Source organism: Bacillus salipaludis, from assembly GCF_004358205.1.
Map to the genome: position 1 here is coordinate 460,553 of NZ_SMYO01000004.1, position 57,671 is coordinate 518,223.

46 protein-coding genes, 1 pseudogene and 1 other annotated feature (2 of these 48 running past the window's edge) are annotated in these 57,671 nt (G+C 38.6%); of the genes and pseudogenes, 33 read left to right on the forward strand and 14 right to left on the reverse strand.

All coding sequences use genetic code 11. The features are described from left to right. Together E2K98_RS10365 and E2K98_RS10370 are read left to right on the forward strand one after the other, a co-directional pair. Nucleotides 1–1,119, forward strand: the 3' portion of a protein-coding gene (locus tag E2K98_RS10365) for an amidohydrolase (protein ID WP_133334156.1). 105 nt of this gene lie to the left of the window's left edge; the window shows 1,119 of its 1,224 coding nt (coding positions 106–1,224); its start codon lies beyond the left edge, outside the window; its stop codon occupies nt 1,117–1,119. A 97-nt stretch (nt 1,120–1,216) separates the two neighbouring features. Further along, the gene (locus E2K98_RS10370; protein WP_235824776.1) at nt 1,217–2,164 is read left to right on the forward strand and encodes a DMT family transporter; all 948 of its coding nucleotides are present in this window, start codon (nt 1,217–1,219) and stop codon (nt 2,162–2,164) included. A gap of 24 nt (nt 2,165–2,188) precedes the next feature. Here the strand turns inward: E2K98_RS10370 and E2K98_RS10375 are convergent, their stop codons facing one another. The 7 genes from E2K98_RS10375 to E2K98_RS10405 all read right to left on the reverse strand — a co-directional run bounded on the left by E2K98_RS10375 (nt 2,189) and on the right by E2K98_RS10405 (nt 8,956). Continuing rightward, nucleotides 2,189–3,502: an SLC5/6 family protein gene (locus E2K98_RS10375; RefSeq protein WP_133334157.1), complete on the reverse strand. Its 1,314-nt coding sequence runs from the start codon at nt 3,500–3,502 to the stop codon at nt 2,189–2,191. A gap of 3 nt (nt 3,503–3,505) precedes the next feature. Continuing rightward, nucleotides 3,506–4,192, reverse strand: a complete 687-nt coding sequence (locus E2K98_RS10380; RefSeq protein ID WP_133334158.1) for a response regulator transcription factor — start codon at nt 4,190–4,192, stop codon at nt 3,506–3,508. Nucleotides 4,193–4,210: 18 nt separating this feature from the next. After that, nucleotides 4,211–4,963, reverse strand: a complete 753-nt coding sequence (locus E2K98_RS10385; protein ID WP_133334159.1) for a sensor histidine kinase — start codon at nt 4,961–4,963, stop codon at nt 4,211–4,213. Nucleotides 4,964–5,071: 108 nt separating this feature from the next. Then, complete coding sequence (locus E2K98_RS10390; RefSeq protein ID WP_133334160.1) at nt 5,072–6,067, reverse strand: ABC transporter ATP-binding protein; 996 nt, start codon at nt 6,065–6,067, stop codon at nt 5,072–5,074. A gap of 2 nt (nt 6,068–6,069) precedes the next feature. Then, the gene (locus E2K98_RS10395; protein WP_235824777.1) at nt 6,070–7,086 is read right to left on the reverse strand and encodes an ABC transporter ATP-binding protein; all 1,017 of its coding nucleotides are present in this window, start codon (nt 7,084–7,086) and stop codon (nt 6,070–6,072) included. A 16-nt stretch (nt 7,087–7,102) separates the two neighbouring features. After that, nucleotides 7,103–8,023 carry an ABC transporter permease gene (locus tag E2K98_RS10400; RefSeq protein ID WP_133334162.1) on the reverse strand — a complete coding sequence of 307 codons (921 nt, stop codon included), beginning with the start codon at nt 8,021–8,023 and terminating at the stop codon, nt 7,103–7,105. A gap of 30 nt (nt 8,024–8,053) precedes the next feature. Continuing rightward, nucleotides 8,054–8,956, reverse strand: coding sequence for an ABC transporter permease (locus tag E2K98_RS10405; protein ID WP_133334163.1), 903 nt, complete (start codon nt 8,954–8,956; stop codon nt 8,054–8,056). Nucleotides 8,957–9,328: 372 nt separating this feature from the next. Between E2K98_RS10405 and E2K98_RS10410 the strand changes: the two genes are divergently transcribed. From E2K98_RS10410 to E2K98_RS10420, 3 genes are all read left to right on the forward strand, one after another. Further along, complete coding sequence (locus E2K98_RS10410; RefSeq protein ID WP_133334164.1) at nt 9,329–10,906, forward strand: glutathione ABC transporter substrate-binding protein; 1,578 nt, start codon at nt 9,329–9,331, stop codon at nt 10,904–10,906. An 82-nt stretch (nt 10,907–10,988) separates the two neighbouring features. Further along, on the forward strand, nt 10,989–12,227 hold the full coding sequence (locus E2K98_RS10415; protein ID WP_133334165.1) for an amidohydrolase family protein: 1,239 nt from the start codon (nt 10,989–10,991) through the stop codon (nt 12,225–12,227). A gap of 22 nt (nt 12,228–12,249) precedes the next feature. Then, nucleotides 12,250–13,470 carry an amidohydrolase gene (locus E2K98_RS10420; RefSeq protein WP_133334166.1) on the forward strand — a complete coding sequence of 407 codons (1,221 nt, stop codon included), beginning with the start codon at nt 12,250–12,252 and terminating at the stop codon, nt 13,468–13,470. Nucleotides 13,471–13,523: 53 nt separating this feature from the next. Here E2K98_RS10420 and E2K98_RS10425 read toward each other — a convergent pair. Further along, nucleotides 13,524–14,372 (reverse strand): annotated as a pseudogene (locus E2K98_RS10425) (DUF2935 domain-containing protein). Nucleotides 14,373–14,533: 161 nt separating this feature from the next. Here E2K98_RS10425 and E2K98_RS10430 point away from each other — a divergent pair. Further along, the gene (locus E2K98_RS10430; RefSeq protein ID WP_133334167.1) at nt 14,534–16,129 is read left to right on the forward strand and encodes an acetolactate synthase large subunit; all 1,596 of its coding nucleotides are present in this window, start codon (nt 14,534–14,536) and stop codon (nt 16,127–16,129) included. Between the two features lie 83 nt (nt 16,130–16,212). Here the strand turns inward: E2K98_RS10430 and E2K98_RS10435 are convergent, their stop codons facing one another. The 3 genes from E2K98_RS10435 to E2K98_RS10445 all read right to left on the reverse strand — a co-directional run bounded on the left by E2K98_RS10435 (nt 16,213) and on the right by E2K98_RS10445 (nt 18,354). After that, the gene (locus tag E2K98_RS10435) at nt 16,213–16,302 is read right to left on the reverse strand and encodes a YjcZ family sporulation protein (protein WP_133334168.1); all 90 of its coding nucleotides are present in this window, start codon (nt 16,300–16,302) and stop codon (nt 16,213–16,215) included. 181 nt (nt 16,303–16,483) lie between these two features. After that, nucleotides 16,484–17,761 (reverse strand): FAD-dependent oxidoreductase, encoded by a 1,278-nt coding sequence (locus E2K98_RS10440; protein WP_133334169.1) that lies wholly within the window; start codon nt 17,759–17,761, stop codon nt 16,484–16,486. A 146-nt stretch (nt 17,762–17,907) separates the two neighbouring features. Next, entirely contained in the window at nt 17,908–18,354 is a 447-nt protein-coding gene (locus E2K98_RS10445) for a Dps family protein (RefSeq protein WP_133334170.1), read from the reverse strand. Nucleotides 18,355–18,698: 344 nt separating this feature from the next. On the opposite strand from E2K98_RS10445, the gene E2K98_RS10450 reads away from it, so the two are divergent. The 12 genes from E2K98_RS10450 to E2K98_RS10505 all read left to right on the forward strand — a co-directional run bounded on the left by E2K98_RS10450 (nt 18,699) and on the right by E2K98_RS10505 (nt 33,766). Next, entirely contained in the window at nt 18,699–19,304 is a 606-nt protein-coding gene (locus E2K98_RS10450) for a cell wall hydrolase (RefSeq protein ID WP_208025348.1), read from the forward strand. A gap of 404 nt (nt 19,305–19,708) precedes the next feature. Then, complete coding sequence (locus tag E2K98_RS10455) at nt 19,709–21,049, forward strand: APC family permease (RefSeq protein ID WP_208025349.1); 1,341 nt, start codon at nt 19,709–19,711, stop codon at nt 21,047–21,049. Between the two features lie 216 nt (nt 21,050–21,265). Next, on the forward strand, nt 21,266–22,549 hold the full coding sequence (locus E2K98_RS10460) for a Glu/Leu/Phe/Val family dehydrogenase (protein ID WP_133334171.1): 1,284 nt from the start codon (nt 21,266–21,268) through the stop codon (nt 22,547–22,549). A gap of 268 nt (nt 22,550–22,817) precedes the next feature. Then, nucleotides 22,818–23,114, forward strand: a complete 297-nt coding sequence (locus E2K98_RS10465) for an SAV0927 family protein (protein WP_026576834.1) — start codon at nt 22,818–22,820, stop codon at nt 23,112–23,114. A gap of 13 nt (nt 23,115–23,127) precedes the next feature. Then, complete coding sequence (locus tag E2K98_RS10470; RefSeq protein WP_133334172.1) at nt 23,128–23,376, forward strand: biotin/lipoyl-binding protein; 249 nt, start codon at nt 23,128–23,130, stop codon at nt 23,374–23,376. Between the two features lie 117 nt (nt 23,377–23,493). Continuing rightward, nucleotides 23,494–25,629 (forward strand): sigma 54-interacting transcriptional regulator, encoded by a 2,136-nt coding sequence (locus E2K98_RS10475; RefSeq protein WP_133334173.1) that lies wholly within the window; start codon nt 23,494–23,496, stop codon nt 25,627–25,629. 276 nt (nt 25,630–25,905) lie between these two features. Beyond that, a complete protein-coding gene (locus E2K98_RS10480) occupies nt 25,906–27,399 on the forward strand; it encodes an aldehyde dehydrogenase family protein (protein ID WP_133334174.1) in 1,494 nt (497 codons plus the stop codon). Between the two features lie 94 nt (nt 27,400–27,493). Beyond that, a complete protein-coding gene (locus tag E2K98_RS10485) occupies nt 27,494–28,864 on the forward strand; it encodes a putrescine aminotransferase (RefSeq protein ID WP_133334175.1) in 1,371 nt (456 codons plus the stop codon). Between the two features lie 48 nt (nt 28,865–28,912). Further along, a complete protein-coding gene (gene gabT, locus E2K98_RS10490) occupies nt 28,913–30,268 on the forward strand; it encodes a 4-aminobutyrate--2-oxoglutarate transaminase (protein ID WP_133334176.1) in 1,356 nt (451 codons plus the stop codon). A 52-nt stretch (nt 30,269–30,320) separates the two neighbouring features. Next, nucleotides 30,321–31,739 carry an NAD-dependent succinate-semialdehyde dehydrogenase gene (locus E2K98_RS10495; protein ID WP_133334227.1) on the forward strand — a complete coding sequence of 473 codons (1,419 nt, stop codon included), beginning with the start codon at nt 30,321–30,323 and terminating at the stop codon, nt 31,737–31,739. A 202-nt stretch (nt 31,740–31,941) separates the two neighbouring features. Continuing rightward, nucleotides 31,942–32,271 (forward strand): DUF3870 domain-containing protein, encoded by a 330-nt coding sequence (locus tag E2K98_RS10500; protein WP_133334177.1) that lies wholly within the window; start codon nt 31,942–31,944, stop codon nt 32,269–32,271. A 367-nt stretch (nt 32,272–32,638) separates the two neighbouring features. Continuing rightward, a complete protein-coding gene (locus E2K98_RS10505; RefSeq protein WP_133334178.1) occupies nt 32,639–33,766 on the forward strand; it encodes an HAD family hydrolase in 1,128 nt (375 codons plus the stop codon). Nucleotides 33,767–33,803: 37 nt separating this feature from the next. On the opposite strand, the gene serA is transcribed toward E2K98_RS10505, so the two are convergent. Then, on the reverse strand, nt 33,804–35,447 hold the full coding sequence (serA, locus tag E2K98_RS10510; RefSeq protein WP_133334228.1) for a phosphoglycerate dehydrogenase: 1,644 nt from the start codon (nt 35,445–35,447) through the stop codon (nt 33,804–33,806). Between the two features lie 62 nt (nt 35,448–35,509). After that, nucleotides 35,510–35,721 (reverse strand) — a binding site (T-box leader). A 266-nt stretch (nt 35,722–35,987) separates the two neighbouring features. Between serA and E2K98_RS10515 the strand changes: the two genes are divergently transcribed. Beyond that, nucleotides 35,988–37,277: a homoserine dehydrogenase gene (locus E2K98_RS10515; protein WP_133334179.1), complete on the forward strand. Its 1,290-nt coding sequence runs from the start codon at nt 35,988–35,990 to the stop codon at nt 37,275–37,277. A 22-nt stretch (nt 37,278–37,299) separates the two neighbouring features. After that, nucleotides 37,300–38,214, forward strand: coding sequence for a homoserine kinase (gene thrB / locus E2K98_RS10520; protein WP_133334180.1), 915 nt, complete (start codon nt 37,300–37,302; stop codon nt 38,212–38,214). A 24-nt stretch (nt 38,215–38,238) separates the two neighbouring features. Here thrB and E2K98_RS10525 read toward each other — a convergent pair whose 3' ends face one another. Further along, nucleotides 38,239–40,764 carry a bifunctional diguanylate cyclase/phosphodiesterase gene (locus tag E2K98_RS10525; RefSeq protein ID WP_133334181.1) on the reverse strand — a complete coding sequence of 842 codons (2,526 nt, stop codon included), beginning with the start codon at nt 40,762–40,764 and terminating at the stop codon, nt 38,239–38,241. 202 nt (nt 40,765–40,966) lie between these two features. Beyond that, entirely contained in the window at nt 40,967–41,110 is a 144-nt protein-coding gene (locus E2K98_RS30905) for a hypothetical protein (RefSeq protein WP_165976240.1), read from the reverse strand. Nucleotides 41,111–41,282: 172 nt separating this feature from the next. Between E2K98_RS30905 and E2K98_RS10530 the strand changes: the two genes are divergently transcribed. The 13 genes from E2K98_RS10530 to ebgA all read left to right on the forward strand — a co-directional run. Then, the gene (locus E2K98_RS10530) at nt 41,283–42,998 is read left to right on the forward strand and encodes a sensor histidine kinase (RefSeq protein ID WP_235824778.1); all 1,716 of its coding nucleotides are present in this window, start codon (nt 41,283–41,285) and stop codon (nt 42,996–42,998) included. Beyond that, a complete protein-coding gene (locus tag E2K98_RS10535; protein WP_165976241.1) occupies nt 42,995–44,140 on the forward strand; it encodes a response regulator in 1,146 nt (381 codons plus the stop codon). Before E2K98_RS10530 ends, E2K98_RS10535 begins: the two co-directional genes overlap by 4 nt. A gap of 146 nt (nt 44,141–44,286) precedes the next feature. Further along, nucleotides 44,287–45,552, forward strand: coding sequence for a sugar ABC transporter substrate-binding protein (locus E2K98_RS10540; RefSeq protein ID WP_133334183.1), 1,266 nt, complete (start codon nt 44,287–44,289; stop codon nt 45,550–45,552). A 54-nt stretch (nt 45,553–45,606) separates the two neighbouring features. Then, nucleotides 45,607–46,515 carry a carbohydrate ABC transporter permease gene (locus E2K98_RS10545; protein WP_208025354.1) on the forward strand — a complete coding sequence of 303 codons (909 nt, stop codon included), beginning with the start codon at nt 45,607–45,609 and terminating at the stop codon, nt 46,513–46,515. Nucleotides 46,516–46,544: 29 nt separating this feature from the next. Then, nucleotides 46,545–47,375, forward strand: coding sequence for a carbohydrate ABC transporter permease (locus tag E2K98_RS10550; protein ID WP_133334185.1), 831 nt, complete (start codon nt 46,545–46,547; stop codon nt 47,373–47,375). 36 nt (nt 47,376–47,411) lie between these two features. Further along, nucleotides 47,412–49,097: an amylo-alpha-1,6-glucosidase gene (locus E2K98_RS10555; RefSeq protein ID WP_133334186.1), complete on the forward strand. Its 1,686-nt coding sequence runs from the start codon at nt 47,412–47,414 to the stop codon at nt 49,095–49,097. 26 nt (nt 49,098–49,123) lie between these two features. Beyond that, entirely contained in the window at nt 49,124–49,903 is a 780-nt protein-coding gene (locus tag E2K98_RS10560) for an SDR family NAD(P)-dependent oxidoreductase (RefSeq protein ID WP_133334187.1), read from the forward strand. A 53-nt stretch (nt 49,904–49,956) separates the two neighbouring features. Continuing rightward, the gene (gene gcvPA / locus E2K98_RS10565; RefSeq protein WP_133334188.1) at nt 49,957–51,345 is read left to right on the forward strand and encodes an aminomethyl-transferring glycine dehydrogenase subunit GcvPA; all 1,389 of its coding nucleotides are present in this window, start codon (nt 49,957–49,959) and stop codon (nt 51,343–51,345) included. 19 nt (nt 51,346–51,364) lie between these two features. Then, on the forward strand, nt 51,365–52,939 hold the full coding sequence (gcvPB, locus tag E2K98_RS10570) for an aminomethyl-transferring glycine dehydrogenase subunit GcvPB (RefSeq protein ID WP_133334189.1): 1,575 nt from the start codon (nt 51,365–51,367) through the stop codon (nt 52,937–52,939). 46 nt (nt 52,940–52,985) lie between these two features. Further along, nucleotides 52,986–54,275, forward strand: coding sequence for an ABC transporter substrate-binding protein (locus E2K98_RS10575; protein ID WP_235824779.1), 1,290 nt, complete (start codon nt 52,986–52,988; stop codon nt 54,273–54,275). 73 nt (nt 54,276–54,348) lie between these two features. Beyond that, entirely contained in the window at nt 54,349–55,263 is a 915-nt protein-coding gene (locus tag E2K98_RS10580; protein ID WP_208025350.1) for a carbohydrate ABC transporter permease, read from the forward strand. 5 nt (nt 55,264–55,268) lie between these two features. Then, nucleotides 55,269–56,099: a carbohydrate ABC transporter permease gene (locus E2K98_RS10585; RefSeq protein ID WP_208025351.1), complete on the forward strand. Its 831-nt coding sequence runs from the start codon at nt 55,269–55,271 to the stop codon at nt 56,097–56,099. A gap of 23 nt (nt 56,100–56,122) precedes the next feature. Next, on the forward strand, nt 56,123–57,671 hold the 5' portion of the coding sequence (gene ebgA / locus E2K98_RS10590; RefSeq protein ID WP_133334191.1) for a beta-galactosidase subunit alpha. Its footprint extends 1,508 nt past the window's final position; 1,549 of the gene's 3,057 nt are visible here — the first part of the coding sequence; the start codon lies at nt 56,123–56,125; the stop codon falls past the right edge of the window.

Consider the following 57,671-nt stretch of genomic DNA (forward strand, 5'->3'; position numbering starts at 1 on the left):
ACGGATGGAAAAATCTCTGAAATTGTTAAGGCCGGGGAACCAATTTCAAATCATTTACCAACGAAGGATGCAAAGGGATTGTTGTTGCTCCCATCGTTTATTGAAAAGCATGTTCATTTAGATAAAACCTATATGGGTGAAAACTGGAGAGCATGCATTCCGGCAAAAGGTGTGATTGAACGCTGCGAAATCGAAAAAGAGATTCTTGCAACTATACCATCCAGTACAAGTGAACGCGCAGAAGCCTTACTAGAGATATTGCTCGCTTCAGGTTCTACACACGTAAGAACTCATGTAGATATTTATCCTGAAGTGGGGATACAAAACTTAGAAGGAGTTCAATTAGCATTAGAATCGTATTCTAATAAACTAAGTTCCGAAATTGTTGCCTTTGCTCAACATGGCTTGCTCCGTCCCGGTACAATTCAGCTTATTAGAGATGCAGTACGCAATGGAGCAGGGATTGTTGGTTCGGTAGATCCAGCGACAGTGGATAACAATATTGAAGAATCATTAGTTCAGTTAATGGACATCGCAGTGGAGGGAAATGCAGATATCGATCTTCACCTACATGATCCCGGTCACTTAGGAACTTTTACGATGAAACGGCTTGCCTATTTAACAAAGGAAGCTGGCTGGGAAGGTAGAGTAGCAATCAGTCATGCTTTTGGACTTGGGGATGTATCGACAGGAGAAGCGTTTGAAGTTGCGCAAATTTTGAAAGATGCCGGTATTTCGATTGTAACAAGTGTTCCAATCGGCAGGGCGATTCCTCCAGTTAAATCCCTGACAGAGTGGGGAGTGGAAGTAGCAGTAGGAAATGACAATATTTATGATTCATGGTGGCCAACAGGAAATGGGGATGTTCTTGAAAGAGCTGGACGCCTATTAGAGTATTTCAGATGGACAGATGAGGTATCACTCTCTCAGGCGTTGAAATATATAACCGGCGGTATAACCCCACTAAACAAAGAAGGTAACCAAGTTTGGCCAAAGGCAGGAGATTCGGCCAATATGGTTCTAATCGATGCCAGCTGTTCGGCCGAAGCAATAGCAAGACGATCAAAAAGATCCGCAGTATTTTTTAATGGAAATCTTGTCTCCGGTTCATTAAAGTAACAAACTCACTCGCATTCAATTATAATTTAGTTTATGAAAAAGGATCTCTGGGAGCCCCAGATTTCCTTTTTCATTTATTAAAATTAAGGACTGGTAAATGATGATCCGAAATTATCTTCTTTTGTTATTCTGTGTTACTTGCTGGGGCAGTAATTTTATATTCGGAGCGATATTGGTAAAAGAATTCTCTCCCATGCTTCTTTCCGCTTTAAGGTTATTTTTTATTGCGATTTTTATCGTGATATACGCACTTAAATGTAAAAAATGGAAAAGGATTGATCGAAAAGACTGGTTGTTTTTTATTTTATTGGGGTTGGTCGGTGTATTTATAAACCATTGGACCTTTTATGCTGCGCTTGAAACAGCCGATCCGACAACATCCGCTATAATATTAGCCTTAGCCCCTATTACAACGGCTTTATTAGCTTCCGTTTTTCTTGGGGAAAAACTTACATTAAATTTATCAATCGGGATGATTATGGCTTTTATGGGAGTTTTCTTTGTGATTACAAATGGGGATCATCTTCATTTTTCAATTGGCATTGTATGGATTTTTATTACGATGCTCTCTTTTTCCATTTCAATGATTATGGTAAAAAAGCTAACGGAACGCTATCATTCTATTACCATCACTGTATATTCTACAATAATCGGTTTTAGCAGTTTAGCTCCAGTTGCCCTCACAACGGAATCTCCCCTTAAGATGAGCAGAGATTATGGTCCTTGGATTTTATTAATTATTACTGCCATCATCATGCATGGAGTTTGTACGTTAATTTGGAACAGCCAAATTGAAAAGGTAGGGGCTTCAAAGGCTTCATTGTTTATGAATTTGGAACCTTTTATTGCAATGATTGTCGGCCTGATTGTTTTAAAAATTAACATTACACGCTCGCAAATTTTAGGTTCTATCTTAATCATTATCGGGGTAATAATCGCAACACAGTTAAAGGATAAACTGGTTAACAAAGAAAACAGCTTGGTAAATTACCAAGAATACGTAGATGCTATTAAGAATCTGAAAAGACATAAAAGAGAGTACTGAAAATATCAGTACTCTCTTTTATGACTACGAAGACGGTTTCTTTTTATGGAAAAGTAATGTAGAGATAAAATGGATTAAACAAATACACAATGGGACAAAAAAACTAATCCATATCGTTTGAAAACTACCTGCAGAGGGCATGAATAGAAGGCCTGCAATGGTCCCAACCAATGCTGCGAAAGGAATGATGGCAGGAAGTATTTTTTTACTTAGAATAATATAAAGCATGGGTATGATGACGGATGCATAAATATTACCAAAGAAAAATAACAATTCAATTGGTTTTGGCGGCAAGATGCTTACGACTATTAACAAAATAAGACAAATTGAACCGGAAAAAACATAGGTCCATTTCCATTTTTCATTTTCGGTTTGCTCATGGAAATACCCAATCATGTTTCGAACCATCAATACTGTAACTGAGTGTAATCCTGAACTTAAGGCGGACAAAATGACACAAAAACAAAATAATATAAACAAAACAATTAATAGGTTTGATTGAATTTTATTAACTAACTCCAACAGGATTGTATAAATATTTTTGAAACCTCTTCCGAAAATGGCAATAAAAATTAGAGTGGATATTGAAAGAGGAATCGTTGCCCATAAAAATCCTGTAAGAGTGAAGGTTATTCGAATTTTTTCTTTTTGAATGATAAATAATCTCTGCCACGTAGCACAATCGAATAGAGCTTGACCGATCCCAATAATGATTGCTGCAAGAAAAAACCAAATGGCATCATAATTTTTAAAATATAACAAATAGGGATGATACAGCTTAACCCCATCGTAGACAGGGTAGACACCTTCTTGAATGAAAAAATAGACGGGAATAACAATGACAGCTCCGAAAACAAGGGTAATCGTCACACCGGAAAGCCGATGGAGCCATTGCATTCCGCCTACACCGCTAAATAAAAAACAAATGAATAAAAAGATAAGCAGTCCGATGGAAATAGGAAAGGGAAAGAGAAGATGCAAGAGGATCCCTGCCCCCAGTGCCTGGATAAAAATTGAATAGAGGCTTGTTATAAATAATAAGGCCATCATGATCCAAAAGCCGGTTGGAGAAAGTTTCGATTGTAATACATCGCCAATCGTTTGATGGTCTCTGTACTTGGCACAAATTTTTTGAGCAAGAAAACCGAAAAAAATAAGTGCAAAAGCACCCATTAACGAATAAACGATTACTCCGGAAAGCCCGTATTTCATTAATGATTCTGGTGAAGATAAAATCGTATTCCCTGTTACCCAACGAGCGAGCAGACTTACAATTCCATAGCCAACACCAAGTTTGACTGTACCTGCAATATATATATGATATTTTTCTTTATTCAATCCTTAAATCTCCTTTAAACGATAATCACGTGGTGATTTCCCCGTCATTTTACGAAACATTTGGCTAAAATAATGCTGACTATTAAATCCACATTTCTCTGATATTCCATTAATACTCATATCAGGACATTCAATTAACATTTTTTGTGCTGCTTTTAAACGAACTTCATTCAAATATTCTGAAAATCCCATTCCAACCTCTTCTTGAAACTTGCGGCTTAAATAGGCAGGATTTATATGGATTTTTGAAGCTAAATAATTTAAAGTTAGTTTCTCATTAAATTCGCTTTGAATAATTTGAACAGCTTGATAAATAAGGTCGGAATAGCTGCCAATTCGCTCGTATTTTATAAGGACTTTATAAAGATCATCTTCAATTACAGGTTTTGTAATATAATCAACGACACCAAGTCTAATCGATGTCCGGGCATATTCGAAATCTTGGAAAGCCGTTACGATTATGATATCGAGCGTATAAGTTTTGGATAATTCTTCTGCTAACTCCAACCCATTTTTCCCTGGCAGGTGAATATCCAGAAATGCAAGGGTTATATTATTGGAATGCATAATTTGGATGGCTTGAGATGCATCCTGTGCTTTGAATAGATTCCATGAGGGAAACCTATTACTAATTAAATAGTCTAATTGCTCTAATTCCAATGGTTCATCGTCTACAAGTAAAACATTCATGGGGTTTCCTCCGTTTTCTTACGTTTCCTCCAGCGTCTTAAATGGGAATATGGCAGTAACGGTTGTACCGTCACCAGTATTTGATAACTGAATTGCAGTATGTTCGTTAGGAAATAACAATTTTAACCTTTTTTCAATATTCCCTAATCCCAATCCACCTTCATTACTCTGAAATTGTTGAGCAAGGTTAGTGGAATTGTTCCATACTGATACTAGAACATTCTGATTCTTTTGAACAATATCGATTTTTAAAATAGCTTCTCCAGGAATTTTTTCGAAGGAGTGTTTAAATGCATTTTCCACAAAGGTCTGAATCATAAAAGGAATCATTACTGCATGTTTTACATTAGGTTCAATGGAAATATGAAATTTTAGTCTGTCTCTGAAACGAACTTTTTGAATTTCTAAATAATAACCTGAATAAATTAATTCTTCTTCAATGGTGATAATGGATTCGTTTTTTTGGTATTTGTATTTTAGCAATTTCGAAAGGGTTTCAATCGAGTTGATTAATTCAGTTTTTCGATCAAGCCTGGCTAAACTTAAAATAGAATTCAATGTATTAAAAAAGAAATGCGGCTGTATTTCTTGATTTAATTGATTATAGAGCGCAGTTTGCAGCTCTCGTTCAAGAGCAATTTCTCTTGTTTGTTTTTCTAGAAGATCAATTCGTTTTTCAAAAATAATTAAAAAGAGTAAGGTGAAGGCACCTAATAATGGTGCTAATATACACAACATAATATAGATGGAGAAAGCATCTAAGGTTAGCATTTACAACATTCTCCTTTAGAGAATACAAAAAGAGAGCGGGAACTCTCTTTTTTAATTTTACTATTATTTTATAAAATAAAAACCTTCTTGCAAATAAGATGAGTCTGATTAATGTTGGAATTCCTCCGCGAAATGACAGCTGACGTAATGGTTTCTTTTCATTTCCCTAAGGGCTGGTTCCTCTGTTTTACATTTACTTGTAGCAAACGGGCAGCGTGTATGAAAACGGCACCCTGTTGGAGGATTAATAGGTGACGGAACATCTCCCTTTAGTAAAATCCTTTCCTTTTTGATCTCGGGATTTGGGACAGGAATAGCTGATAATAATGCATTTGTGTAGGGGTGCAGCGGTGAATCGAATAAGTCTTTTTTCTCCGCAATTTCTACGACTTTTCCTAAATACATAACCATTACCCGGTCCGAAATATGTCTTACCACACTTAAATCGTGTGAAATAAACAAAAAGGTAAGATGGAATTCCTTTTGCAATTTTTTTAACAAATTTAGAATTTGCGCTTGGATGGAAACGTCAAGTGCTGAAACCGCTTCATCACATATGATTAATTTAGGGTTTACCGCAAGGGCCCTTGCTATGCCAATCCGCTGGCGCTGTCCGCCACTGAATTCATGTGGATAACGATCAAGTGCTTCAGGCGGCAGTCCGACATAATTAAGCAATTCAAGCATCCGTTCCATTCTTTTTTCTTTAGATACTACTTGTTGAATCGCCATTGCTTCATTCAGTATTTGCTTGATGGTTTGGCGAGGGTTAAGCGATGCGAACGGATCTTGGAAAATAACCTGCAGATCGCCACGTAATTTTCGCATTTGGCTTTTATTTAACTCAAGGACATTATGGTCTTCAAAGTAAACTTTTCCACCCGTTGGTTCATCCAACCGAAGGATCGCCCTGCCTGTAGTGGATTTGCCGCATCCAGACTCACCGACAATACTTAAAGTTTCCCCTTCATATATATGAAAGGAGACATCATCAACGGCCTTTACATAGGATTTTGGTTTAAACATGGAGTCTGTTTTAACCGGAAAATATTGCTTTAGATGCTCCACTTGTAAAAGAAGTTTTTTGTCTGCAGTTGCCGCCATTATTACACAACCTCCTCTTCTTGGGGATGTGCTGTCCATTGATCTGTAAATTTCCAGCAACGAACCTTCACATTGTCTTCGAGTTCAATCAAATCGGGAAGTTTTGTTTCACAAAGAGGCTGCCTGAATGGGCAACGTGATGCAAAACGGCAGCCTTCCGGCATATTGTATGGACTTGGTACCGTACCCTCAATGGTCTGTAATTCATCCCTGTCTTCATGAATCTTTGGCAAGGATTCCAATAATCCCTGTGTATATGGGTGTTGTGGATTGGAAAAAATCTTTTCCGTTGGCGCATGTTCGACAATATTCCCTGCATACATGACGGCAACTGTATCACATGTTTCCGCGACAACACCCAAATCGTGTGTAATCATTATAACGCCCATACCGAGTTTTGTTTGAAGATCCTTAATTAGTTCTAAAATTTGCGCCTGAATGGTTACATCCAATGCTGTTGTCGGCTCGTCGGCAATTAAAACTTCAGGTGTACAGGCAAGCGCCATCGCGATCATTACCCGCTGACGCATTCCTCCGCTTAGTTGAAACGGCTCTTGTTTAGCACGTTTTTCGGGAGATGGAATTCCAACCAATTTAAGCATCTCAACTGCCTTATTCCAGGCATCCTTTTTCCCCATTTTTTGATGTAGCCTAACTGCTTCAGCTATTTGTTCCCCAACACTAATAACCGGATTAAGGGATGTCATTGGTTCCTGGAAAATCATCGAAATTTCGTTGCCGCGAATCTTAAGCATTTCTGATTCTGAAATGCTTACTAAATCCTTACCTTTAAAAAGGATAGAGCCGTCGGCGATTTTTCCTGGAGGAGAGGGAATAAGCCTTAATAGTGAAAGGGAAGTCATACTTTTTCCACATCCAGATTCACCGACTATTCCCAATGTCTCTCCTTTATGGAGGGTAAAATCAATTCCATTCACAGCTTTACTTATTCCTCGTTTTGTATGGAAATGAGTTTTGAGTCCTTTAACTTCTAAAATAACTTCCTTTTTTCCTTTCAAGTCCATTCACCACCTATTAATTTAGTTCAATCCGTTTATTAAAAAAGCGATAGAAAATATCGACGAATAAATTGACAATCACAAAGATAAGAGAGGCAACAAGGACTCCGCCCTGAACCATTGGTAAATCTCTCATTCTGATCGCATCAACGATCATTCTTCCCAGCCCGTTTATCGCAAAAATAGATTCTGTCAGGACTGTCCCTCCTAATAATGAACCAAATTCCAGACCTACAACGGTGATGACAGGAATGAGTGCATTTCTTAAGGCATGTTTATAAATAATGACTTGTTCCCGTAATCCTTTGGCGCGAGCAGTTCTGACATAATCTTGGCGAACGACTTCAAGCATACTGGATCTTGTCATCCTTGCTACAATCGCGGCACCGCCTGCTCCTAGAGTAATAGCTGGAAGGATAATATTTTGCCAGCTGTCCCACCCGGCAACAGGTAAGATTTGCAGTTTAACAGAAAAGAAATACATCATCATCAATGCTAACCAGAAGCTGGGAAGGGAGATGCCTAGTAACGCGACAATCATGACACTGATATCCGTCAGTGTATATTGTTTGATAGCAGAAATGATTCCGGCAATCATTCCTAAAATAATGGTAATGACGATACTGTAAAATGCGAGCTCCATTGTAATGGGCAGCCTAACCATAATTTCATCCAGCACAGGCCGGCTGTTTTTTAATGAAACACCAAAGTCTCCATGGAAAATATTAATCAAGTAATCAAAATATTGAATATATAAAGGCCTATTTAATCCTAGTGATTCACGAATCCCCGCAATGGTTGCTTTGGAGGCACCCTCTCCTGCGAGTAATACGGCAGGATCTCCTGGGACCATTTGCATGATTAAAAAGACAACTAGGGTTACTCCGATCATCACAGGTATGGTTTGAAATAATCGGCGGATTATAAACATTAGCATGGATTTTTCAGTCCCCTCTTAAAGGATTTTTTATTTTTTCATCCGTGGATCAAACGCGTCTCGTAATCCATCTCCAAAAATATTAAAGCCCATTACTAGAATTGAAATAGCGAGGCCCGGGAAAAGAGCCATAAATGGAGCTGAAAAAATGAAATCTCGACCATTACTAAGCATGGTTCCCCATTCAGGCGAAGGCGGCTGAGCGCCAAGTCCTAAGAAAGATAGACCTGCAGCTGAAAGAATAGCTGTTGCAAGCCTTAAAGTTCCTTGAACAATAATTGGCGACAAAATATTCGGGAAAATGTGTTTGGTGATAATGGTAAAATCATTTGCTCCTAAGGAACGAATCGCATCAATATACTCTAAGCGTTTGACTTCAAGTGTCGAACCACGAACAATTCTTGCAAAAAGGGGTACAGAGAAAACACCAACCGCGATTGTCACGTTGATTAAACTAGGTCCGAGGGCACTAATAATTGCAAGAGCGAGTAAGATACCAGGGAATGCAAGCATAACATCCATGATTCGCATGATGATGGTATCCGCCCACTTGCCAAAGTAGCCGGCAATAAGTCCAAAAATAATTCCAAAAAATGCACCGAAAAGAACAGCTGCAAAACCCACTCCCATCGATAAACGCGAGCCATAAATAATCCTGCTTAAAATATCTCTTCCTTTATCATCCGTTCCCATCCAGTGATGGATGGAAGGAGATTGAAGCTTATGTGTTAAATCAACATTGTATGGATCAAATGGTGCAAGTAATGGAGCAAATAATGCAACCAAAATATAAAAGAGAATAATAAATGCTCCGACCATAGCTGCTTTATTATCCATTAATATGGAAAGGGACTCCTTCCATTTGGATGATTTCTGATAGGCAACGGTTTGTTTCAAGTTAACGGTTTGTCCGGTTTTAACTTCAACTGACATAAAATTCCCCCCTGAAATTCATTGTTATATTCATAATGTGTTTACCACTGATTGCCTCCTCTCTTTACCTCCTTCTTTTTTGTAAGGCTGTGTTTAACTTGGTTGTTGATTTCCGCTCCAATCAACTTTGTTTAAAAATCAACATTAGTTCTTTAACAAAGCCTTTTGTAAAAGAATTATTATCAAATTATCAAAATTTCAACCAATGTAAAATATTTTTTAAAACAGTTGTCAAAATATTTTAAAAACATGTAAAAATTCTGTAAATATTCAATTTATTATTCTTCTATAATTCAATTAAGCGCAAGAAGGATTGGTAGAAAAGGTAAATTGCATGTAACATTCAAATTCTTACAAAAAGGGGAGAAGAAAATGAAGAAGAAAAAATCAATCTTTAAAAACGGTATGCTAGTCGTTTTAATAGGATTAGTTCTATTGTTTACACAGGCATGTTCAACAAAATCAAACACAGAAAATAAGACCGATAATAAGTCCGAAGCAGCAAAAGAAGGAGGGACGTTAACCATTGTTCGTCTTTCAGATGCGACAAAGCTGGATCCGCAGTTTATTACCGATATCCCATCAAATAATGTTATCTATCAAAAGGTTTATGAAACATTGGTTGTACCCGATAAGGACATGCACATTCAGCCATTACTAGCTGAATCTTGGAAAGTGATAAATGATAAGACTTGGGAGTTCAAACTGAGAAAAGGGATAAGTTTCCATGATGGTGCACCGTTTAATGCAGAAGCAGTAAAAGCAACTTTAGATCGATTGCTGGATCCAAAGGTTGGATCACCTTCTCGTGCAAAATTTGAAATGATTAAAGAAGTAAAGATTGTCGATGATTATACCGTGCAGTTATTGCTTAAGTATCCATATGCACCATTATTGTCCATTCTTGCAAGTAGTGAAGGAAGTATTATCAGTCCGAAAGCGATAAAAGAAAATTCGGAAAAGTTGTCTGAACACCCAGTAGGTACAGGTCCATTTGTTTTTGAAGATTGGAAATCCGGTCAGGAAATATCTCTAAAGAAAAATGATAAATACTGGGGTACAAAACCAAAGATTGATCGTGTAGTCTTTAAGGTTGTTCCTGAAGATTCAACACGTTTAGCGATGATTGAGACAGGTGAGGCACAAATTAATGACCAGGTTCCTGTTACGGAGATCGAACGAATCGAAGCGTCTAATACAATGGGCTTGTATCGTACAGATGGACTTGCAGTTGAATATCTTGGGTTTAATGTAAAGAAAAAACCGCTTGACAATGTCAAGGTTCGTAAGGCAATTAGTCATGCGATTGAGAGGGAAGCGATCATTAAAGGTGTTTACAACAATGTAGGGACGCTTGCCAATTCGGCAATGAGTCCAAAGGTATTCGGATATAGTGAGAATGTACAGCCATATGATTATGACATTAACGAAGCAAAGAAATTATTGAAGGAAGCTGGATATCAAAAAGGTTTGAAATTAACCTTGCTAACCAGTGATCGAAAAGAGCGTATTAATATGGCTGAGGTTATTCAATCCCAGTTAAAAGGAATTGGGGTTGATGTGGAAATTCAGGTTATGGAATATGGTGCTTATATTGACGTAATAGAAAAAGGTACATTTGATATGGCAATCGGCGGCTGGGGAAATGCCACTGGAGATGGAGACTATAACCAATACAACTTATTCCATTCCTCATCACAAGGTCCTGCCGGAAATACTTTTTATTATAGTAATCCGGAAGCAGACAAACTTATCGTAGCAGCGCGCCAAGAAATGGATGAAACAAAACGAAAGGCTCTTTACGAGAAAGTTATGAAAATAGAATTAGCTGACGCAGTCTATGTACCAATCCGAAACTATGAGCACATTGCAGCTTATAGCAAAAATATTAATGGTTTCTGGATGAATCCTGCAAGCTATTTAATGATTAATGATGTGACTGTGAAGTAATCATCATCTGAGGCACTTACCTTATTGATAAGTGCCTCTATTAGTATTTTAAGAGAAAGATATAAAAATAGGAGGAATGGAAATGAAATCTTATTGGTTAAAGAATGTTCGTCTCGAAAAAGGATTTATTTTTGAAGAAGGACGAATTGCTGGGACAGAAACGGAAATTTGTCATTTGAAAATAGAAGACGGAAAAATAGCTGAAATCAGCTATACAGCGCCTCTCCCTGAGGAAAATCAGGTTGATGCTAAAGAAAACCTTCTATTACCCTCATTAAGGGATATGCATATTCACATCGATAAAACTTATTATGGCGGCCCTTGGAAGGCTTGTACCCCGTTAACCAAAGGAATTTTTACGAGATTAGAAGAAGAGAAGGAACTGCTGCCGAAATTATTGCCAACTGCCGGGGAGCGGGCGGAAAAAATGATAGAGCTGCTCCTCCAAAACGGTCATACACATATCCGAACACACTGTAATGTAGACCCAGTCATTGGGTTGAAAAACTTAGAGGCAACTGTCAATGCCCTTGAAAAATATAAAGATGTTTTAACCTATGAAATTGTTGCCTTTCCACAGCATGGATTGTTAAAGAGTAATTCTGTTCAATTAATTCGTGATGCTATGCGAAATGGTGCTACCCTAGTTGGCGGAGTTGATCCTGCAACAGTAGACAGAAATATTGAAAAATCACTTGAAACAATTTTTGATATTGCTGTAGAAGCAGATGCAGGGGTGGATATTCATTTACATGATCCTAATAGTTTAGGTGCGTTTACCTTTGAAAGAATGGCTCATTATACGAAGGAAGCAGGAATGAAAGGAAAAGCGACCATCAGCCACGGTATCGCCTTAGGTGATTTACAGGGAAATGCACTTGAAGAAATGTCTGCAATGTTGAACGAGCAGAATATTGATGTAACGACAACAGTTCCTGTGAATCGCCCGACGATTCCGATTCCAACTCTGGATAAATTAGGTATAAAGGTTTCTGTTGGACATGACAGCATCACAGATCACTGGTCGCCATTTGGAACAGGGAATACCATTCAAAAAATTAGTATCCTCGCAGAGAGATTCCGAATGATTGAAGAGTATTCATTATCAGCTTCTTTGAAATATGCAACTGGAGGAGTTACTCCATTAAACGAAAAAGGCGAACGGGTTTGGCCAAATGTTGGGGATGATGCAACGATGATGTTGGTAAAGGCCTCATGTTCAGCTGAGGCCGTTGCACGAAGGTCAGAAGTTGAATCTTTATTTTTTAAAGGGAAAAAGGTGGAAAGTAAACTAGAAAAACCAAGATCTGTATTAGCTTAATAGACTGGAGGAGGAATGAAAAATGGCATTACCATATTGGTTAACCAATGTTAGGCTCGAAACCGGCTTTGTTAAAGATGAAAAGGGAGCTGACGAAACAAAGACAGAGCTTTTTCATTTAAAAATAGAGAATGGAAAGATCGTAGAAAAGCAGAAGCATAGCTTTGAAATACCTGCCGAAGAAAAAGTAGTGGATGGAAAAGAGCTTCTAGCGATTCCAACATTTAAAGAAATGCATAACCATTTAGATAAAACCTATCTTTCTCTTGATTGGAAGGCATGTAAACCGTCAAAAAATTTAGCAGACCGCTTGCGTTTGGAAGCATTGGAGCTTGAAAAATTAGCACCAACAACAAAACAACGTGCAAGCAATATGATTGAATTACTTTTATCAAATGGGGCAACACATATCCGTACGCATGTGAATATTGATCCGTATATCGGTTTGAAAAACTTGGAGGGGGTCAAAGCCGCACTTGAGGAGTACTCGGATAAATTGACCTACGAAATTGTTGCTTTTCCACAGCACGGCTTGTTACGAGAAAATGTCATTCCGCTTATGAAAGAAGCTATGAGATCTGGGGCTCAGCTTGTCGGTGGACTTGACCCGGCTGGTATTGACCATAATATCGAAAAATCTCTATTTGAGGTAATGAATTTAGCGACCGAATTCGATGCCGATGTAGATATTCATTTACATGATGGGGGACATGTTGGATATTATACTGTTGACAAATTAACTGAGTTGGTATCGGAAGCAAATTGGCATAATCGTGTGGCAGTTAGCCATGCATTTAGCTTAGGGGATGTACCAATCCCTCAACAAGAGGAGATTGCTGATAAATTAAGTGCATTAGGAATGTCCATTATGTCAACCATCCCAATTACCAGAACATTGCCTCCAATTGATATTCTGGATCAAAAAGGAGTAAATGTGTTTTTAGGGTGTGATGGATTTTATGACTCTTGGGGGCCATTTGGAACAGGGGATGTATTAGAAAAGGTTACAAACTTCTGTGAACTTTATAGAAAAAGCGATGAAAAATCACTTTCTTCATCTTTAAAATGGGCCACAGGTGGAATGACATCACTATCAAAAGATGGTAAGGTTACTTGGCCGCTGGAAGGCGATGAGGCAAATCTCATTTTAGTAAATGCCTCTTGTTCAGCAGAAACAGTTGCCAGGAGACCAAAGCGTGAGGCTGTTATTTTTAAGGGAAAAGTAGTATACGGAGAAATTTAATCTTCCAAGAATCAAAAGAAGAGACAGCCCTTTCTTGTCTCTTCTTTGTTTTATTATTGTTGAAGTTCCTGTTGCTTCACCTTTAACCTTTCCTCTAATACACGTACCATATGAAGGAAATGGTCCGCCTCTCTCACGACATGGTCGGCCAATAACGGATCAATTACATTTCTGATTTGACAATTTTTAATAAAATCTAATCCTGCCTGCTTAAAATTGCGAATTTCTTGTGCAGCGTTTTCACTGTCTTTATTCAACTTTCCGATAATCGGGTAGGTTGGTTGTTTCTAATAGAGCATTGATTCAACATCTCTTGCCTGATTGAGAAGAACTTCAAAATCATCCCCAAATTTCAATGCCGCTCTTACTAAATTTCGTTCCGATTGATCTAATAGTGAAGCAATAAATCGGGAATGCTCCATCATAATCCGTAACCAAAACACATTTTCTTTAATAATCGCATCTTGAATGGGATCTAAAATTCCTTCATTGAATTTTTTTAACGTCCGCATAAAATATTCAGCTTCCCTGGCAATATGGTCGACCAGAGGCGGAAAGTTAAATCCCATTACCTTACAATTGATGATTAAGATTAGAAGATTTCTTTTGAAATTCCGTAAACCTAAAACTAGGTTAATCGAGTCTTCGTTTAATTTACGGACAGCGGTAACGTTATTGGGAGTATTGTAGGCTCTTTTTTCCTGTTCCTGAAAATAATGATAAAAGCGGTCTGTCTGTTGAATCAGATGTTTGTCATGGCGGCCAAAACCTTCGCCCAAAAAATAAGAATGCTCTTTCATAATACGCAGCCAAAATTTATTTTCTTCTAAGGAGCGTTCGATAAATAGTTGTTCCGTTAATGATTCTGGCTGTGCGGCAAATGTTTCCGGGGCAATTAACATTTGATTGTTAGAATCTATAAATCCTGATTTACCATCATTAGTCCCCCCTTCTAAAAACACGCATACATTCTATATGTATTAGCGTCCAATTCTAGTTATGTTTTATGGAAAAATAAATTTGGGTAAAGAATAGATGTAAGAAAGATAACTGGAGGAAAAAAATGAAAGCTTCGGATTTATTGGTATATTGCTTAGAAAACGAAGGTGTTGAATTTATTTTTGGAATTATTGGTAGCGAAGTCATTGATTTGGCCGATTCTTTATCAAAATCAGAAAAAATAAAATACATAACAGTCCGGCATGAGCAAGGAGCTGCCTTTATGGCTGATGTATACGGCCGTCTTAGTGGAAAGCCTGGTGTATGTCTGGCAACACTCGGACCAGGAGCGACAAATCTATTAACCGGTATTGCAAGTGCCAACCTAGATCACTCTCCTGTTGTAGCAATAACCGGTCAAAAAGGCCTTAATGTACAGCATAAAAATGCGCATCAGTACGTTGAAATAGTTAAGGTTTTTGAACCGGCAGCAAAGTGGTCGGTGCAATTAAAGGATGCCAATACAATCCCGGAAATCATCAGAAAATCTTTTCGGGTTGCTACTAGCGAAAAACCGGGGGCAGTCGCAATTGAGTTACCGGAGAATATCGCAAAAGCCAATACTACAACCAAACCTTTAACCCCTACACCATTGCCAATGAGTGTGCCTTCAGGAGAAGCTTTAAGGGAAGCCGCTCGATTGCTAAATCAATGTAAAAAGCCATTTATTATTTTGGGAAACGGGGTCATTAGGCAAAATGCTGTAAAGGAAGTGCAAACTTTTATTGAGCGGTTAGGCTGCCCGACTGCCAATAGTTTTATGGCAAAAGGGATTTTATCAAAAGAGCACCCACAAAATTATTATTCATTTGGTTTCAATGAAAAGGATTATGCCATCCGGGGGATGGAGGAGTCCGATTTACTTGTGGTAATTGGTTTTGACATTAATGAAAAACTACCGTCGGAATGGAATAAGAAAAAAGTATCGGTTCTCCATATCGACCCTTTACCTGCCGAGGTGGAGGTGGGCTATCCGGTTGTGGGAGAATTAGTAGGCAATTTAAAGGAAACGCTTCGTTTGATCTTTGAGCAGGAGATTCTGTCTAAACCTTGGCAGCCAGCTGGAGATCTAAAGAAGCGAATAGAAGACGCCTACTCTATTAGTGAAAATGTGCCTAACCCTGCAAATTTAACACTTGAAAACATTCTACATGTAATCGAAAAATTATCTTCTGAACAAACAGTAGTTATTTCGGATGTAGGAGCTCATAAAGTCGCAGTAGCGAGAACCTTTCAACCGAAACATGCAAACCAACTCGTGATTTCCAACGGATTAGCTTCAATGGGAATATCGATACCAGGTGCGATTGGGGCGAAATTGGCGGCACCGGAAAAAACGGTGATTGTGTTAACAGGGGATGGGGGAGCATTAATGAATTTCGCCGAGCTTGAAACGGCCAAACGTTTAGGGCTGACTTTTATCATTATTTTATTAAATGATTCCATGTTAAAGCTTGAAGTAGAGGCCATGAATAAAGCGTTTGGTGAAAATTATGGGGTAACCTTCTCAAACCCTGATTTCGTACAATTGGTAGAAAGTTTCGGGGCAAAAGGCATGAGAGCAACTCAAATTACCGAGTTTGAAGAAATACTGGCAGCGGCAATGGGTAAATCGCAAGAGATTTGTTTAATAGATGCGATTTTGCAGGAAAAGGTTTAAGCGATAGACGACAAACTCCAAAAAAGAGGTGGCGGTGAACAAACGTTCACCGCCGCTTCTTTAACCCTATAATCCAATCATCATCAGTACATCATAAAGGATGCACCAACAATGATTAAGAGGATGAATAGAACAACAATTAGCGCAAAGTTGTTTCCGTGTCCATCAGACATTGTAGAATCACCTCCTACTTCTATTCATAATAATTTATGCTTGTTTTTTTCACGCGTAATGGACAAAGGTTGATTTTTTGAAAAATGTTGAAAAATATCTAACTATGAGGAAAAGGGACTGAAATGAGGAAAAATAAAAAAACGGACTCAGAACATCTGAATCCGTTAGTTTTATAAAAAATCAACTATATTGCGGACGTAGTTTAGTCCGTTTATTAACGTGCTGCTCTGCCCCTATTGCAGCAATCGCGCCATCCGCTGCAGAAATGACCGCTTGTTTGATTGGAGTTCTTCTCGCATCCCCGCCGGCAAAAACACCTTCGGCACTAGTCTGAAGAAGTTCATCAACACTCACATAGCCTTCCTCATCTCGCATTACTGCGCCTTTTAAGAAATCGGTTCCCGGTTTCATCCCGCCAAGATATAAGAAGACACCATCTGCATCCCATACTTGTTCTTCTTTTTTATCATTTAAAATCACAATTTTCTCAACGCTATCCGTTCCAATAATTTCTCTTAAACGATGACGGCGATAGATTTCAACCTTTGGATTGTTTTCAAGCCCGGATAGGTCTGCATCCCCTTTTAAATTCTCAATTGGAATTAATAATTTGACCCTTTTACAATATTTTGAAAGTGTTTCAGCCTCATGAATGGCTTCTTCGTTATCTCCAACAACTGCGACAACCTGGTCCTGATAGAAAGCGGCATCGCAAGTTGAACAGTAGCTGACACCTCGTCCGGTAAATTCCTCTTCTCCCTTTATTTTATTTGATGGAGCCTTTGCACCAACCGCAATAAAGACACTTTTCGCTTGAACCGTTCCCTTTGCCAATTCAATCTTCTTAATTTCATTCGTGAAATCCACAGATAATACAGTAGAACGAACAAATTCCGCCCCAAAATCCTTTGCTTGAGCCTGCATTCTAGTTAAAAGCTCGAGACCAGTCAGTTCTTCACGTACTCCTGGATAGTTCGCGATTTTATGGGTAATAGCTAAGGTTCCCGCCTTAGGCGCCTTATCAATGACAAGAGTCTTTAATTTTCCGCGTGCTGCATAAACAGCTGCAGATGCTCCGGCAGGTCCTCCTCCGATTGTAACAAAATCATAAACTTCTTCGAGAACTTGAGGGGTTACAGGTTGAAAAATAGATGTTTCCTCAACCTTCACTTGTTCCATAGTTGGTTTTTCCTTGTTGGACGAACTATCAGCATCTTCAGGAATATCAAGAAGCTTCCTAAACTTTTTCTCTTGAAAACCTAATACAAGCTTGCCATTAATAAAGGTTGCAGGTGTACCAAAAATTTTCCGTTCCTTTAGCTGATCGAAATACTCTTTATGTATGGAAGCATTCCGTTCTTCGTATTCAATTCCCCAATCCTTTAAAGCAGATTTTACTTTTTCGCAATAAGGGCAGCCAGTACTGCTGTAAACAATTACTTCTAATTTTTCTGTCATAATTGCAGCCTCCTAAATAAATCCTTTTCTGTTACTATTATAATAATATTAATATTAGTTAAAAGTCAATCCTTTTTAATAATTATTATAATTTAAATGAATGCAAAAAACAGAGTCCAATCATCATGCTGGACTCTATAACAGGTTTAAATTGTTTTACCAAGGAAGGCTTGGAGCATCCAAATATGTTTTTCTAAGCCAGAGTGGATGGCTAGAAGCATATCGCCGGTCGTTTCATCATTCAATTCCCCGGCTAAGTTCATTCCCTCTTTTAATTCCCCGGTGATAATTGAGAAATCGTTAATAATGGATTGAACCATGGCCTCAGCGGCTTCGTTGCCGTTTGCTTCTTGGATGGATGAAAGCTCCAAACATTCTTTCATGGTTGCGACAGGATTTCCACCAATGGATAAGAGTCGTTCGGCAAGTTCGTCCACGTGAACACCTGCTTCATTATAAAATTCCTCGAATTTAGTATGTAACGTAAAAAATTGGTTTCCTTTTACATACCAATGATAATTATGAAGCTTCATGTAGAGAACAGACCAATTGGCGATTTGCTTATTTAATACACTAACTAGTTGATTATTCATTAATAAAACCTCCTCATTTTCAATTTCTTCTATATTATTTCTAAAAAGATAGGAAAGATTCCTTTTTGATTTTTAGTTGAATGATGTCAATTTGGTGAAGATTTCCGGTTTGTGTTACATGAGCGAAACATCTTGTAAAAAAGCATCCTAAAACATCCAATTTAGTTGAGGTCTGGAAAAAAATGATTTTTGGTTGGTAATTCCATTTGCTGAATAAATGCATTTATAGCAGTGGCTAAATGAGTTTATTTATACCTTCCACTTTTTGGGTACTGAATAAGAATGTTACAACTGATAGCCTTATAGATAGACAAACGAGCGAAATGATTAGGAGGTTTTAAGATATGAAATTTAATAAACTTAAGAAACTAGTAATTGCTGCGGGTATGATGGTATCTTTATCAGCATTTACTTTAACAACAAAATCAGAAGCGGCAACAGGAACAGCACATAAAGTACAATATGGTGAATCATACTGGAAAATTGCAAAAGGATTCGGAATACCTGTAAATAGCTTAATGGCAGCAAACCATAATGCACCTCTTTATGCAGGTCAAACTATAACATTACCATACTCTACAGTCTCAGCAGCAGATAAAGAGCTAATGGCTCGACTTGTACATGCAGAGGCAGTTGGTGAACCTTATGCAGGAAAAGTGGCAGTTGCTACGGTTATTTTAAACAGAGTTTCAAGCCCTGATTTTCCAAATACCATAAGAAAAGTGATTTATCAAATCTCTAATGGACACTATGCATTCACTCCTGTACAAGACGGTCGAATCAATCAACCAGCCGACGCAGCATCCAAACGTGCTGTAAATGAAGCATTAGCCTTTAGAGGTCAAGGAAACGGCTCACTATTTTTCTACAATCCAAGAACAGCTCAAAGTAAATGGATTTTCTCACGACCGGTTACGGTTACAATCGGAAATCATCGATTTGCAAAATAAGTGCCTGGCACCACCCGAATTTTTCTTGTTTCACATGATTGTTTCACACCCCTAAAAAGCAGTGGATTCCGTATTATGGAATGCCACTGCTTTTTATTATCTTTAATTATGAAGAAAGTACTCAAAGAATGTCGAAATTTCTGGTGACAAATTTTATTTACTATGGAATAATGTATGCATGAATGCATAATTCTGAAAATTGTTAATTAACTGCACTAATGAAACTAACTACCGATAGTAAGTGTTTTTTCTACTATTATTAGAGTAGAAATATTGGCATAAAAATTGCACTTTAGTATATTGAACTTTTTAAAAGTAAGGGGGAGTGAAAAATTAGTGAAAATCAAAAGGGTTATTTACCCGTTGAAAGCGGTTTAATTATTTAATTTTTGGGGGAATGATATGTGGAAAATACTGTACATTTAAAAAGGTCGCTCAAGTTATGGCAGATTGTCGTTATGGGGCTCTCTTATATGGCTCCCATGGCTGTTTTTGACACCTTTGGAATTGTATCTGGGGAAACAAATGGGCATGTTCCAACAGCTTATATCATTGCATTACTTGGAATGCTATTTACAGCTATAAGTTACGGAAAACTCGTTCGGGTTTTTCCAGAAGCTGGATCGGCGTATACGTACACACAAAAAGCAATTAACAGCCACTTGGGATTTCTTGTAGGCTGGTCATCTTTGCTGGACTACTTATTCTTGCCCATGGTCAATGCACTATTAACAAAACTATATTTAAATTCTTTATTCCCTTCCGTTCCTGATTTCATTTGGGTATTGATTTTTGTTGGAATCGTTACATTTTTAAACTTGCGAAGTGTTAATATTCTTGCAAATTTCAATGCATTTTTTGTATTTGTTCAAATAGCGATTATTATTGTATTTATCGTCCTTGTTATAAATGGATTGAATCATGGTGAGGGGCAGGGGACTGTATTCAATTTACAGCCTTTTTTTAAAGAAGGAATGAATGCCTCCCTTCTAGTTACCGGCGCAACAATTCTTTGCTTTTCTTTTTTGGGATTTGATGCGGTTACGACTCTTTCGGAGGAAACACCGGACCCGAAAAAAACAATTCCTAAAGCCATTTTGCTTACTGCATTATTCGGCGGCATTATCTTTGTTGTTACTTCCTTTTTTATTCAATTATTTTTCCCAGACATTTCAAGATTCAAAAATCCGGATGCAGCACTTCCGGAAATTGCACTTTTTGTTGGTGGGAAACTGTTCCAATCAATTTTCTTGTGCACCACTCTTGTAAATACTCTCGCTTCCGGCCTTGCATCTCAAGCCAGTATTTCACGTTTATTATACGTAATGGGGCGTGACAATGTATTTCCTGAAAAGTGGTTTGGTTATATTCATCCAAAATATAGGACACCGGTCTTTAACGTGATCCTGGTAGGAGTGATTTCTCTTTCGGCTTGGTTCTTTGATTTAGTAACAGCTACTTCTTTAATTAACTTTGGTGCGTTAATGGCCTTTACATTTGTTAACCTTTCTGTCATAAGTCATTATGCATTCCGGAAAAAAATGCATCGAACGCCAAAAGGATTTTTCAATTATGTAATTATGCCATTAATTGGGGCCGGGACGGTTGGGGTTCTCTGGTTCAACCTTGAAGCCAGTTCTTTGATTATGGGATTAGCGTGGTTTACCATTGGGTTTACATATCTACTCTATTTAACGAAAGCTTTCCGTAATGCTCCGCCACAATTTAAGGCTGAAGAAGCCTAATATATGGTAGTTGAAAACGCATTCTAGCCAATTAGAATGCGTTTTTTTATTTTTCTGAAAAAATTATGCAAAATTGCATAACCTCAATCATTTTTTCATAATTTTCAAAAGCGCATAGCTGCTATGTATTAAAAAAACTCAGTAAAATAGCGGCTTTTTCAAGTTGGCACGGAACTTGCTAATACCTTTTATAAGAATAAAAAATGAGGTGTTAAAATGACAGTCAGTACACAGAAAAATGATACTAATTTAAAGGAACAGGATAATTCGCTTAATGAATTTCAAGAAACATTAAAGGAAGCGGCAAGCGTCCTAAATTATCCATCTCAAGTATTTGAATTTTTAAGTAAACCAATGAGATTTTTAGAGGTTAGTATTCCGATAACCATGGATAATGGGCAAACAAAGATTTTCCAAGGATACCGTGCTCAGCATAATGATGCACCTGGTCCAACTAAAGGCGGGATTCGTTTTCATCCAGATGTTACCCCTGAGGAGGTAAAGGCATTGGCCGGATGGATGAGTTTAAAATGCGGAATTACCGATCTTCCATATGGAGGGGCAAAAGGTGGAATTATTTGCGATCCGCGTGAGATGAGTTTAAATGAATTGGAAAAATTGAGCCGAGGCTATGTAAGAGCAGTAAGTCAAATTGTCGGACCAACAAAAGATATTCCCGCACCTGATATGTATACAAACTCTCAAATTATGGCCTGGATGCTGGACGAATATGACCATATCCGTGAATTTGACTCACCAGGATTTATTACCGGTAAGCCTATTGCCTTGGGCGGGTCCAAAGGCCGCGAAACAGCTACCTCTAAAGGTGTTTTATATACTTTACAAATGGTAAGTGAATTAAAAAATATGCCATTAAAAGATATGCGCGTAATTATTCAAGGTTTCGGTAATGTCGGAAGCTATTTAGCTAACTATTTATATGAATTGGGAGCAAAGGTAATCGGGATTGGAGACCTGCTTGGTGGGGTATATGATGAGAATGGTTTAGATATCCCTAACTTAATTGACAGTCGGGATTCATTTGGAATCGTCAGCAACCGTTTTAATCAAGCGATTACAAACCAAGAATTATTAGAAAAAGAGTGCGATGTTTTAATTCCGGCAGCGATTTCTGGTGTAATTAATAAACAAAATGCTCACAAGATTAATTGTAGTATTGTCATTGAAGCAGCGAACGGACCGACTACAAAAGAAGCGTTGAACATTCTTGATGAGCGGGATATTCTGGTTGTCCCTGATATCCTTGCAAATTCCGGCGGAGTTATTGTTTCCTATTTTGAATGGTGTCAAAACAATCAAGGCTACTACTGGAAAGAGGAAGAGGTTGACAGCCGCCTTAAGGAGAAAATCACCGATAGTTTTAAAAATGTATATAACACCTCAAAAAGATACAACGTCAATATGAAAATTGCTGCCTATATCGAAGGAATCCAGCGCTTGGCAGAGGCTTCAAGATTAAGAGGCTGGCTTAAATATTAAGCTTTGTTAAAGGACCATGTTGTTTTTGAACAACGTTGATTGGAGCGCAAGGCACGAAGACTCCTCGAAAATGCTACCGCATTTCCTTCGTGCGTGGGCGGATTCAAGGATGCAATTCAATGTCCTGTGGGAGTACGGGACAGGGGAGACCCCGCAGGAGCGAAGCGACGAGGAGGCTCCCCGGACCGCCCGCGAACCGCTTGTGCCTGGAGCGGAAATCAACAACTAAGTTTAAAAGGCCAAATATAAAAGAAGGGGGATTTTTTTAATGAAATTAGAATTCTTATCTGAACAAAAGGAACAGCAGCTTCTCCACTATTTTTGTATTATTTCCAATAACCACCGCTATGATTTAACGATTGGTTACTCCGAGCATTTCTTTGGAAAAGCAATGGTCACCTCTTTGCAGACAGGAAACATGGTATTACTTTGCCAGGAAGATACCCCTAATGATGAATTTTGGGCATACAAATTAGGAATTGAACAAGAAGACATTCCTGAATTCTATGAATTTTTTGATCTTGTCTTACACACGCAATCTTTTCAGGAGCAATATGAACATTAGGAGGTTAGAAGGCATGGATTTTGATGTGGTTCTTAGCCCTGTATACGGAAAGATTGAAAAAGTTTCCATAAAGGGAGAATCCAGAATTTATGAGTGGGAGCCATTATTTACAATCAAAACTGCAGAAGGTATCGTCGAAACGATTCAAACGGGAATAAGCGGAGAAATTCATTCATTGGAGGTTCAAGAAGGGGATCAAGTCATTCCCGGAATGGTCCTGGCATATGTTAAAGAAGATTTGTTCTTTACAGGAAGCGACTAACTTTTTAAAAAAAGGAAGATGGAGATTACATCTTCCTTTTAAGCATTTTTTTCTATTTGAAATTTTCTGTATTACGTGTAGTATAAGATTGACAAGGCTTTAAGGGGGATGTAATAGATGTTTTCCGTGGCAAAGGAAAAAATTAAGCCAATAATAGCAGTTGAAATCAGCGAGAATCAAGAAATAGTTGGATCTTCCATTAAAAACATCAAGGAACCCTTTTTATTCCTGAAAAAACAGGACAAATTATTTGCCTATGCGATAATGAATACACCATTACTTGAAAAGCTGGAAAGGCAAAATTTCAAGTTAGCGGTTTTACTTGAGCATACAAAGTCAATTGAAAATGTCTGTTATTTAGGGGAACATATTTCATTACCCGTCCTATTTCAAATTGTCGGGGAACCATTTGCAATCATAAGAGGAGAGGATGGAATTCCGAGCGGCTACATTCTCAGGGAAGACATCCTGGCAGAGCTTTTTAAACAAGAAAATAAAAGTGTGGATTTATTAAAAATCATGCTTACCTCGATACCAATGGGGATGTTTGTTTTAGATAAAGAAAAACGAATCATCAATTGTAATGATGCTGGCTTAAAAATGATTAAATCAACCTCCGATCAGGTTTTAAATCTTCCGGCAGAAAATATTTTTAGCGGAGAGCACATTCAGAATGTTTTTGAAACCGGAAAAACGCTTCTAAATCATCTCGAAATTACCAACGGAACAGGGGTCCTCGTTGATTATAGTCCTATATTAAACTATGACCATGAAGTAGATGGAATCATCATCGTGGTACAAGATTTACCAATGGTTGAAGAAATGGCGATGGAAATTGAGCATATCAAGGATTTAAATAAAGACTTAAATGCCATTCTTTCGAGCATTTATGATGAGATACTAGTAGTAAATGCGAAAGGTGAATTAATCAGGTACAGCGAAAACATCATCCAGGACTTTTGGAAGGTAGATTTAAAAGAGTTGATTGGAAAAAATATGTTCCAGCTTGAGGACCAAGGGTTGTTCACTCCTTCTGTGACAAGGTTAGTTATGGAACGAAAGAAAAAGGTTTCTGTTGTTCAGGAAACGAAAAATGGAAGACGGATTCTTGCGGTTGGAAATCCTATTTTTAATGATGAAAATGAATTGGATCGTATCATAATTGCTTCTAGGGATATCACAGAAACTACTAAGCTGAAAAGCGAATTAAAAGAAATGAAAAAGATCTCAGAGCAGTATAAGAAGGAATTGGATACGTTTAAAAGTAAGGACCGCTTTTTAAAAAAGTTAATTTATTGCAGCCCGAAAATGGAAAAGATTATGGGGCAAGTAAAGAAAATTGCTGATTTTTCTTCCACTGTCCTGCTCAATGGGGAGTCCGGTGTCGGAAAGGAAGTTATTGCTCAAGCAATTCATCAGCTAGGAAAACGAGCGGAGTATCCATTTCTAAAATTGAATTGTGGTGCCATCCCGGAAAATTTATTGGAAAGCGAATTATTTGGATACGTAAAGGGTGCTTTTACAGGTGCCGATAAGAACGGAAAAGACGGATATTTCAAACAAGCGGATGGGGGAATCCTGTTTCTGGATGAAATTGGTGAAATGCCGATGCATCTGCAGGTAAAGCTGCTGCGAGTTCTTCAGGAGCAGGAGGTTATTCCTGTCGGCAGTACCACTCCGTTTAAGATCAATGTCCAAATCATTGCTGCTACAAATAAGAAATTAGAGAAAATGGTGGAGGAAGGTACCTTCCGAGAGGATTTATTTTACCGCCTGAATGTCATTCCAATTCATATTCCACCATTAAGAGAACGGGTTGAGGACATTTCGTTGCTTGCATTTCATTTTCTTCAGCAGTTAAATGAAAAATATGAGCGGAATTATCATTTAACACCGGATGCGATTAATGTGATGGAGTTTTATCCATGGCCAGGGAATGTAAGGGAATTGCAAAATATTATTGAAAGATTAGTTGTTTCTGCGGATGAGCAGGCTATTGATGCAGAATTTGTCAGCCAGTTTTTATCATTAGGCTATGAATATAAAAAAATGAAGCCTGTGATTACGAGAGTCATCCCTCTGCAGGAGGCAATCGATCAGGTGGAGGAACAGTTAATTGTCCTCGCTATGAAGCAATATAAAACAACAACCAAAGCAGCAAAGGCATTAGGAATCAGCCAGTCCTCCGTCAGCAGGAAATATCAAAAAATTGTAAGTGAGAAAAATCTAAATACCGAAAAATTATCCACATAATCACCAAAAGCTGCATCAGACCTAAAATCTGATGCAGCTTTTTTTTATATATAGTATGGGTAAAAATTTTTGAACCAAAGTTGATTGGAGCGAAGCGCCTGAAGCGTAAATCAACCACCATGTTCAATAGGGCCTATGCAAAAAATAATAGGTTTATGCAAAAATGAATAGCTTTCTGTAAGGTAACTTGTTAAATCCTTTAATTAATAGGTTTTTAGAGTTGGCACGCTTCTTGCATTAATAGATAGTGAGGATTAATTAAGGAGGAAATTTCACATGGTCGAAATAAAAAACCGAGTTGCAAATCTAAAAATGTTTATTGATGGCGAATGGAAAGATTCTGAAAATCAAGAAACACGCCCAGTCATTAATCCAGCCAATGGTGAAGTGATTACCCATGCACCTGAGGGTACGGTCGCAGATGCACGCACGGCAATCTTTGCTGCCCGCAGAGCCTTTGAAGAGGGAGTATGGTCTGGATTATCAGCACAGGAAAGAGCCTCCTATTTATTTAAAATTGCTGACAAAATTGATGAGTATGCAGAAGAATTAACTCAGCTTGAAACAATGGACAATGGTAAAACCTTAAGAGAAGCTGGGGGCGATATTGGTGATGCAGCTGCTTGTTTCCGTTACTATGCAGGGTTGATTACTAAACCGGATGGCTTTACCTACCATGTAGCAGATCCAATGCAGGCAATGGTAGTCCGTGAACCTGTCGGCGTTTGCGGCTTAATAGTTCCGTGGAATTATCCATTACTAATGAGTGTTTGGAAAATTGCTCCAGCATTAGCTGCAGGAAATACAATTGTCTTTAAACCATCTGAAGTAACTCCGGTAACTCCGAAAAAATTATTTGAAATTTTTGAAGAAATCGGTTTGCCAAAAGGTGTTGCCAATATGGTCATGGGAGCGGGGGCAGTTGTTGGAAATGAAATTGCTTCTCATCCTGAAGTAGACATGGTTTCGTTTACCGGCGGCACGAAAACAGGAAAACATATCATGAAAACTGCGGCAGATACCATGAAAAAGGTTTCTTTGGAGCTAGGTGGTAAATCACCAAATATTATTTTTGCAGATGCTGACTTTGAAACCGCTGTAGATTGGGCATTATTTGGAATTTATTGTGGTACAGGTCAGGTGTGTTCGTCTGGATCAAGAATTCTTGTCGAAGAAAGCATTTATGATAAGTTTGTTGACCGTTTTGTCGAAAGAGCGAAGCAAATTAAAGTTGGTCCAGGGAATAATCCTGATTCAGAAATGGGACCACTTGTCAGCCAGCAACACATGGAAAAAGTTCTTCATTATATTGACCTTGGAAAACAAGAAGGTGCAAAGATTGCATGTGGTGGTAACAGAATTGTTGATAATGGTCTAGAAAATGGCTATTTTGTTGAACCAACTGTTTTTGTTGATGTAAACAATGATATGAAAATTGTTCAAGAGGAAATCTTTGGTCCCGTTGTTTGTATTCAAAAATTCAAGGATGAAGCTGAAGCGATCAAACTTGCTAATAGCACTGTTTACGGCCTTGCTGGTGCTGTATTCTCAACCGATGGAGCAAAGGCTTTACGAGTGATTAAAAAGGTTCGTTCCGGAATTACCTGGATTAACGCTTACCACCCAACTTACAACGAAGCACCGTGGGGCGGTTATAAACAAAGCGGTATCGGAAGAAGTCTTGGAACATTCGGTCTTGAAGAATTCCAAGAGATTAAACAAATTAATATTAACCTGCAGGTTGAACCAATCGGCTGGTTTTCAAACTAATTTTGAAAAGTGAAAGCGCCCGTTTTAGGGCACCGGAACTTGAAAAATATATATACAAAATTCAAATATTTATAACTAACAAGGAGAGATAAACATGAGTATCGATTTTAAAAGTGAAGTAAAAAGTGAAAAGAATCAAAATGTAACCGAATATATTAACAAGGTTTTAAATTTAATAGAAAAAGAAGATATTACGCAAGAAGATGCAGCTTGGATTACAAAAGAAACCCTTGATGGTTTCCGTGAAAATGTCAACCCTGGATTCCTTGAATACCGTAAAACCGTTACTGAAGGAGGTCAATTCGCTGCAGTAGAATGGTCTGATAGCGGTGCTGGCTTTAAAGATGTTAATGGTAAAGAATATATTGACTGTCTTGGCGGCTTTGGAATTTACAATGTTGGACACCGTAATCCAAAGGTTGTAAAGGCGGTTACTGATCAATTAAAACGCCAAGCCCTTCACAGCCAGGATCTTCTTGATCCACTTCGTGCAATGCTGGCAAAAATTTTAGGTGAAATTACCCCTGGTGATTTGAAATATGCTTTCTTTACAAATAGTGGTACAGAAAGTGTCGAGGCAGCTTTAAAACTTGCAAAAATGTACAGTGAGAGAACGACTTTTATCTCTACTACTCGCGCGTTCCATGGAAAGAGCCTTGGTTCATTATCCGGAACAGCGAAAGGAATGTTCCGTAAGCCATTCCTTCCATTAATTCCTGGTTTCCGTCACGTTCCATTTGGCGATATCGACATGATGAGAAAAACGTTTGAAGTTTGTGCATCAGTCGGGGAAGATGTGGCAGCTGTTATTCTTGAGCCTATCCAAGGTGAAGGCGGAATTATCCTACCTCCAGAAGGCTATTTAAAACAAGTAAGAGAGCTTTGTGACCAATATGGCGCATTACTCATTTTCGACGAAGTACAAACAGGTATGGGCCGTACAGGTAAAATGTTTGCGGCTGAATTATATGATGTAGTACCAGATATCATCTGTCTTGCAAAAGCGTTTGGCGGCGGTGTAATGCCAGCTGGTGCGATCGTGGCAAAAGAGGAAGTGTTCAAAAGCTGGTTCGCTAATCCATTTATGCATACAACAACATTTGGAGGAAACCCGCTTGCTTGTGCTGCAGCCATTGCTACAATCGGTGTGTTAATTGAAGAGAATTTACCACAGCGTGCAGCTGAGGCTGGAGAATACTTCCTTGCTGAGTTGAAAAAAGCAACGGTTGGCCATGAAGATAAAGTACAAGAAATCCGTGGTCAAGGCCTAATGATTGGCATCGAATTCCATAAGGATGAGATCGGTTATGAGGTGTCAAAAGGAATGTTTGATAACGGTATCCTTGTTGCAGGAACATTGATTAACTCAAAAACCATTCGTATTGAACCTGCTTTAACAATCAGCTATGAAGAAATCGATAAAGTTGTCAGCACCTTTAAGCAAGTGCTAGCTCAAGTGAAATAACATCGTTTAGACTAAGGGATATGTTTTTTTAAGGGGGAGCAAAAAGACGTGGAAAAGAAATATGTTAAGCTCCAAACATCCATTCCAGGACCAAAATCACAGGAACTATTAGAGCGTCGAAACCAATATGTTCCTAAGGCGATTAGCAATAATATTCAATCCTTTGTGAAAAAAGCACAGGGTGCAATCGTGGAGGATGTTGATGGAAATATTTATATTGATTTTGCAGGGGCGATTGGAACATTAAATGTCGGTCATTCCCATCCGAGGGTGGTAAGAGCCCTTCAGGAACAAGCAAGTCAATTTATTCATACAGGGTTTAATGTCATGATGTACGAATCCTATATCAAGCTTGCGGAGAGACTCTGCAAGCTTGCCCCTGGCAATTTTGCAAAGCAGGCAGCCTTTTTTAACAGCGGTGCGGAAGCCGTTGAAAATGCAGTTAAAATTGCAAGGAAATATACGAAACGACAAGGAATCATCTCTTTCACAAGGGGTTTTCATGGCAGAACGTTAATGACGATGACTATGACAAGCAAGGTTAAGCCGTATAAATTTGGTTTTGGCCCATTTGCACCGGAAGTTTACAAAGCGCCATACCCTTATGTTTATCGCCGTCCTGATGGGATGAGCGAGGAACAATACAGTAAGATGATTATTGAGCAATTTGAACAGTTTTTAGTTTCTGAAGTTGCCCCTGAAACAATTGCAGCAGTTGTTATGGAGCCGGTCCAAGGTGAAGGCGGATTTATTGTTCCTGATATTGCCTTTGTAGGGCGTGTCCGAGAAATTTGCGATCAATATGGCATTTTATTTGTAGCTGACGAAATTCAAACTGGATTTGCCCGAACAGGTAAATATTTTGCCATTGAACACTTTGGGGTTGAACCGGACTTAATCACTATTTCTAAATCGATGGGGGCAGGGGTGCCAATCAGTGGTGTGATCGGTCGTGCCGAAATTATGGATGCCGCTGAAGTCGGTGAAATTGGCGGCACATATTCAGGCAGTCCGCTTGGATGCCGTGCTGCACTAACCGTTTTGGATATTATTGAAAGTGAAAATCTTAATGAGCGTGCCGAGAAGTTAGGAAATAGAGTTGTAGAGAGAATGCAAATCCTTGCTGAGCGCTTTGACTGTATTGGCGATGTCCGTGGTCTTGGTGCCATGTGTGCAATGGAAATTGTGAAGGATAAGCAGCTAAAAACTCCTGATAAGGAAACGGTTGGAAAAATCGTCAAAGCTGCAGGAGAAAGAGGGCTTTTATTATTAAGCGCGGGAATTTTTTCTAACGTTATTCGTATCCTAATGCCGTTAACCATCACGGATGAACAGCTTGAAGAGGGTCTCAAAATTCTTGAGGAATCCATGGAATCGGTATTTGCCATTGATCCGGCCCTGTAAAATCGGAGGTAAATGAATGGAAAGAGTAGAAAAAAAGTATCAAATTTATCCGATGTATATAGATGGAAATTGGATTGGAAATGATTCTGAGATTTTTACTGAAATCGTGAATCCGGCAACAAAGGAAGTTGTCGGTGCTGTCCCAACTGGTGGAGCCTATGAAGCAATTAAAGCAGTTGATGCAGCTCATACCGCATTTCAAACCTGGTCAAAAAAGACAGCCGATGAGCGTTATCAAATATTAATGAAATGGCATTATTTAATTGAAGAAAATAAACATGAGATTGCTAGAATCATGACAATTGAGCAAGGAAAACCTCTTAAAGAAGCATTGGGAGAAGTGGTTTACGCCAATGGATTTATTTCTTGGTATGCTGAAGAGGGAAAAAGAATTTACGGGGAAACGATTCCTGCATCACATCCAAATAAGCGGATCCTTGTTCGAAAAGAACCTGTCGGGGTTATTGCGGCCATTACGCCTTGGAATTTCCCGGCTGCGATGATTACGAGAAAAGTCGGTCCTGCGCTAGCTGCAGGCTGTACAGCCGTTGTAAAACCGGCCAATCAAACACCGCTTACAGCATTAAAATTGGCTGAGCTTGCCCATGAGGCAGGGGTACCTAAGGGAGTTATAAATGTCGTAACCGGAAGATCTTCAGAAATTGGTGATGTTTGGTTAAAGGATTCTCGTGTAACGAAAATTACCTTTACCGGTTCGACAGAAGTTGGGAAAACATTGATGCGTGGAGCTGCTGACACAGTTAAAAAGGTATCACTTGAACTTGGTGGAAATGCTCCATTTATCGTTATGGATGATGCCGACTTAAGAAAAGCGGCTGCGGGTCTAGTGCAATCCAAATTCCGTAATGCCGGACAGACCTGTATATGTACGAACCGTGTCTATGTTCAGGAAACAGTCGCAAATCAATTTGTTGATTTGTTCCAAAATGAATTAGAAAAATTAAAGGTCGGTAATGGTTTAGATGAAGGAATCGATGTTGGTCCATTAATTGATCAAGCCGCTTTATCAAAGGTTGAAACACTTGTTGAGGACGCAGTAAATAAGGGTGGAAAAATTGCTTTTAGCGGTGTAAAACCAGCTGAAGAAAACGGATATTTCTACGCTCCAACCATCATAACAAATATTAATGATGAGATGGAATGTATGCGGGATGAAATTTTTGGGCCGCTTGCCCCTATTGCAACCTTCAAAACGGAAGAGGAAGTTATTGATCGTGCAAATGACTCTATTTATGGACTAGCAGCCTATGTATATACACAAAATTTAAGCCGTTCCTTTAGAATAACCGAACAGCTTGAATATGGAATTATAGGTTTGAATGATGCCTTACCATCGACAGTCCAAGCACCATTTGGTGGATTTAAGGAAAGCGGCCTTGGCAGAGAAGGCGGTCATTACGGGATTGATGAGTATTTAGAGGTTAAATATATTTCAATTGGTATAGATTAAGTCTTTTATAAGTAAATATTTTATAGGAACTGCCTAATTTATTTATCCCTCCTTTTCAAAGGACTTCAAATAAAAGCCAGTAAAACCTTCAGTGATGATTTTGTCATTGATAGTTTTATTGGCTTTTTTATCGAATTTAGGAGGAAAATGACGAAGCTGTGTTTAATATAATATGAAAAGATATATAGAGATGGGTGAAATTATGGCGGGCTTAAATACTTATTTTTTGGCAGGGCACTCCCGTTTGCCTCAAGGAATGGCGGCACAAAATGTATTTGAATCTTTAACGATTACTGTGGAAATCGATAAAAAATACGGTGTGATTATTGAAGCCTCCTGTACGCTTGCTACAGAACATGGCAGGCATTATGTCCAGCAAATTCTGAAAGGGCATAGTCTTCAGGATGGAATTGAGGATATAGTTGAAATTTTTAAGAATGATTATCGCGGAAAAGCCGCAAATGCATTAATTGCTGCTATAAAAGATTTGTATAATCAATATATTAGTCATGAAAACTCATTGCCTATTTAAATAGAAACGGGCCATGCTGCTTAGTCAATTAGCATATGGCTTTTTTTGGCTTTGGCTGTGTTAAAGGACAATGCTGATTTTTGAACGGCGTTGATTGGAGCGGAAGGCACGAAGACTCCTCGAAAATGCTAACGCATTTTCTTCGTTCGTGGGCGGATTCAAGGAAGCAGTTCAGTGTCCTGTGGGAGTACGGGACAGGGGAGACCCCGCAGGAGCGAAGCGACGAGGAGGCTCCCCGAACCGCCCCCGAACCGCTTGTGCCTGGAGCGGAAATCAACAACTAAATTTAACATAGTCTTGGCTTTAAAAAATATAGGCTGCTGTGGTACGATAAAGGATAAAAGCGCAGGAAGAAGAGGGACTGTAAATGGTAAAAACAATTCTTTTTGATGTCGATGGAGTTCTATTAAGTGAGGAGCACTATTTTGATGCCTCAGCACTGACGGTTTGGGAACTGTTAATCAGCAAAAATTATTTAGCTTTATCACCTGAGTTGTTTAAAATAAGCTATACAGAATCTGAGATTCAACAGATTCGTACACAGGTGTTTGAGAATGACCAAGTATTAAAGCTTCAAAAATCACGCGGTCTAAATGCAAACTGGGATATGATTTATTTAACCTTTTGCTGCCAGCTCATTCATCTATTTGAACAAATTATCGATAGTGAACATGAAAAAATCAATCAGTGGCTCAAAGCCCCAATTTCAAGGGATACTTTAGTAGAAATGGGACAGGTTTTAAGCCAATATCAGGTTCAAATGAATTTCGCTTTATTTACTGAAGAGTTTGAACGGTCACATGCCGTTAAACAAGAGCTTTTAGGGTACCTAAATGTACTAGCAAAAGAAAAGCTAGGAGTCGAAACGTCTATTTTTGATAAGGACCGGACGCTTTGGTCCGTTTGTGAACATGTATCCCAGGAATGGTATGTTGGAGATGAAAATGTATTAGAATCTACGGGGAGACCCTCCGTTCAGCTAGGTAAAGAAGGATTTCTAGCAAATGAAACAACGTTAGCACCAAAAAAGGATATTGCCGAGTTTTTCAGTTTCCTAAAAAATTCCGGATATAAGATTGGAATTGGAACTGGTAGGCCTGCCCTAGAAACGATATTGCCTTTTCAGCATTTAGATTGGTTAAAATCCTTTGATGAAAAGCATATTGTTACAGCTGATGACGTGTTAATTGTGGAGAAGGAGTTCCCTCAAGAAGGGTCCTTGTCTAAGCCGCATCCATACACCTATATATTGGCTGAACAGGGGAAAGGGGCTTCTCTAATCGATTATTTGAATACCCCGCTGCCACTTGAAAACAGGGAAGAGATCTTAGTTGTTGGAGATTCGTTAGCAGACCTTTTAGCGGCAAGAACCATCGGATGCAAATTCGCTGCCGTTTTAACCGGATTATCTGGAAAAGATGCAAGAAGTGAATTTGAAAAGCATGAGGCGGATTATATTTTGGATTCGGTGCTAGATGTAAAGAGTATATTGTGATAAAAGGGATGGCAGCTTTGCCATCCCCATTTTAATATTACAATAAGCTTTCTACTTTCTGCGGGTCTATCTGCCCTGGTTCAGATGGAATGAAATTCTCTAACTCTAGCAATTGCACCTCTTCGATGCCGACGGTTAGGTTCAAGGCTTGCAGAACATTTGTATTCAGGGTTTTATCGAGGGTTAGGACCATGATGGCCTCGCCTCCGACTGCAGCTCTACCTACCTGCATCGTGCCGATATTGATTTCATAGTCGCCAAGAAGAGAACCTACTTTGCCAATCATACCAGGAACGTCCTTATGTTTAATATATAATAGATGTTCCTCCGGCTTCACATCAATCCGATATTGGTTAATCTTCACAATCCTTGCACCGTAGCCATTTAGGACCGTTGCACCAATTTTAGCCTTTTCATCACCATGGGAAATTGTCAGCTCCATATAATTCGCGAACCCTTTATTAGTAGCATTTTTTTGCACATTATAGGAAACACCTTGTTCCTTTAGAAGGTGCAGTGCATTAATTAGATTGACAGAATCGCTTAAATGATAGGAAAGAATTCCTTTTATCATGATACGATTTAATAATTCTGTGTCTTCTTCAATTAGGTCCCCGTAATAATTGATTTCAATTTTAGCAGGGGCTTTTTTAAATAATTGAACGACAAGCTGGCCAATTTGATCCCCAAGCGCTAAATATGGCTGCATTTTTGCCTGAGTTTCCCCTGACATTTGCGGCATGTTTACGGCATGATGGACCGACTGCGATTCAAAAATTTCAATGATTTCAGCGCTGACCTCTTGTGCAACCTTTTCCTGTGCTTCTACTGTAGAAGCTCCTAAATGCGGTGTCACGATAATATTTGGATTTTGCAATAATTCAGGGTCTGACACTGGTTCCTTTTCAAAAACATCCAGTGCCGCTCCCGCCACATGACCGGATTGAACTGCACGAACCAACGCCTTTTCATCAATAATTCCACCGCGAGCGCAATTGATTAAGCGGACGCCTTTTTTGGTTTTTTGTAAATATTCCTCATTAATAAGTCCTTTTGTATCGTTTGTCAAAGGGGTATGGATGGTAATAAAGTCTGATTCCCCGGCAACTAGGTCAAGGCTGGCTTTCGTAATCCCTAATTTTTTCGCTCGATCATCAGTTAAATAGGGGTCAAAACCTAAAATGTTCATTCCAAAGCTTTTAGCCCGTTTTGCCACTTCTGCTCCGATTTTACCCATTCCGATTACACCAAGGGTTTTCTTATACAATTCAACCCCTTTAAATGAGTTGCGATCCCATTCGCCGGAAGAGGTTTTTTGGTGTGCCTGTGGAATTTTTCTTGCTAAAGAAAGCATCATCGCTAAGGTATGTTCTGTAGCTGCAATGGTATTTGCGCCTGGTGCGTTAATAACAATAATCCCTTTGCGAGTGGCGGCATTCACATCGATATTATCTACACCTACACCTGCCCTTGCTATAACCCGAAGCCCGCTAGCTTCTTGAAGCAATTCTTCGGTAACTTTTGTTTGACTGCGGACAATCAAGGCATCATACATACCAATAATCTTTTTTAATTCTTCCGTTGGCAGTGTTGGCTGTCTGTCCACAATAAAATGGGGATGATCAAATAATGCCTTTAAGCCTGTATCGCTAATTCCATCGGTAACCAGTACTTTATACATATCCATTCATTCCTCCCAGTTTAAAATAAAAAATCCCTCATAACAGACAGTTGTGTCGTGTTATGAGGGACGTGATCAACCGTGGTGCCACCCTCTTTTGCTGCATAGATTTCATACAGCCTCAACATGTTAACGGTTTTTACCGGGCAGGCCTACATACTATTTCGGCGTGCCAGTTCAGAAGTGCTGGGTATGTTAAGAAAGGACACCGGTTCACAGCAGCCACCGGCTCTCTGAAGTCCCTTATTAATACCGTCTTCATCATCACTATTTTAAATTGAATACAATTTTTTTGTGTGAATTTATTGAATATTCTACATCCATATGTTTAGAATTGTAAAGAGCTAATGGAAATATTTTCTGAATAATCTTATTAAAATTTTTTCCCAAAAGTTATATGCCTTGTGTGATAAGGCGGAGAGCGATTAAAATTATATTTTAACAGAACACATCTATTGTAAAAAGATTTAGAGAATTATATAATGTCTACTATACAAATACATTTGTGCATTTAGGGTGGACTTTTAGGAGGGGAAAGTAATGAAAGCTATCTCAATTGGATTATTAGGTTTAGGAACAGTGGGATCTGGTGTGGTACAAATCATCAAAAATCATCAAGACAAATTAATGCATCAGGTTGGATGTCCTGTTGAAATAAAAAAAATACTTGTAAACGACTTACATAAAACGAGGTCTGCTGAGATCAATACGCAAGTTTTAACAAATAACCCTGATGATATTCTTCAAGACCCGGAAATCGATGTGGTAATTGAGGTAATGGGTGGAGTAGAAGAAACGAAAAAATATTTGCAAAGTGCACTTCAGAGTGGCAAGCATGTAGTCACTGCAAATAAAGATTTGATGGCTCTTCACGGTTCCGAATTATTAAAGCTAGCCTCGGAAAATGGCTGCGATTTGTTTTACGAAGCCAGTGTTGCAGGGGGAATCCCAATTTTAAGAGGCTTAGTTGACGGGCTTGCATCCGATCGAATTACTCAATTAATGGGGATTGTAAACGGTACAACGAATTTTATTTTAACAAAAATGAGCTCTGAAGGACTTGCCTACGAGGATGTCTTAAAAGAAGCCCAAGAGCTTGGATTTGCTGAGGCGGATCCAACTTCAGATGTTGAAGGATTAGATGCTGCACGTAAAATGACTATCCTTGCTACATTAGGTTTCTCCATGCATATTGACCTTGAGGATGTAAAAGTCAGTGGAATTACTCAAATAACTGAAGAAGATCTGCGGTATGGTAAGCAGATGGGGTATACAATGAAACTGATTGGGAATGCTCATCGCGAGGGTGAAAAAGTAGAAGTGAGCGTTCAGCCAACCTTTTTATCTAATAATCATCCGCTTGCATCTGTGCAAAATGAGTACAATGCGGTATATGTTTACGGCGAGGCTGTAGGTGAGACGATGTTCTATGGACCTGGGGCAGGGAGCCTGCCAACAGCAACAGCGGTTGTTTCCGATTTAGTGGGTGTGATTAAAAACTTAAGACTTGGTGTTAACGGAAGAAGTGCGGTGGCACCACAATATCCGAAACGACTGAAGGATGACTCGGAAAAGTATTCGAAATACTTCCTACGTATTCATGTGCAGGACGAAGTTGGCGTATTTGCTGAGATTACCTCGATTTTTGCTAAATATGGTGTCAGTTTTGAAAAAATCCTTCAGATGCCGGTAACAAAAAATGAAACCGCAGAAATTGTTTTAGTGACGCATCAGGCTTCTTTAACCGACATTGAGGATATTTTAGTAGAGTTAAAGGATTTAACTGCAGTTAAGGAAGTTAAGAGTTCGTACAAAGTGGTTAGAAAATAGAGAATAAAGGAGCTGTCTGTTGATGACCCTCGATAACAGAGTACAAATCAAAGTTCCAGCAAGTTCTGCAAACTTGGGTCCAGGATTTGATTCCATTGGAATTGCTGTCGATTTATATTTAACGTTAGAAGTAGAACAAAGTAATCATTGGGAATTTATTGCGGAAACTGAGGAATTAAGTCAATTCCCCAACAATGAGGAGAATTTCATGTGTCAAGTGGCCCTTAAGGTTGCTTCGAAATATGGAAAGACCCTGACGCCATGTAAAGTGAAAATTAATAGTGAAATTCCATTAGCCCGTGGACTTGGTTCAAGTGCTTCGGCGATTGTTGCAGCGATTGAATTAGCTGACTTTGTTGGAAATCTTGGGCTGGATACCCGTGAGAAGTTATTGCTTGCAACTGAGATGGAGGGGCATCCAGATAATGTTGGAGCATCGCTATATGGGGGATTGGTTGTGGGATGTTATCACCATAATGAAGTGGACCTTGTGTCATTTCCCAATCTGGCGTTTGAAATGATCGCTGTTATTCCGAATGAAGAATTATTAACAAAGGATTCGCGTGGAGTTTTACCGGGAGTGCTTCCTTATTCGGAGGCAATTCAAGCCTCTGCAACCGCAAATGTATTAGTTGGTGCCCTTCTTAGTCAAAATTGGGAGCTAGCGGGAAAAATGATGGAGTCCGATTTATTCCATCAGCCATACCGAAAACAGCTGATTCCTTTTTATTCTGAAATTGAGGTAGCAGCTAAAGAAAATGGTGCCTTTGGAGTGGCTTTAAGCGGGGCAGGCCCAACAATGCTTTGTTTTGCAGAAAAAGGGAAAGGCAGAAAAGTTGCTGAATCACTTCAACAAACCTTTTCAGCCATGTCCGTGAAACTTTTAAACATCGATGATACTGGGAGCAATGTTTATAATTTAGAATGTGCAAAATAAAAAGGGCAGCCTAGCTGCCCTTTTCTAGTTTTTTAGAAAATCCTCAAATGCTTCTTTACTTAGTGGTTTACTAAACAAATACCCTTGCATCTGAATACAATCTTTTGATCGTAAGAATTCCTTTTGGTAATCCGTTTCTACACCTTCGGCAATAACATCTAAATGAAGCCCTCGGGCCATATTAATAATCGCCTCCGGAATCTCTGTATTGACAAGATTCTCGGTAATATTTTGAATAAAAGATTTATCAATTTTTAACGTGTTAATCGGCAAGTTTTTTAAATAACTTAGGGATGAGTACCCTGTACCAAAATCATCAATGGAAATGGCTATACCCATGTTTTGGAGTGATTGCAGCGATTGAACAAGTTCCTTTGAATTTGTAAGAAGAATACTTTCCGTAATTTCGATTTCGAAATTCTTTGGATTTAATTTACTTTCCTGCAAGATTTCCTTAACCTGTATTACCATATTAAGAGGCTCCTGAAATTGCCTTGCTGAGAAATTTACTGAAATGTTTAATGACTGATGATATTTCGTATTCCATTCACTTACTTGGTGACATGCTTTCTTCATGACGATTTCCCATAGAGATTGAATTAATCCGGTATCCTCTGCAATCGGTATGAAAACCTCGGGAGAGACAAAGCCTAATTCTTCATCCGTCCATCTTAATAATGCTTCTGCTCCGTAAATAGTTTCCGTTTGAACATTCATTTTTGGCTGATAGTGGACCTCTATTTTTTGACTTTCGATTGCTTTTCTTAGCCGTGATTCCAATCTTGGCCGTTCTTGATTCATATTGCTAATTTGTTCATTAAAAATAACGACTCGGTTACCGCCCAATTTTTTAGCTGAGTACATCGCCATATCAGCATAAATGATCAAGGTATCTAGATTATTTGTGTGCTCAGGATACATACTGATACCACAGCTGGCACTTAGATACACTTCAATTCCAGCAATTGAGTATGGCTTTTTTAAAGTATTAATGATTTCTTCTGCAACTGCTTTTGAGGCCTTCACATCCAGATTATTCATCAGAATGATAAATTCATCGCCGCCTTGTCTTGTAATGATGTGATTATCTTCAGGCAGGCATTTTTGGATTCGATTTGCTACGATTTTCAGTAACTCATCCCCTTTGTTATGTCCAAAGGAGTCATTAACATGTTTGAAACGATCCAAATCAATAAATAAAACCGATACAGTTTCTCCTTTTTCATTTGCATGATTAATAATAGGTTGTAGCTTTTCTTGAAAGTATCTTCGATTGGTTAAACCGGTTAGCGGGTCGTGATACGCTTGGTATTCAATTAGTTTTTTACTCTGGTTTAAATCATTTACATAGTGTTGTAAATGATTTGATAAAGCGTTCACGTTTTCTGTCAGAAATCCAAGTTCATCTTTACGATTTAAATGTAACTTTTTACCAAAGTTACCTTGGGCAATTTCATTCACTTGTTCAACAATGTAACCAATTGGTTTAGTAATGGAACGTGAAAAAATAAAACTAATAATCAGAACAACAATCATAATCACAATAGAAAGCATAATGTGAACTTTTAACTCGTGTAACAATTCACTCTGGATAAGGCCATAATCATAAACAAGGCAAATCACATAGGGTTGATCAAGTTTCGTTTTTACCGGAACGAATGTCTTCATGACAGATTTGTCTTTTAGATTGTCTTTATAGGACTGTACTTTATTTGTTTGTATAGCTTTTCTAACAAATTTGGTATCTACATTAATATTTGGGTACTTCTCGTAAGAACCATACCATTTTGGCTCGGCAGAAATCCGGGTATAATCATTTCCATTTAAATGAACCTCTTCTTTCTTTTTGCCAAAATTCTTTGGATTCAAAACAGACATTTCCAGGATACCTGGTTCTTTTGTAAAGTTCTCAATAATTTTCCCTGGACCAAAACGCTCTTCGTATTCAAGAACTTTATGGTCTCGGAAATAGGGGTCAATTATATAATTGGTTGTACCATCATAGTAATAGCCCCATTTATCAATATGATCGGGATTAGATGAGGCTTTCTCCATTGGGCCTGACCAATAATAGGGTAAGGAGAGCCCTTTTTTTACAGTTACAGGCTTTAAGGAAAAAAGCTGCAGGTAGGCATCATACCAATAGCCCCAGCCTTTTGTTCCCATATTAATTTCTTTTGGGTCAGAGGATCTGACACCAACAACATCATCCTTTGTCTTGGCTAAAAGTGTAATGTGGGAAACTCTTAATTCCTTTGCAAGTTCTTTTAGCTGTTCATTTGTTACATCTTGGTATCGTGGTGGAAGAGCCTTTCTTATCGCGATGGAGGCAATTCTCAGCTCTCTTGCAAGGATGTCTTCCACATATTCTGATCCCTGTTTAGTATTTTCAACTTGAACAGAAACTTCTTTGGTGATCATGGCGATTTCCTTTTCATTATAGTCAAGTAGTTGATTTTTTGACCGAATATAATGAAAGGCATTATTAGCAACTAAGATGATAAATACAATAAGACAAAAAATTAATGGAAGTTTCTTTTTAATCGACAATGAAGCAACACTCCAATTACATAAACATTTTGAAGAATTTTGGAATTTAGTATTTTCCTTGTGTAAAAATATGTTTATTTTGCTTAAAGAATATCATAATCACATTATAAAAGTAATGAGTAAAAACAGGAGAATGAGCATGGGGAACATTATGAGGAGGCAACTTACAAAAAGAGAATTCAGCAGCGAGGCTGCTGAATTATTACCCATTTAATCCATGTAACCACTCTTGGTAGCATTCATGACAAAGTGTTTCATCTCGTTCAACATTGGAAGTCACGAAGGTTACGTTGTGATGCTGATCTTGTTCAATATCATTTGTACAATAAAAACATTTTTCACTCATTTTTTCCACCTCGTTAATTATGAATGAGTTTAGTTTTTACATTTTTTGTGTTTTCTTACGTTGAAAATTTCACCAGGTTTTTCCTTTGAGTTTCGTTTGAAAGATTCCCTCAATTCTTACTATTTTTGATATGATTGATTTGAGCATAAATCTATTATGACTGGTGAGCCAAATGAAATTTACTTTTAAGAATAAAGCAGCAGGAATTAAATTTCTTTTTTATCGCAGCATCCGCACGAAAATGGTTGTATTTTTTCTAATGGTAGCACTCATTCCATTGGCCATTTTCGGTCTGCTGTCCTATCAAAAGTCCTCGACGATTGTGAATAAACAATACAATGATTATGAACGATTTGCTGTCTCTCAATTGGATAAACAAATTGAAAATACGATTCAGCAGATGTTTGTGGTTTCAAAGGATATTAATCACTATCTATCGGATCCAACTTTAATTATTTTAAAAGAAGAAATACCACGGACCTATTCGGCATTTATTGAAAATAAAAACTTTGAACGCTATTTAGAAGCACATAAAACCTATAATACAAAGGGAATCTACCTCATTACGAATACAGGCTACTACTATGGAAATAATCAAGTGAATATCCACCAGCTTTTTCAAAAGCCTTTTTGGAAGGAAATTAATAATTTAAAGGAAGGGCAGCTTTGGATTGGCTTCTATAATGCTGACCATTACTATACAGGCAATAAAAAGGAAAAATTAATTGGGATGGTTCTTCCAATTGAAAGCCAGTTTGGGGTATTAAAAGGCAGTAAGCTTTTGATCGAAACAAACGCTGATGAATTGCTCTCCCATATTAAGTTTTTAGAGAAATCGTTGCATTCTTCGATTACACTAAGAAATGGAAACCATCAGATTGTATATAAAACAAATCATGCACCTAAAAATTTACCATCAGATATTGTCTTTAATAATCATATCGATACCTATGGATGGGATATTATTGTTCGGATCCCGCAAAAGTATTTTTATAAATCATCCAATGTAATTTTTCATTATACTGTTTTGGCAATTTTATTTTCCATCATCCTTGCCTGCATTTTAGCCGTTGTATTTTCGGTTCCGCTCTCAAAACGAATTAAAAGCCTTAAAGCCTCCATGGAAAGCGTAAGTAAAGGGGATTTAAATACCCAGATAGCGGTTACTTCGGAAGATGAATTAGCAATCTTGGGGCGAAGCTTTAATGATATGGTCCATCAAATTAAGGAATTAATTGAAAAAATTAGTCAAACAGAACGTTTAAAAAGGCAGGCAGAGTTAAAGGCATTTCACTATCAAATTAACCCACACTTATTATTTAACACTTTAAACTCAATCCAATGGAAGGCAAGACTGTTAGGGGCAAAAGAAGTTCAAGAAATGATCTATCATCTAACAGAAGTTCTTCATGAAAACTTAAATTTTGCCGATGAATTAATTCCTTTGAAAAAAGAACTACAAACCATCCAGCATTATTTAAAGGTTCAGGAGGTACGTTTTGGCCATACATTTGAATATGTTGAAACCTTACAAGAAAATTGTTTAGAATGTTTAATCCCAAGGATGACACTCCAGCCTTTATTCGAAAATATCTTTTTTCATGCATTTGAAGATGGGCAAGGGAGAATTGAGCTCAAGGTGGAAGAAAAAGATGATTATATTGAGCTTACGTTAGAGGATAACGGAAAAGGAATGAATGAAGAGACCATTAGGAAACTGCTTGACCCGAGGCAACATGATGAAGGAGGAAAAGGGATTGGCGTATATAATGTTGACCAACGCGTTAAACTCCATTTTGGAACGGAGTATGGCTTATCAATCGAATCAGTCGTAGGTTTAAAGACAATTTTTAGAATGAGATGGCCGAGAAGGAGAAAACTCAAATGATAAAGGTACTGATTGCTGACGATGAACTAATTGTACGAAAAGGATTAATGGCAACCGTCGAATGGGAAAAATATAATATGACAGTGATTGCTGATGCCCCTAACGGACAAAAGGCCTGGGAGTTGTTCGAGGAGCACCGTCCTGAAATTGTGATAACGGATATTGTTATGCCGGAAGTGAACGGAATTGAATTAGCCAGAAAAATTAAACAATTATATCCTGATACGAAAATATTACTATTAAGCTGTCATCGGGATTTTACCTATGCGCAGGAAGGCATGAATATTGGAGCCTCAGGTTATATAGTGAAAACAGCTTTTCAGGATCAGCAATTTGAAGAATATCTAAAGCGTTTTGAAGGGGAAATTAATTCGGTTCATCATGACCAAAAAACGTTTGATTCGTCATCATTGGCAAAGGAGTTTTATGAGTGGTTATGTGACTTTGAAAATTCATTTCCAATGATATTAGAAGAGTTATTCTTAAAAGAGTGGAAATGGATGCAGCAGCCCTATTATATTTATTTATTAAATCGATTAAAAGACAGTGATTTTCTGCTTACAAAGTTACAATCCGAGGAAAAACTAGTTGCAAAAATTTCTTGCGGTCAAGATCAAGCATTTATTTTTATTCCCGAAAAGTCACAGCGGCAATTTGAGCGATTGCTTGTCGAGGCTAGAGGGGGTGAGCCAGCCGTTCGTTGGAATATAAATGGTCCAAATCAAGGAATCAAGGAATGGATGGACGGGGTTTCCACCCTATATAGGCAGCTGCAATTTGAAAAACAATTTAAATATTCGATGGAAAATTGGCCATTACCAATTCAAAAGGCGGTACAAAAGATTATTTTACATTTGGACGAACCTCTTTCTTCTACAGATATTGCAAGTGAGGTTGGGTTAAGCCGCAGCCATTTTAGTACAATGTTTAAAAAGGCAGTTGGTGAAAGCTTTATTGCCTTTACGGAAAGAATAAGAGTACAAGTTGCTTGTGATCTTCTTGAAAAAACATCCTTAACATCACAGGAAATTAGTGAAAAAGTAGGGATTCAGGATGGTAAATACTTCAGCAAATGGTTTAAAAAATGCATCGGGGTCACACCTTCAGACTACCGGCAAAACAAAAAGAAGAATATCATCTAACAAAATTCCTAATCATTCTGCATCTTGCGAAATTTCAAACAATATTACAAAAAGAATAAGATGAATTTAAGTTTAAGACCGCTTTCATTAAGGTTACAATGAAAGCGGTTTCTGTTATGTATAAGGAAAAAAAGGGGGAATTAAAAATGAAGAAAATTACAGTTGCTTTTTTAGTATTCCTTTTGCTTTTTGCAATGGCCGCATGTTCAAACAGTAAATCAAGCGGTACAGAAGACGCAAAAGGTAATGACAGCAGCGGAAAAACCACGATTCGATTTGCAACATGGGATTCTGGGGAAACATTAAAAATTCAACAATTGATTGCGAAAAAGTTTGAAGAAAAAAACCCAAATGTAAAGGTACAAGTAGAAGCTTACGGAGATGGATTTGACCAAAAACTGGCTGCGGCGTTTGGTGCAAAAAACCCGCCAGATGTTATGTATATGTGGAATTTCCCAGCTTACTTTCAATCGTTAGAGCCGCTGGATAATTTGATTAAAAATGATTCTGAAATGGATATGAATGATTTTTATCAGGGGTTATTTAATTACTCCAGCATATACGGGAAAGTATACGGGATGCCAGCCGGGTTCACCACAAGGGTTGTTTATTTTAACAAGGATTTATTTGATGCAGCAAAGATTCCTTATCCAAAGGATGGCTGGACATGGGATGACTTTAAAAATATCGCCAAGAAATTATCAGACCCATCCAAAAAACAGTATGGATTTGGGGTAAGGCCTGAACCCGATACTTATGATCTACAAGGCTTTGTTTGGAGCAACGGCTCAAGCTTCATTAGTGAAGACGGAAAGAAAATCAAAGGATATATGAACAGTCCGGAAACCGTTCAAGCACTGCAAAAGTTTGCAGATATGGTTAAGGATAAAAGTGCTGTTCTTGTCGGTGGAAAAAATCAACAGAGCGGTGATGATATTTTCAAGGCAGGCAAGCTTGCCATGTGGGAAAGTGGTATCTGGCCATTGGAGGGCTTTAAGGAAGCTAAGGTGAACTTTGGAACTGTGGAAATGCCTTCATTTGGCAGCAAGCCAGTAAAAGGAGTGATCGCATCGTCTGCGGTCTCGATTGCAAAAGATTCAAAACATAAAGATCTTGCATGGAAGTTTGTAAAATTTTACTCTTCAGCGGAAGCAATCAAAATGAGAACAGCTGATTTACCTGTACGTATTAGCGTTGTAAAGGAAATGAAAACGGATCAAGATCCGATGATTAAACCATTTTACAAAATGCTTGAAAGATCAAATGATACGCCTGCTTTCTTATTAAATAAAAATTGGGATGAAATTAATCGCAACTTATCAGCAGCTGTCAATGCGATTATGCTCGGACAAGATGGAGAACAGTTATTGAATAAGGCTGTGAAGGATTCCGAGAAGTATGTAGGACAGTAAAAACTAAAAAGAGGTGTTTTTTTGTTGAAACCCGTGTATACCTCACCTGCACCTATTGTAAAAATCAAAAAACAAACTAGGTGGGACAAAATTGTCCCCCTCCTTTTTATCGCACCATGGTTGATTGGATTTTTAGCTTTTACATTAGGTCCATTGCTCTATTCACTGTTTATTAGTTTCTTTGATTGGCCGATTGTAGGTGAACATAAATTTATTGGTCTTGATAATTATAAGACGATGTTTACCGACGACCCGTTATTTTGGGAATCATTATGGGTGACCGTAAAATTTGCTGGTTTATTTGTCCCTCTTAATCTCATAACCGCTCTCTTTCTAGCGATTTTATTGAACCAAAAGATAAAAGGACACTCTATATTTCGAACCCTTTTCTATTTACCGTCGGTTATCTCCGGAGTCGCGCTTGCGATGATTTGGGCTTGGGTTTATAACGGCGAATATGGAATCCTGAACTACTTTTTGTCACTAGTAGGAATAAAAGGACCGGATTGGTTAAACGATCCACATTCAGCATTGATTGCAATGGTTATTGCCAGTCTTTGGGGACAAGGGACAATGATGCTGATTTTCCTGGCAGGCTTGAAGGCTATTCCCCATGATTTATATGAAGCAGCTTCCATTGATGGAGCAAATAAAATCCAACAGTTTTTCAAAATCACGATTCCGATGTTAACACCGACGATTTTATTTAATTTAATCACAACGATTATCAGCGCATTTCAACAATTAACCCTTGCTCTTATTCTGACTGGGGGTGGCCCGCTGAGATCCACATATTTCTATGCAATGTATGTTTACGAAAACGCCTTTAAGTATTTTAAAATGGGTTATTCCTCTGCTAATGCCTGGTTTATGTTTGTCATTGTCTTAATTTTAACTCTATTAGTCTTTAAATCATCATCAGCCTGGGTTTATTACGAAGGGGAAGTTAAAAATAAATCGTAATATAGAATACCGGGGTAGGGGAGTGCTTCATGAAAACAAAAAGAAGAATTGAGAAAACAACCGTTTATATACTACTTATCTTTTTTTCCTTGCTATTCTTGGCACCCTTTTTCTGGATGCTGACGACTTCATTGAAATCACAGCATGAGCTTTACCTTTTTCCGCCTAAATGGATCCCATCAAAATTCGAATGGGGAAATTTTAAAGAGGCATGGATGTCCCAGCCGTTTAATCAATTTTTTGTTAATACCGTCACAGTAACCGTCATGTCGACAATTGGTCAGTTGATTTCATCTTCTCTGGTCGCCTATGGTTTTGCACGATTTAGGTTTAAAGGAAGAGACTTTTTGTTTATTGTTCTGCTTGCTTCGATGATGATTCCTTGGGAGGTAACGATGATTCCACAGTATATGGAATTTAACTTCCTTGGCTGGATTAATACGTTAAAGCCGCTGTTTGTACCTTCTTGGTTTGGGGCACCATTTTATATTTTCTTAATGCGGCAATTTATTATGTCTATACCCAAGGAACTTGATGAGGCGGCACGTATGGATGGTGCGAATCCATTTCAAATCTACTATAAAATTTATCTTCCTTTAATGAAGCCATCATTGATTCTAGTTGCCGTATTTAATATTTTAACCTGCTGGAATGATTACTTAGGCCCGCTTGTTTTCTTAAATGACCAAAGTAAGTACACATTAACACTGGGCTTAGCACAATTTAAGGGAATGTTTGGGGTTGATATGGAGAGCATTATGGCTGTAACCTTCTTAATCAGTCTGCCGCCGCTCGTCTTATTCTTTTTTGCCCAGCGCTATATTGTGGAGGATTCCTCCAGGTCAGGAGTTAAAGGCTAAAAGAATTGTGATGAGGATAAAGAAGAGGTGGATAGAATGTTTGATATTAAAAAGGTTCCTTTCAGCCGCAATGGTTCATATATGGTCATTTCACCCTTGCATGGAAAGGATGAACAACATCTTTATCTGAGAAATATCCGAAACGGGGACAATGATTTAGGTGAGGTTTTTCGAATCGAGGTTCTAGCTGATGGTCAGGTGGTACAGTATGCCCCGGTACTAAGCCCAAATTTTCTTCGGCTTGAGACAGACAGGGGATTTGCTGACTTCGTTATCAGTGAAGCAAAGGTATTGCAAATTCGAAGTGTTGGAGTAGGGGTCCGCCTAACTGGTATAACAGGGGCATATGATTATGCGGTTCCGGTTAATAATGACCGTTTTGAGGTCAATTATTCAAAACAGGAAATCCGTTATATGATGACTCCTATAAAAGGCCAGCTTTTGATGGATGCACCCTTTCAAGAACAAAGATGCCTTAAGATCGTGGCTGATTTTTTGCCTGAAACACAGTCGTCGGAAATGGAATGTGCAATTGAAGAGTTTTTTACCGTGTGGAACGAGCGGGAATATTTACAATTTTCAAACGTTCTGGAATCTGTTCGAAATGAATTTCAAACTTGGCTGGATCACTCTCTGGAGTGCGATGTCAAATTGACTAATGGGCGGGAACTTGCAGCATATATCACGTGGTCTTGTATCGTTCAGCCTGAAGGGAAATTAACAAGACCGGCTATGTACATGTCAAAGAATTGGATGACGAATATTTGGAGCTGGGATCACTGCTTTAATGCATTGGCATTAGCAAAAAAACAACCCGAATTAGCATGGGATCAATTTATGATCTTTTTTGAACATCAGGATGAGTCGGGAATGCTCCCAGATTTTCTTAACAATCGCTTTGCTTTATGGAATTTTACAAAACCGCCGATCCATGGATGGACATTAAAACAGCTAATGGAGAACCGTGACATAGTGACAAAGGGAAAATTGCAGGAAGTGTACGAACCATTATGTAAATGGACAGAATGGTGGTTTAAATACAGGGATGATGATCATGACGGAATACCCCAATATAATCACGGAAATGACAGCGGCTGGGATAATAGCACCATTTTTCATCAAGGAACACCGATTGAAAGCCCTGATTTATCTTCCTTCTTGATTTTACAAATGGAGACACTCTCTGAAATAGCAGAGGAATTAGGGGAAAAAGAAGAGGCTCGGGAGTGGGCTAAGAAATCGAACGATTTACTTGACCGAATGATCCGTCACTTTTGGATTAATGAACGGTTTGCGGCAGTGAAGTCCGGGGACCATTCAATCATTGAATCAGAAAGTCTTGTACTTTATATACCTATTATTCTAGGAAAACGACTTCCTGATTCGATTCGGAAAAAATTAGTGGAGGGAATCATATCCAACGATTTTTTAACGCCATTCGGGCTTGCTACTGAAAAGCCAACTAGTGCTTATTTCCGAGAGGATGGATATTGGCGAGGGCCTATCTGGGCTCCGACTACTTTATTAGTTTATAAGGGATTGGCCGATTCTGGGGAAACAGAATTAGCGCAGGTAGTGGCACATAGGTTTTGCAATATGGCAAACCAATCAGGAATGGCTGAAAACTTTCATGCCCTAACGGGAGAAAGCTTACGTGATCCAGCTTTTACATGGACTTCAAGTGTGTTCCTAATTTTGGCAAATACTTTAAATAGTTATTAAAATTTAGTGTCGTAGGAGGTTTTACAATGTTAACTCAAGATTATTTTGGTTTGGAAAATAAGGTGTGTGTTGTAACGGGGGGCGCTTCAGGAATTGGCCTTGCAACTGCCACACTTTTGGCGGAAGTAGGAGCTAAGGTGATTCTTTTAGACATTAATGCGGAAAACGGTGAGAGAGCAGCATCTGATCTTAAAAATAAAGAAAATCAGGCAGAGTTTGTCCAATGTGATGTAACGAAATCAAGTGAATGTGAAAAGGTACGTAATTATATTGAAGCAAGTTACGGCAGAATTGATGTTCTTTTTAACAATGCCGGGGTGATTCGAAGAAAGACAGTGGTTGATTTGGAAGAGTCCGATTGGGATTTAGTATTAGATGTTTCCTTAAAAGGAATTTATCTTCTCTCAAAATATTTAATTCCGCTTATGGCGTCCGGCGGTGGAGGCAGCATTATTAATACTGGTTCGGGATGGGGAATAAAGGGTGGAGATCAAGCGGCTGCCTATTGCGCAGCGAAGGCTGGAGTAGTGAATTTAACAAAAGCAATGGCAATCGACCATGGCCCACAAAATATTCGTGTGAATTGCATTTGCCCTGGTGATACCGATACACCGTTATTAAGGGACGAAGCCAAGCAGCTAAATCTAAAAGAAGATGCCTTCCTCGTATCATCTGCTAAAGGACGGCCATTAGAAAGACTGGGTACACCAAGAGATATAGCAAAGGGAGTACTTTTCCTTGCAAGCGACCTATCATCTTGGGTGACGGGTACAGACTTAATTGTAGATGGCGGAGGATTGGCTTAACTTTTTTTAAAAATAAAAAAATAATAGATTTAAGATTACAGGGAGGTAAGATTATGGCGCAAAAAGTACATCCTTATATACCGAATATGGTGCCAGAAGTACAAGCGGAGATGTTAAAGATAATTGGAGCCGATTCCATCATGGAATTGTACTCCTGTATCCCGGAAGAACTTCAGCTCAAAGGGGAATTAAAGCTGCCGCCTGCATTAACAGAATATGAGCTGCGGCGGCATATTGAAGGAATTCTTAATAAGAATACCAGTACAAAAGAATATTTAAATTTCTTAGGGGCCGGCTGCTGGCAGCATTTTGTTCCTGCTGTATGTGATGAAATCAATCAGCGCTCTGAATTTTTAACCGCATATGCGGGGGAACCCTATGAAGATCATGGACGATTCCAGGCCCTTTTTGAATATCAGAGTCTAGTAGCAGAACTAGTAGATATGGACGTTGTCAATGTACCGACATTTGATTGGGGACAGGCGGCAGCAACATCGATTCGAATGGCTGCGCGCATTACCGGAAGGAAAAAAGTATTATTGGCAAAGACCGTTGCTCCGGAACGAAGCAAAATTATCGTCAATTATGGTACACCGGAATTGGAATTTGAGTTTGTTCAATTTGATACCAAATCGGGAGCATTGGATTTATCGGATTTAAACGCAAAATTAACGGATGAGGTGGCTGCCCTTTATTTTGAAAATCCTTCCTACCTTGGATTTATTGAGGCACAAGGGTCGGAGATTTCTACTTTATTAAAAGAAAATCAAACCTTGATGGTTGTTGGGGTGGACCCAATTTCTCTAGGAGCTCTTGCACCACCAAGTCATTATGGTGCGGATATTGTTTGTGGAGACCTTCAGCCACTCGGCATGCATATGAATTTCAGCGGCGGTCAGGCAGGCTTTATTGCAACTCATAATGATGTGAAATTTGTAAATGAATATCCATCCCGTTTATTTGGAATTGTTCCAACCGTAAAGGAGGGCGAATATGGTTTTGGCGATGTAGCATATGACAGAACCTCTTTTGCCTTAAGGGAAAAAGGGAAGGAATCCGTTGGTACCCAGACAGCCTTATGGGGAATAACCGCAGGTGTCTACCTTGCGTTACTTGGGCCTTATGGAATACAGGAAGTAGGCCAAACGATTATGCAGAACAGTCAATATGCTGTACAGCAGTTAAATCAAATTCCTAGTTTATCAGGATCGCGATTAGATTCACCATTTTTTAAAGAATTTATCGTTGATTTTAATCAGACTGGCGTCACTGTTGAAGAGATTAATCAAAGATTAGTAGATCGGAAAATTTTTGGAGGGAAGGACCTCTCAAAAGAATTTCCGGTGTTTGGTCAATCAGCCTTATTTTGTGTAACGGAGGTCCATACGAAAGAGGATATTGATTTTCTAGTTCAATCCCTAAATGAAATCTTAACGAAATAACAGAGAGGAGCTTTTATTCATGCGAAGGATAGAGCGTATAAGCAAAACTCGTGATTTTCATCAGGCTAAATGGAATGAGCCCATTATTTTTGAACTTCATCAGCCAGGAGAAAAAGGAGTCGAATTGCCTCCGGTTAATGAAAAAATTGCTGCAGCAGTTGGGGATGGAATATCGGCAATACCTAAGACCATGCAGAGAAATCAAAAAACTAGTCTTCCTGAAATTGCGCAAGCACGTGTATTGAGACATTATTTAAGATTATCGCAAGAAACCCTAGGATCTGATTTTAATGTGGAAATTGGCCAGGGAACTTGTACGATGAAATATATTCCGAAAATTAACGAATTGTTAATTCGTGACCCGAAAATCATGGAGCTTCATCCGTTACAGAATGTTGATACGGTTCAAGGAATGCTGGAGATTTTTTATAAATTGGATCTTTATATGAGAGAAATTTCCGGGATGGACTGTTTTTCATTCCAGCCAAGCAGTGGAACACAGGCGCTTTTTACAATGGCATCGATAGTTCAAAAATATCATGAAAAAAGGGGCGAGGGGGATCAACGTGATGAAATTATCACCACCATTTTTTCCCATCCATCCCAAGCTGCAACGGCAGCCGTAAAGGGCTATAAAATTATTACCCTTCATCCAGATGAAAATGGTTTCCCGGATATTGAAAAATTAAAAGCAGCGGTTTCTGAAAGAACTGCCGGTTTTGTTGTTGCAAACCCGGAGGATACCGGCATTTTTAACCCATGGATTAAAGAATTTACCGACATCGTTCATCGAGTGGGCGGGATTTGCTTTTACGATCAGGCGAATGCAAACGGGCTTTTAGGAATTACCAGAGCGAAAGAAGCCGGTTTTGATATGTGTTTCTTTAATCTTCATAAAACTTTTGCTGCACCGCATATGTGCGGCGGGCCAGCTACGGGTGCATTGGGAGTAAAAGCTGAATTAAAAGAATTCTTGCCGGCACCAATTGTGGAAATGGTAGGTGGAAAATACCTGCTTAATGAAGATTTGAAGCATTCAATTGGAAAGGTACGCTCCTTCCACGGTGTAGCGCAAACGGTTTTACGTGCCTATGCATGGATTCGGGCACTTGGTGCTGAAGGTCTTAAGGAAGTCGCAAAAATTGCCGTTTTAAACAATAACTATATGTATCATAGGGTATTGGCAATCCGCGGTGCAGGTGCACCGTATGTTAAGGGACACCGTCTTGAACAGGTTCGTTACAGCTGGGAACAGCTTACAAAGGAAACGGGTGTAACTACAGAAGATGTAACGTTAAGAATGACTGATTTTGGCCTCCATTACTGGACTAGTCACCATCCCTATATTGTCAAACAGCCATTCACCCTTGAGCCGACAGAGTCTTATTCAAAAGAGGATTTAGATGAATATATTCATTCCTTAGAGCAAATTTCAAAAGAAGCATATGAAAATCCGGAAATTGTCAAATCTGCCCCGCATAATAGCACTATACACAAAATTGACGAACAAGACTATTTGGATAACCCGGAAAAATGGTGTATTACTTGGCGCACGTATTTAAAAAAGACAAAAGAATTTGACTCTGTTAGATAGGCGGTTTTAAAAGGTTCAGTAATGAATGACAAATGGGGGGCTAAGAATGAGAAGGTACCTTTCTATTATGTTAGCAATTGCACTGATTTTACTCGCTGCGTGTTCAAATTCAGCCAGTAATGAGGGAACAACCGGTGATGCGAAACACCCATCAGGGACAATAACGATATGGGGATGGGACGTTGCAGCAGCAACGATGAAAGCCTCAGTAGAAAAGTTTCAAAAGAAATACCCTGATGTAAAAGTGAAGGTAGAGGATTTCAACAGCTCAGATCTTTATGACAAATTAACGGTGGGTCTAGCAGCGAGAGGTTCTGGCCTTCCCGATGTTGTTTTAATGGAAGATGAACGAATTCCAGGCTATGTCCATCAATTCCCTCAAGGTTTTTTAAACTTAAGTAAGCTCGGATATGGAAAGTATAGAGATTCTTTCAACCCTGCAAAGGTTGCTGCAGATCAAGATAAGGAAGGAAACTTTATTGCCGCACCATGGGATATCGGTCCTGCAGGAGTTTTCTACCGTGTCGACTATTTTAAAAAGGCGAATGTCAATCCAAATTCGATCAAGACATGGGATGACTATATTGCAGCTGGCAAGAAAATTAAAGCAGCAACTGGTGCGAAAATGCTTCCAATCGATATTCCAAATTATGATGGCGTCTTCCAATTGATGATGCAGGAGCAAGGACTTTCTTATTTTGATAAGGATGGAAAAACCACCCTTCAATCTAAGGAAGCCATCCGGGCAATGGATGTTATTAAAAAGCTTCATGATGAGGAATTAATTCTTAACAACAAAGGCTGGGATGGAATTGTAACGGCCACTGTAAACGGCAGTGTTGCGACCGTTCCTTATGGAGTTTGGTATGCAGGGTCGATTATGGATCAGGCGCCTAAATTAAAGGGAAAATGGGATGTATTTTATTTACCAAGCTTTGAGGAGGGCGGAAACAGGTATGCAAACGTTGGCGGATCTTCCTTATTGATTCCGGCGACAAGCAAAAATCAATCCGCTGCCTATTCCTTTGTTGACTTCTTTACAACAGATAAAGAATCTCAATTATTAGGCTTTGAAAAATATGGACTTTTCCCTTCGTTAAAGGAAACCTATAGTGCGCCGCAATTTACCGAAAACAACGAGTACTTTAATAATAGCCCGATTTTCAAAAAATTTGCCGATATTGTCGATCAAGTTCCACGAATTAATGTAAATGAATACTTATCAAAAGCAAGTACCCTAACTAGCAACGCGCAAGCAGCGATACTACTGGAAAATAAATCTGTCAAATCCGCATTGAAAGATGCCGAGATTCAATTAAAAAATGAAGTAAAATAGAAACACTTTTGGGATGAGAGGGGAGTTCACTCCTCTCATTTCTATCATATTTGGGTGTCAGGGGGGAGATACAATGGCTCAGACAGAAAAGGTGCAAAAAACAGTAGCGGCCTTTCGTGTCAATGCGAAAAAAAATATCGTCACACCTAAAACTGCTCCATACTTTTTTATTGGTCCCGCATTGCTATTGTTAGTCGTTTTCACGGTTTATCCGGTAATCTCTTCGTTAATTTTAAGCTTCCAAGAGGTTCGCGGTGTAGAGAAGACGTTTGTGGGTTTTGCAAATTATTCGCGATTATTTCATGATCCGATTTTTTACAAATCATTATTAAATACATTTGAAATTTTGATCGTTCAAGTTCCAATCATGCTGTTCCTATCCTTATTGATTGCTGTAGGACTCCACTCTTCAATGGTAAAGGCAAAGGCATTTTTTCGAATTTCTTTTTTTATGCCAGCAATCACAGCATTAGTCGCGGCATCGATTGTATTTATGATTCTATTGGATGAACATTTTGGACTTGTAAACTATTTTTTATCCTTTTTTGGAGTAAAGCCTGTTCATTGGTTAACCAGTCCTTTTTGGGCAAAAGCTTCTGTGATTCTAGTCATGACATGGAGATGGACGGGATACAATATGGTTATTTTTTTAGCTGGTTTACAAAATATCCCTTCCGAATTATATGAAGCTGCCAGTATAGATGGAGCCGGAAAGGTAAAGCAATTCTTTATGATTACCATTCCACAGTTAAAACCAGTGTTTATATTTACAGTGGTGATGTCCACGATTGGGACGCTTCAGCTCTTTGATGAACCATTTATTTTAACCCAAGGGGGACCAAATAGTGCAACAATGACCATTACTCTTTATTTATATGAAACTGGCTTTAAATTTTTTGATTTTGGCTATGCATCAGCCATTGCCTATGTCCTAGTGGTGATCACGGCCGTCATTTCTTGGATTCAAATGAAATTGGTAGGTGAGTAGAATACATGAATACTTCAAATGAGATGTCTTCAAAAATCGGTATATATGGATTGTTGTTCATTGGGGTCATTTTTTCGATTGCTCCCTTTTATTGGATGCTTGTCAGTTCTACTCATCCATCTGGAGAAATTTTTAGCCTGCCGCCAAAGCTTTTGCCAGGAGATTACTTAGCCAAAAATTTTCACTCCCTTGGTGAATCATTAGGGATTGCAAAAATTTTTTGGAATTCATTGTTTATTGCTCTTGTCTATACCTTTTTCAGTACCCTTATTTCTGCAATGGCCGGTTATGCATTCGCTAAATATCGTTTCAAAGGAAAAAAATTGTTTTTTTTCATGATTTTATGTTCGTTAATGATCCCCTCTCAAGTTACCCTGATTCCATTGTTTGAAATGATGGTTTCGTTTAACTGGCTAAATACGTATCAAGCGATTATATTACCCGGCCTTGCTTCCCCTTTTGCCATTTATTTAATGAGGCAGAATATGCAGGCCGTTCCGGACTCGATTATTGAGGCTTCAAGGGTAGATGGGGCAGGGGAAATGAAAATTTTCTTTTCGGTCATTTTACCTGTGGTTCGACCGGCTTTGGCGGCAGTAGCGATTTTTCTATTTATGTCACAATGGAATAGCTTAATCTGGCCGCTTATTACACTAAATTCAAAAGAGATGTTTACTTTGCCTGTTGCCTTATCAAGCTTAATCGGAATGGCACGGATTGATTATGGCCAGCTGATGATAGGCACCACTTTATCAACCATCCCGATTATGATTTTCTTCTTGTTGCTGCAAAAGCATTTTATATCAGGGATTTTAGGTGGATCGGTAAAAGAATAGAGTTAAATTTCGAGGTGACAGATATGAAAAACATAAAAAGATGGGAAGACGTTTATACTGATGGGATTAATCGGCTTGCTGCACGTGCTCACTTTATTAGTTTTCCATCTCGTGAAGCAGCGAAAACAGGAGAAGTCGTCAACTCTCATTATTATCAGAATCTTAATGGGATGTGGAAGTTTACTTTTCTCGAAGCCCCTGAATATTGGCCAGATGGTTTTTACGAAGAAGATTTGGATACAACAGAGTGGGACAATATCGTTGTCCCGGGAAATTGGCAGATGCAGGGTTATGGTAAAATGCATTATTCAGACTTGTGGTATAACTTTCCGATCATTCCACCACGAGTACCTACAGATAATCCAACGGGCATTTATCGCCGAGAATTTGGTATTGACCGTGATTTTGACGATGAACAATTAATCCTACGTTTCAATGGGGTGGATTCGGCATTTGAATTGTATATCAACGGTCAATTTGCTGGATATAGTAAAGGTGCACGGATTCAATCGGAATTTGATATTACAGGGCTTTACCGGCAGGGTATTAATACGATGACTGTTCGGGTTTTTCAGTGGTCAGATGGCACGTATTTAGAAGATCAGGATATGTGGTGGCTAAGTGGAATTTTCCGTGATGTTGAATTGTATTCCAGGCCACAGTTAGGCCTTTATGATTACTCAGTAAATACGACGTTTGATGATGATTGGAATGACGCAGTATTTACGGTTCATGTGAAGCTGTCCGAAAAGCGGCAACAAACAATTGTTTATGAATTGATCGACCCGAATGGAAACCAGGTTTTTATCGAGGAACAAGAGGCAGATGAGTTTTTTTCTCAAAAGATTTCATCCCCATTAAAATGGAGTGCAGAACAGCCGAATTTATATCACCTTTATATGACTGTTTTAGAAGAGGGTAGAGTCATCGAGGTAATTCACCAGTCTGTTGGATTCCGTTCCATTGTTCTGGCAGGTAATCAGTTCCTTGTAAATGGTGTCGCGATTAAACTTAAAGGTGTTAATCGTCATGATTACAATCCAAAGACAGGTCGAGTGGTTACAAGAGAAGAAATGGAGCAGGACATTAAAACAATGAAGCAAAACAATATTAATGCGATACGGACTGCCCATTACCCTAATGCCCATTCTCTTTATGACCTTTGTGATTATTACGGGATGTATGTCATTGATGAAACGGATTTAGAATGTCACGGCTTTGAACTGACAGCGAAATATGATTGGATTAGCAATGATCCTGAGTGGGAAACGGCCTATGTTTCTCGGCTGGAACGAATGATTGAACGAGACAAGAATCATCCTTGTATTATCATGTGGTCGCTTGGAAACGAGTCATCCTTTGGTGATAACTTCCGTGCAATGGCAAAACGGGCCAAACAACTGGACCCGACTCGTCTTGTTCATTATGAAGGTGATTTTAAAGCAGAAGTGACCGATGTTTACAGTACGATGTATACATGGCTGGAACATAATGAAAAATTGACAATGCAAAAAGTAATTGAAAAAACAAAAAAGCCGCATATTCTTTGTGAATATGCACATGCCATGGGAA

Excerpts from the sequence above, each read along its gene's own strand:
- E2K98_RS10370 (WP_235824776.1), top strand. The coding sequence starts at position 1,217 with ATGATGATCCGAAATTATCTTCTTTTGTTATTCTGTGTTACTTGCTGG.
- E2K98_RS10380 (WP_133334158.1), bottom strand. The coding sequence starts at position 4,192 with ATGAATGTTTTACTTGTAGACGATGAACCATTGGAATTAGAGCAATTA.
- E2K98_RS10385 (WP_133334159.1), bottom strand. The coding sequence starts at position 4,963 with ATGCTAACCTTAGATGCTTTCTCCATCTATATTATGTTGTGTATATTA.
- E2K98_RS10390 (WP_133334160.1), bottom strand. The coding sequence starts at position 6,067 with ATGGCGGCAACTGCAGACAAAAAACTTCTTTTACAAGTGGAGCATCTA.
- E2K98_RS10400 (WP_133334162.1), bottom strand. The coding sequence starts at position 8,023 with ATGCTAATGTTTATAATCCGCCGATTATTTCAAACCATACCTGTGATG.
- E2K98_RS10405 (WP_133334163.1), bottom strand. The coding sequence starts at position 8,956 with ATGTCAGTTGAAGTTAAAACCGGACAAACCGTTAACTTGAAACAAACC.
- E2K98_RS10410 (WP_133334164.1), top strand. The coding sequence starts at position 9,329 with ATGAAGAAGAAAAAATCAATCTTTAAAAACGGTATGCTAGTCGTTTTA.
- E2K98_RS10415 (WP_133334165.1), top strand. The coding sequence starts at position 10,989 with ATGAAATCTTATTGGTTAAAGAATGTTCGTCTCGAAAAAGGATTTATT.
- E2K98_RS10420 (WP_133334166.1), top strand. The coding sequence starts at position 12,250 with ATGGCATTACCATATTGGTTAACCAATGTTAGGCTCGAAACCGGCTTT.
- E2K98_RS10430 (WP_133334167.1), top strand. The coding sequence starts at position 14,534 with ATGAAAGCTTCGGATTTATTGGTATATTGCTTAGAAAACGAAGGTGTT.
- E2K98_RS10435 (WP_133334168.1), bottom strand. The coding sequence starts at position 16,302 with ATGTCTGATGGACACGGAAACAACTTTGCGCTAATTGTTGTTCTATTC.
- E2K98_RS10440 (WP_133334169.1), bottom strand. The coding sequence starts at position 17,761 with ATGACAGAAAAATTAGAAGTAATTGTTTACAGCAGTACTGGCTGCCCT.
- E2K98_RS10445 (WP_133334170.1), bottom strand. The coding sequence starts at position 18,354 with ATGAATAATCAACTAGTTAGTGTATTAAATAAGCAAATCGCCAATTGG.
- E2K98_RS10450 (WP_208025348.1), top strand. The coding sequence starts at position 18,699 with ATGAAATTTAATAAACTTAAGAAACTAGTAATTGCTGCGGGTATGATG.
- E2K98_RS10460 (WP_133334171.1), top strand. The coding sequence starts at position 21,266 with ATGACAGTCAGTACACAGAAAAATGATACTAATTTAAAGGAACAGGAT.
- E2K98_RS10465 (WP_026576834.1), top strand. The coding sequence starts at position 22,818 with ATGAAATTAGAATTCTTATCTGAACAAAAGGAACAGCAGCTTCTCCAC.
- E2K98_RS10470 (WP_133334172.1), top strand. The coding sequence starts at position 23,128 with ATGGATTTTGATGTGGTTCTTAGCCCTGTATACGGAAAGATTGAAAAA.
- E2K98_RS10475 (WP_133334173.1), top strand. The coding sequence starts at position 23,494 with ATGTTTTCCGTGGCAAAGGAAAAAATTAAGCCAATAATAGCAGTTGAA.
- E2K98_RS10480 (WP_133334174.1), top strand. The coding sequence starts at position 25,906 with ATGGTCGAAATAAAAAACCGAGTTGCAAATCTAAAAATGTTTATTGAT.
- E2K98_RS10485 (WP_133334175.1), top strand. The coding sequence starts at position 27,494 with ATGAGTATCGATTTTAAAAGTGAAGTAAAAAGTGAAAAGAATCAAAAT.
- E2K98_RS10495 (WP_133334227.1), top strand. The coding sequence starts at position 30,321 with ATGTATATAGATGGAAATTGGATTGGAAATGATTCTGAGATTTTTACT.
- E2K98_RS10500 (WP_133334177.1), top strand. The coding sequence starts at position 31,942 with ATGGCGGGCTTAAATACTTATTTTTTGGCAGGGCACTCCCGTTTGCCT.
- E2K98_RS10505 (WP_133334178.1), top strand. The coding sequence starts at position 32,639 with ATGGTAAAAACAATTCTTTTTGATGTCGATGGAGTTCTATTAAGTGAG.
- serA (WP_133334228.1), bottom strand. The coding sequence starts at position 35,447 with ATGTATAAAGTACTGGTTACCGATGGAATTAGCGATACAGGCTTAAAG.
- E2K98_RS10515 (WP_133334179.1), top strand. The coding sequence starts at position 35,988 with ATGAAAGCTATCTCAATTGGATTATTAGGTTTAGGAACAGTGGGATCT.
- thrB (WP_133334180.1), top strand. The coding sequence starts at position 37,300 with ATGACCCTCGATAACAGAGTACAAATCAAAGTTCCAGCAAGTTCTGCA.
- E2K98_RS30905 (WP_165976240.1), bottom strand. The coding sequence starts at position 41,110 with ATGAGTGAAAAATGTTTTTATTGTACAAATGATATTGAACAAGATCAG.
- E2K98_RS10530 (WP_235824778.1), top strand. The coding sequence starts at position 41,283 with ATGAAATTTACTTTTAAGAATAAAGCAGCAGGAATTAAATTTCTTTTT.
- E2K98_RS10535 (WP_165976241.1), top strand. The coding sequence starts at position 42,995 with ATGATAAAGGTACTGATTGCTGACGATGAACTAATTGTACGAAAAGGA.
- E2K98_RS10540 (WP_133334183.1), top strand. The coding sequence starts at position 44,287 with ATGAAGAAAATTACAGTTGCTTTTTTAGTATTCCTTTTGCTTTTTGCA.
- E2K98_RS10550 (WP_133334185.1), top strand. The coding sequence starts at position 46,545 with ATGAAAACAAAAAGAAGAATTGAGAAAACAACCGTTTATATACTACTT.
- E2K98_RS10555 (WP_133334186.1), top strand. The coding sequence starts at position 47,412 with ATGTTTGATATTAAAAAGGTTCCTTTCAGCCGCAATGGTTCATATATG.
- E2K98_RS10560 (WP_133334187.1), top strand. The coding sequence starts at position 49,124 with ATGTTAACTCAAGATTATTTTGGTTTGGAAAATAAGGTGTGTGTTGTA.
- gcvPA (WP_133334188.1), top strand. The coding sequence starts at position 49,957 with ATGGCGCAAAAAGTACATCCTTATATACCGAATATGGTGCCAGAAGTA.
- gcvPB (WP_133334189.1), top strand. The coding sequence starts at position 51,365 with ATGCGAAGGATAGAGCGTATAAGCAAAACTCGTGATTTTCATCAGGCT.
- E2K98_RS10575 (WP_235824779.1), top strand. The coding sequence starts at position 52,986 with ATGAGAAGGTACCTTTCTATTATGTTAGCAATTGCACTGATTTTACTC.
- E2K98_RS10580 (WP_208025350.1), top strand. The coding sequence starts at position 54,349 with ATGGCTCAGACAGAAAAGGTGCAAAAAACAGTAGCGGCCTTTCGTGTC.
- E2K98_RS10585 (WP_208025351.1), top strand. The coding sequence starts at position 55,269 with ATGAATACTTCAAATGAGATGTCTTCAAAAATCGGTATATATGGATTG.